The organism is Halomonas sp. PAMB 3232 (assembly GCF_031954225.1).
GTDB lineage: Bacteria > Pseudomonadota > Gammaproteobacteria > Pseudomonadales > Halomonadaceae > Vreelandella.
Window position 1 is genome coordinate 565,575 of record NZ_CP134865.1, and the last position, 57,671, is coordinate 623,245.

Genomic DNA, 57,671 nt, shown 5'->3' on the forward strand with positions numbered 1-57,671 from the left:
GCGTCAGCGCATGAAAGTGTGGCTGCGCCAGGCCTATCGCGAGCTCGATGACGTGGTGGCCCCAAGCCCTGAGCCGGCATCAAATATCGGGGAAGCGTAGATGCAAGGCGCCCAGCCCACCCTTGACCGGGCGCTGCTCGAGGCCATCGATGAGCTCGCCCGGGAGGCGGGCCAGGTGATTCTTTCGGTCTACCGCCGGGAGATCGACGTCACGCTGAAAGCGGATCAAAGCCCGCTGACCGAGGCGGACCTTCGCGCCAACGAGGTGATCCTGGCGGGGCTTGCCCGATTGACGCCACAAACGCCGGTGCTTTCTGAAGAGAGTGTGGAGCGCTTTGAAGGGCCGGGGGTGGAGGGCACCTACTGGCTGGTCGACCCGCTCGATGGCACCCGCGAGTTCATCAAGCGCAATGATGAGTTCACCGTCAACATCGCCCTGATTCATCAAGGCGAGCCAGTGCTTGGGGTGGTGGTGGCCCCGGCGCTTGGCAAACGCTACCTGGCCGGGCGTGGGCTGGGCGCGTTCAAGGTCGAAGGCGAGGGCATCTGGCAGCCGATTCGCTGCGCCGAGTTCGATGCGGCCCGGGGCTATCGGGTGCTGGGCAGCCGCTCGCATCAGGACCCGCGATTGAAGGCCTGGCTCGCCTCGCTCGGTGAGTGTGAACTCACCCCGCTTGGAAGCTCGCTCAAGGCCTGTCTGATCGCCGAGGGGCGGGCGGATGTCTACCCGCGCTTCGGGCCGACCAGCCTTTGGGATACCGCTGCCGCCCAAGCGGTGGTGGAGCAGGCCGGCGGGATGATCGTCGATGAAGCCGGTGAAGCGCTTGGCTACCACACGCCGGCAAGGCCTTTGAACCCCAGCTTTTTCGTCTGGAGCCAAAGCGCGCGCGAGCACTTTAACGCTTGACAAGCGCTGGCACGACCGGGGCAGGTGTGATAGGCTACGCCATCCTCTCAGGCAGCTAAGACAGAAAAAGCGTGGGAACGAGCGGGCCAGGGCTTGCCGTTACACGTTTGGCAGAGCGAAACGCCTGCAAAATCAGTTGGTTGTTTAGGTAATGTCGAGGTTGGCGTTAGTCACTCGACAACATATAGTTAATTCGTTGCCGTTCAGGCAACCTTTATTCTCCAAGGAGATACCAGTGGCGAACAGCAAGCAAGCTCGCAAGCGCGCCCGCCAGGCCGAGACACGTCGTGCCCTGAAATCCAGCCAGCGCAGCATGGTCCGCACCTACATCAAGCGTGTGATCAAGGCGATTCACACCGGCGACCATGGCAAGGCAATGGAAGAGTTCAAGCAGATGCAGCCGGTCGTCGACCGCATCGCTGACAAGGACGTGCTGTCCAAGAAAAAGGCCGCTCGTCTGAAAAGCCGCTTGAACAAGCGAATTAAAGCGCTGGCAGCGTAAGCCGGCAGCGTCTTGAAAAAACCGGCTACGGCCGGTTTTTTTGTGCCTGTATACGTCCAGGGATAACGCGATGACGGACTCCTCTCCCCAGCAAGCCGCGGCCCCCCGGCGCACTCTGATGCGCTCGGGGCTGATCGTCAGCGCCATGACCATGCTCTCCCGGGTCATGGGGCTGGTCCGCGACGTCGTGGTGGCCACGTTTCTCGGCGCCGGCAGCGGGGCGGATGCGTTTTTCGTCGCCTTCAAGATTCCCAACTTTCTGCGTCGGCTGTTTGCCGAAGGCGCGTTCAACCAGGCCTTCGTGCCGGTGCTCTCCGAATATTCGACGCGGCAAAACCGCGAGGAGATCCGCGAGCTCTTGAACGCGGTAGCGGGAAGTCTTACCGCGCTGCTGGCGCTGATTACCGCGCTGGCCATGCTGTGCGCGCCCTGGCTGATCTGGCTGTTCGCGCCGGGCTTCGGCCGCGACCCGGAAAAGCTCGCGCTCACTGCGGACATGCTGCGCCTGACCTTTCCGTACCTGTTGCTGATTTCGCTGACCGCTTTTTCTGGCTCGGTGCTCAACACCTGGAACCGGTTCGCCGTGCCGGCGTTTACGCCGGTGCTGCTGAATCTCTCGCTGATCGGGGCGGCGCTTTTTTTGATGCCGCTGATGGAAGAGCCCGCCATGGCCCTGGCCTGGGGCGTGCTGATCGCGGGGTGCGCCCAGCTCGTTTTCCAGGTACCGTTTCTCTACCGGCTGGGGCTTCTGCCCACGCCCTGGCCCAACTTCGCCCACGACGGGGTGAAGCGCATCCTGAAACTGATGGCGCCGGCGCTGTTCGGCGTGTCGGTATCACAGATCAACCTGCTGCTGGATACCGTGCTGGCCTCGCTTCTGGCCGCGGGTAGCGTCTCCTGGCTCTACTACTCGGACCGGCTGGTGGAGCTGCCGCTCGGGGTCTTCGGCGTGGCGATCGGCACGGTGATTCTGCCGGCGCTCTCCAAGCGCCACGCGGAAAAATCAGGCGGCCACTTCGCCGCCATGCTCGACTGGGCGATTCGCGTGGTGCTGCTGCTGGGCGTGCCGGCCGCACTGGCGCTGGTGGTGCTGGCCGAACCGTTTTTGATCACGCTGTTTCACTACGGCGCGATGACCGACAGCGACATCCAGATGTCCGCCATGAGCCTTCGCGCCTACGCCGTGGGGCTCGTCGCGTTCATGCTGATCAAGGTGCTGGCGCCGGGCTTTTTTGCTCGCCAGGACACCAAAACGCCGGTCAAGGTCGGCATCGTTGCCATGGTCGCCAACATGGTCTTCAACCTGCTGTTGATATGGCCGCTGGCTCACGCGGGGCTGGCGCTGGCAACGGCGCTGTCGGCGTTTCTCAACGCCGGGCTTCTGGGCTATCTGCTGTATCGCGAAAAGGTGCTGGTGTTTCAGCCCGGCTGGGGGCGCTACGCGATCCAGCTCATCGGCGGAAGTGCGCTCATGGGCGCCGCGCTCTATCTGCTTACGCCGCCCTGGCAGGCGTGGCTCGATTTTAGTCTGTGGACGCGAATTGGTTGGGTGGCGGGATTGATGGCGCTCGGCGGCGGGCTCTATTTTGCCTGGCTTGCCGCCTGGGGGCTGCGCCTTCGCCACTTCCGGCTTTCAAGCTGAGCGGGCGGGGCAATCGTAACTGCACCTTCACCGCGCGTTCGTTATAATCAAGGGCTTTGTTGACACAAAAGCATCTTCACCCACGCGTTGACTGGCACGCTTCAACCGAAAGAGGGGCCATGCACGTTATACGAGGTCTGCACAATCTGGGCGCAAGCGAGAGTGGCTGCGTGGCGACGATCGGTAATTTCGACGGCGTGCATCGCGGCCATCAGGCGATCATGGAGCAGTGCCGCGAGCACGCCGCGCGCCTGGGTCTGCCGCTGACGGTGGTAGTGTTCGAGCCTCAGCCGCGTGAGTACTTCGCCGGCGAGCAGGCCCCGCCCAGGCTTACCCGTCTTCGCGAAAAGGTGCGCCTTTTGGGCCAGCACGGCGCCGAGCGGGTGCTGTGTTTGGCCTTCAACGACGCCCTTCGAAGCCTGACCGGGCGTGAGTTCATCGATCGTGTTCTGATCGAAGGGCTCGGCGTGAAGCACCTGGTGGTGGGTGACGACTTTCGCTTCGGCTGCGACCGGCGCGGCGACTTCGCGCTGCTCAAGGCGGTGGGCGACGAAGAGGGCTTCGCCGTCGAGCACACGCGCACCTTCACGATAGAGGGTGAGCGCGTCTCGAGCTCCCGGGTGCGCACGATGCTCGCCAGCGGCAACTTCGCCGCCGCCCAGTGTTTATTGGGCCGGCCCTATTCGGTGTCTGGGCGCGTAGTGCGCGACCAGCAGCTTGGGCGCACCATCGGCGCGCCCACGGCGAATTTGCCGCTGTTGCCGCAGCCGCTGACCCTGCGCGGGGTGTTCGCCGTGATCGCGGAGCTTGCAGACGGCCGCCGTTATTCGGGGGTGGCCAATGTCGGCTTTCGCCCGACCGTCGGTGCCAAGCGCCCGACCCTCGAGGTGCACCTGTTCGACTTCGAAGGCGACCTGTACGGGCAGCGGCTCACCGTTTACCCCTGCGCACGACTGCGAGGCGAGGTGAAGTTCGACGACTTTGGCGCGCTAAAGGCGCAGATTCAGCGCGACCAGGCGCGCGCGCGACGCTATTTTGCCTCCGGCGAGACTGCCTCGTCGGGCGCCGCAGGCACCGCTGAGGCGGATGTCACATCATCGGTTTCGAGCGCGCCTTTTGACGGCGGCGCGCTCGAGGCCTGGCTGGCTTCGGCCCCGCTCGGGCGAGAGGCCGCTTCTTCTGATTTCTCTTCGGCGGGCGACGCCGAGGCTAACGACGGCTGACCGGACCTATGGACTACAAGCACACGCTCAATCTGCCCGATACCGATTTCCCCATGCGCGGCATGCTGCCCAAGCAGGAGCCGGGGCGGGTTTCCAAATGGCAGGACATGGATCTCTACCAGCGCCTGCGCGATGCCCGCGCAGGCTCCCCGCTGTTCGTGCTGCACGATGGCCCTCCCTACGCCAACGGCAGCATCCATATCGGTCACGCCGTCAACAAGATCCTGAAAGACATCATCGTCAAGTCGAAGAACCTCGCCGGCTTCGATGCGCCTTACGTGCCGGGCTGGGACTGCCACGGCCTGCCCATCGAGCACAAGGTCGAAACCACTCACGGCAAGCATCTCTCGCCGGAAAAGGCCCGCGAGCTCTGCCGCGAATACGCCGGCGCTCAGATCGAAACCCAGCTCACCGATTTCGTGCGTCTGGGCGTGATCGGCGACTGGCATCACCCCTACCGCTCGATGGACTTCGTCAACGAAGCCGGCGAGATCCGCGCGCTTGCCGAGATGGTCGAGGCGGGTTACGTGTTCAAGGGCTTGAAGCCGGTCAACTGGTGCTTCGACTGTGGCTCGGCGCTCGCCGAAGCGGAAGTCGAGTACCAGGACAAGAAGTCCGATGCCATCGACGTCGCCTTCCCGGTGGACGACGCGGACAAGCTGGCCGCGGCCTTCGGACTGGAGGCGCTTTCCAAGCCCGCCGCCGTGGTCATCTGGACCACCACGCCCTGGACCATTCCCGCCAACCAGGCGCTGAACGTCCACCCGGAGTTTACCTACGCGCTGGTCGACACCGGCGAGCGCCTGCTGCTGCTCGCCGAGGAGCTGGTCGAGAGCTGCCTCGAGCGCTTTGGTCTGGAAGGTGAGGTAATCGCGACCGCGAAGGGCGAAACGCTCGACCTGATCGACTTCCGCCATCCGCTTTTTGATCGCCGCTCGCCGGTGTATCTGGCCGACTACGTCGAGAGTGAGGTCGGCAGCACCGGGATCGTCCACTCCGCGCCGTCCTACGGTGTGGACGACTTCAACACCTGCCGCGACTACGGCATGGAGTTCGACGACATGCGAAACCCGGTGCAGAGCAACGGCGTCTACGTCGATGATCTGCCGATGTTCGGCGGGGAGATGATCTGGAAGGCGAACCCGAAGATCGTCGCCGCACTTGCGGATGCCGGCGCGCTGATGGCGCATACGCCGATCACCCACAGCTACATGCACTGCTGGCGCCACAAGACGCCGGTGATCTACCGCGCCACGGCGCAGTGGTTCGTGGGCATGGACATCGAAGGCCGCGACGGCAAGACCCTGCGCGAAAAGGCGCTCGAGGGTATCGAAGCCACCCGGTTCACACCAAACTGGGGCCAAGCGCGGCTTCACAGCATGATTGCCCACCGCCCGGACTGGTGCATCTCGCGCCAGCGCAACTGGGGCGTGCCGATTCCGTTCTTCCTTCACCGCCAGACCGGCGAGCTTCACCCCAACACCGTGGGCCTGATGGAAGAGGTCGCCAAACGCGTGGAAGAGGGCGGCATCGACGCCTGGTTTGGCATGGACGCTCTAGAGCTTCTCGGCGCCGAGGCCGATGAGTACGAGAAAATCACCGACACGCTGGACGTGTGGTTCGACTCCGGGACCACCCACCGCCACGTGCTCCGAGGCTCGCACCCGCACGGTCATGAGTCCGGCCCGCGGGCGGATCTGTATCTCGAAGGCTCGGATCAACACCGCGGCTGGTTCCACTCATCGCTTCTGACCGGCTCGGCCATCGACGGCCACCCGCCGTACCGCGAGCTTCTGACCCACGGTTTCACCGTCGACGCTCAGGGGCGCAAGATGTCCAAATCGATCGGCAACGTGGTCGCGCCGCAAACGGTGATGGACAAGCTCGGCGCCGACATCCTGCGTCTGTGGACCGCGTCCACCGACTACTCCGGCGAAATGGCGGTGTCCGACGAAATCCTGAAGCGCACCGCCGACGTTTACCGGCGCATTCGCAACACCGCGCGCTTTTTGCTGGGTAACCTGACCGGGTTCGAGCCGAGCCGCGACATGGTGGCGTTCGACGACATGATCGCGCTGGATCGCTGGATCGTCGACCGCGCCGACCAGCTCCAGGCGCGCATCCAGACCGCGTATGACGAGTACCGCTTCCGCGACGTCTATCAGCAGGTGCATGACTTCTGCGCCCGCGATCTGGGTGGCTTCTACCTGGATATCATCAAGGATCGCCAGTACACCACCCAAGCGGACTCGCTGGCGCGGCGAAGCTGCCAGAGCGCGCTGTATCACGTGATCGAAGCGCTCTCGCGCTGGGTCGCGCCGATTATCTCCTTCACCGCCGAGGAGATCTTCGAGCATATCCCGGGTGAGCGCGGCGACAGCGTGCTGCTCGAGACCTACTACGAGGGGCTCACGCCGCTTTCCGACGATGCCGAGATGGGCCGCGAGTTCTGGGAGCAGGTGCTCGAGGTCAAACAGGCGGTCAACAAGCGGCTGGAAGAGGCGCGCGGCGAGGGCACCATCAAGGGCTCGCTGGATAGCGAGGTAACGCTCTATGTCAGCGACGAGCTCGAGGCGCTGCTTGCGCGCCTGGGCGACGAGCTGCGCTTCGTGCTGATCACCTCGAACGCGACGCTCAAGCCGCTGACCGAGGCCGAGGCGGGCGCTCACAGCGAGCTCGAGGGATTGAAGGTCGCCGTGGCGCCGAGCCCTCATGAGAAGTGCGAGCGCAGCTGGGAGCGCCGCCCGGACGTGGGTAGCCACCCGGAGCACCCGACGCTTTGCGAGCGCTCGATTTTGAACCTGCCGGACGGCCCTGGCGAGGTCCGCCGCTATGCCTAACGCAACTCAAGCGCCGGCGGCGGAAAGGGCGCCGATGCGCCGGCCGCTGCGCTTTTTATGGATCGCCGCGGCGGTCATCGCGGTCGATCTGTTGACCAAGTACTGGCTCAGCCACGCGCTGGATTACAACGCGCCGGTGCAGGTACTGCCGTTTTTCGATCTGCGCCTGATGCACAACTTCGGCGCGGCGTTCAGCTTTCTGGCCGACCACCCGGGCTGGCAGCGCTGGTTCTTCGCCATCATTGCGGTCGGCGCGAGCGTCGCGCTGACCGTCTGGCTTTCGCGCATCCGCCGCGATGAAAGAATTCTGGCCGTGGCGCTGCCCTTGATCATCGGCGGGGCGCTGGGCAACCTGTACGACCGGCTGGTCCACGGCTACGTGGTCGATTTTCTCTCCTTCCACGTCGCCGGCTGGTACTACCCGGCGTTCAACGTGGCCGACATGGGCATCGTGATTGGCGCTGCGCTGTTGATCTGGGAGTCGATCATGGGCGATCGGCGGCGCAAAAAGGCCGCTGTCAACGAAACCACCCACTAGCGAGAAGCGCATGGACTACGTCATCGACGAGGGTATGGAAATTACCCTGCATTTCACCCTGAAGCTCGAAGACGGCACGGTGGTGGACTCGACCAAAGAGAAAGCCCCGGCCACCTTCGTCTTCGGCGACGGCAATTTGCCGCCGGGTTTCGAGCACCCGATCAAGGGGCTCGCACCGGGGCAGAGCGGCACGTTCGAGATCACCCCGGAGCACGCCTTTGGCCAGCACAACGCGCAGAACATCCAGACGCTCAAGCGCGCGGATTTTGGCGACGAAGAGCCGGAGATCGGCATGGTGATGTCCTTTGCCGACAAGGCGGGCACCGAGCTTCCCGGCGTGGTCAAGACCATCGACGGTGACCGGGTCGAGGTGGACTTCAATCATCCACTGGCCGGGCGTACACTGACCTTCGAGGTCGAGGTGCTCGAGATTCGCCCCGCGACCACTCACTGACCCGCATCGCCCGCGCACGCGTCGATCGAACGCGATGAGCCGGGCGCTGTCTCAATGCATCAAGAGCCGCGAGCCACTATTCACTCAGCGATGCGCTCACGCATCAAGGCGCTACCATGAACGCACCCGAAACCGAGTCTCAAACGACGCCGATCACCATTCAGTTGGCCAATCCGCGCGGCTTCTGCGCCGGGGTGGATCGTGCCATCGACATCGTCAACCGGGCGCTCGACGTGTTCGGCCCGCCGGTCTACGTGCGCCACGAAGTGGTCCATAACAAGTTCGTCGTGGATTCGCTTCGAGAGCGCGGCGCGGTGTTCGTCGAAGAGCTCGACGAGGTGCCGGACGACGTCATCGTGATCTTCTCCGCCCACGGTGTCTCCCAAGCGGTGCAGGAAGACGCCGACCGCCGGGGCTTGAAGGTGTTCGACGCCACCTGCCCGCTGGTGACCAAGGTGCACATGGAAGTGCTGCGCTACGCCAAGCGCGGCCAGGAGTGCATTTTGATCGGCCACGAAGGTCATCCCGAGGTCGAGGGCACCATGGGCCGCTACGATACCTCTTTTGGTGGGCGCATTTACCTGGTCGAGGACGAGGAGGACGTGGCGAAGCTCGACGTGGCCGACCCGTCGACGCTCTCGTTCGTGACCCAAACGACGCTGTCGATGGACGATACCGCGAAGGTGATCGACGCGCTGCGCGACAAGTTCCCCGAGATCCAGGGCCCGCGCAAGAACGACATCTGCTACGCCACGCAAAACCGTCAGGACGCGGTGCGCGACCTGGCGGCGCAAAACGATCTCATTCTGGTGGTGGGCAGCCCGAATAGCTCCAACTCCAACCGCCTGCGCGAACTCTCCGAGCGGATCGGCACGCCGGCTTATCTGATCGACAACGCCGATCAGATCGAGGGCCACTGGCTCGACAACGTTTCGCGTATCGGCGTGACCGCTGGCGCCAGCGCGCCGGAGGTGCTGGTCAAGGGCGTGATCGAGCGGCTCAAGTCGCTCGGGGCGACGGACCCCTCAGAGCTTGCCGGCCGTGAAGAGACCATCGTGTTCTCGATGCCTAGGGAGCTTCGTGATCAGGTGATCGCAAGCGGCTAATGCGTTCAACGCCCGTTTTAGCCATACTTAAGGTATGGGCTAACTAAAACGAGGCGACCCCGTGACCAATCGTTTTGACCCACGCGCCGGCGCCACGTTGCGCCCGCGCGGTTTCACCCTCATCGAAGTACTCATCGTGGTAGCGATCGTCGCGATCCTCGCGGGCATCGCCTATCCAGGCTATCAGCGCTATACCCAGAACGCGCTTCGCACCGATGCCCAGGCCGGGCTTTTGAGCGCCGCCGCCGAGCTCGAACGCTGCTACGCCCGTCTCTACAGCTACGACAACGGCTGCGCCATCCCTGATACCTCCCCCGATGGCCACTACGACATTCTACGAACCCCCGGCAATACGAATGCGCAGGCGCCGGACTACGACGGCGGTTTTCTACTGACGGCCACGACCGAAGAGAACGACGGCTGCAGTGAGCCGCTTACTCTGAACGCGCTCGGCGAGCGTCACCCCGAACGGTGCTGGTGAATGAGCACCGGTCAGCGTGGCTTTGGGCTCGTCGAGTCGCTGGTCGCGCTGCTGGTGCTCTCGCTTGGGCTGGTCACGATCGCTGCGCTACAGCTGAAATCGCTGCAGGGTGCCCACGAGGGCTACCAGCAAGCGCTTGCAAGCGTTGCCGCGCTGGATGCCCAGGAGCGGCTCTGGGCTGAGTACCGTCGCGCGCCGGCCTGCGCCGACATGGCTATCGGTCAGGTCGAGCGCCGCTGGCGCCAGTACTGGTTCGATGAGGGCGAGGCGCTGCTTGCCGGTGACGCCCTGGGCGCGATCGAGCGTCAGGGCTGCGCGTTTATGATCACCGTGACGCGCGTGTCGTTTGTCCCTGCGACGTATCGGCTCGAGCTGCCTGCCCGGTCGGCGGAGCGCCCATGAACGGGCAGCGAGGTTTGACGCTGGTGGATGCGCTGGTCGCGGTGGCGCTTTCCAGCGCCGTGGTGCTTGGCGCCGGGCGGCTTTTGCTGTCGAGCTTTCACACCTTCGAGCAGGTGGACCGGCTGGGTCGCCAGCAGCAAACTCTCATTTATACCGCCACGGCCATGGCCGACCGGCTGCGGCGCCCGAGTGACTTTAGCGCGCAAACCGCAGCGGCTTTTCACCTTGTGTGTCGCGGCGAGCCGGGTGAGTGTCGCTGTACCGTGCAGGACCGCGAAGAGGCCCAGCCGCTGGTCTCGTTCGACAGGCTCGGGCCAGGCGCCTGCGCGCAAACCGGTGCGCTGGTCGAACCCGTTCATAACGGCGTGTTTCGCGTTGCCCTGCCACTTGGCCCCAACGGGCAGCAAATTGCCTTTCATGTCACCCAGCGCCCATTTGGGCTGGCGAGTACCGATGCGCTGCGCTGAGACTACCTCCGTCCTTGGCCGCCAGCGCGGTGCGGCGCTGGTGGTGGTCATGGTCGTGTTGACCGGCGCGCTGATGCTCGGCCTCGTTGGCGTTCAGTCGGCGCTGGTCGACCAGCGCCAGGCCGCCAACTACCGCGCCGCGCTCAAAGCGCACATGCGCGCCGAAACTGCCGCCGCGAGAGCGCTTTCCGCCGTTGATACGCTCGACTGGCACAATGCCCCCAGGCTCGAACCGGGTCAAAATGCTCGCTGGCCGGTAGTCACCGCACACCCCACGGCGGTGCATCGCTGTGTCGAGGGTTCGTGTCTTTATCTGCCCGTGATGCGGGGCGCCGAGCGCTGGGTGCTGGCACTTGGCGTGAGCCGTGCGAGTAACGGGGCGCTTGCCGCACACAGTGCGCCGATACTGCTGCGGGTCGACGAAGAGCGCGAGCCCGGGGCGACGTTTTCGTGGGATTGAGTGTACAATCGAACCACTTTCGAATTTTTATGACGCTGGATCGATCACACCATGAGCAACGCCAAAACCCGTGTGCTGACCGGGATTACCACCTCCGGCACGCCCCATCTGGGCAACTACGTCGGCGCCATCAAACCGGCCATCGAGGCAAGTCAGGATCCGAACGTGGAGCCGTTCTACTTCATGGCCGACTACCACGCGCTGATCAAGTGCCAGGACCCCAAGCGGGTGCAGCAGTCGCGCCTGGAGATCGCCGCGACCTGGCTGGCGCTGGGCCTCGATACCGATAACGCGGTCTTCTACCGCCAGTCGGACATTCCGGAAATTCCCGAGCTCATGTGGATGCTCTCCTGCGTCTGCGCCAAGGGGCTGATGAACCGTGCCCACGCCTATAAAGCGGCGGTGGCGGATAACGAGGAAGCGGGCAACCAGGACGCCGATAAAGGCGTGACCATGGGGCTGTTTGGTTACCCGGTGCTAATGGCGGCGGATATCCTGATGTTCAACGCCCACAAGGTGCCGGTCGGGCGCGACCAGATTCAGCACATCGAAATGGCGCGCGACATCGCTGGACGCTTCAACCACCTTTATAAAGGCAATTACTTCGTTCAGCCCGAGGCGGTGGTGGACGAAAAAACCGAAGTATTGAAGGGCCTGGACGGGCGCAAGATGTCGAAAAGCTACGACAACACCATTGCGCTGTTCGCCCCGGAGAAAAAACTCCAGAAGCTCGTTCGCAAGATCAAGACCAACTCGCTGGAGCCTGGCGAGCCAAAGGACCCGGACACCTGCACGCTGTTTCAAATCTACGCGGCCTTCGCAAGCGCCGAGGAAGCGGCTGCGATGCGCGAGCAGTACGCTGCCGGCATCGGCTGGGGCGATGCCAAAAATCAGGTGTTCGACTACCTGAATGCACACCTGCAAGCGCCCCGCGAGCGCTACTCGGCGCTACTCGAAGACCCGGGCCATATCGAAAATGTATTGCAAAAGGGCGCCGAGCGCGCCCGCGAAGAGGCCACGCGCACCATCGAGACGCTGCGCTCGGCAATGGGGCTGGGGCGCTTTAGATAAGCGTATCACCGCCCGAATATCGCGCAAGCGATAGGCTCTGCCGCCAGGCAGGGCCTTTTTTAGCGCCGTGCCTAACCGTTTCGTGGCGCATAAGCTACAGTCAGGCGACAAGGATGCCGTGAGTCGGGCGCTTTTCGTCCTATGGGGCAACGCATTGACAAGGAATGAGTAAATGCAATCGACGTACCGTCATCAAACGTTTACCGAAAAAGCCATGATCGTACTGGCGCTGGCGGTCGTGGCGCTGGTGCTCTGGAAACTCGTGGGATTGCTGCTGCTGATCTTCGGCGCGGTGGTCGGGGCCTGTATTCTGCAAACCTGCATGAATCCGCTGCTCGATCGAGGTATGCCGCGCTGGCTGGCGCTATTGATCGTGGTGGTCGGCCTGATACTGCTGCTGGCCGGTATCAGCCTGGCCTTTGGCTCTCAGGTGACCTCGGAGCTCGAGTCGCTGACGTCGCTGCTGCCCGACGCCTGGCAGCAGCTTAGAGAGCGCCTTCAGGATACGCCGCTGGAACCCTTGATGGACAACGCCGGCGAGCGCGCCGGGTCGATGTTCGAAAACGGCATCGCGCAGTTCGGCATGGTGGTGGTTTCCATGGGCGGGAGTCTGGTGAACTTTTTTGCCCTGTTCGTGGGCATGATCTACTTCGCTGCCCAGCCGCAGGTGTATCGCCACGGACTGCTGCTGCTCGCGCCGATCAAGAGTCGCGACAAACTGGCCGGTGCGCTGGATGCCAGCGGCAAGGCGCTGCGACATTGGCTCGGTGGGCAGCTGATCGCCATGGCAAGCACCGGTTTTCTGGTCGGGGTGAGCATGTGGTTGATCGGTGTGCCGGCCCCACTCGGGCTTGGGCTGATTGCCGGGGTGCTGGATTTCGTGCCGCTGGTCGGGCCCTTGATCGCCGCGGTGCCGGCACTTTTGCTCGCCTATACGGTCAGTCCCCAAACCGCGCTGTTCGCGCTGATCGCTTACGTGATCATCCAGCAGATCGAGGGCAACGTGCTGCAGCCGCTGGTGCAGCAGCACGCGGTAAGCCTGCCGCCGGCGATGCTGCTGTTTTCGCTCTTCGCTGCCAGCACGCTTTTCGGCGTCGCCGGGGTGCTCCTGGCCGCACCGCTGACCGTAATCGGTTTCGTGTTGATCAACGAGCTCTACGTTCAGCGCGAAGAGGGTGATCACAATCCTGTCGAGTAGGCCAGCGCGCTACCCGGTTTTATAATCAGCGCTTGCAATCAACGCTTAACCATCGAGGGTGCCTCATGTCGACCACGTCTGCCTCACCGGAGGCCGAAAAACTCTCCAACAAGTACCGGGTGCCGCTGCTCGCCATGGCGGCGACGGTACTCGGTGCGCTATTGATCGGCGTGTTCTTTAGCGCCAATACCGGGCTTTTGATGATCATCGGCGCGCTGTTTGGCGTCGTGCTCTACCACGCCGCCTTCGGTTTCACCGCGGCCTGGCGGGCCTTCATCACCGAGCGTCGCGGCCGAGGCTTGCGCGCTCAGATGGTCATGCTCGCCATTGCCGTCGTGCTGTTTTTCCCTGCCCTCGGCGCGGGGTCGCTCTCCGGCACGCCGGTGGCCGGTTTCGTTGCGCCCATCGGCGTGTCCGTGGTGGTCGGCGCGTTCATTTTCGGGCTCGGCATGCAGCTCGGTGGCGGCTGTGCCTCGGGAACGCTCTTCACCGCCGGCGGCGGCAACGCGCGCATGCTGATCACGCTGCTGTTTTTTGTGGTCGGCTCGGTGATCGGCACCGCCCACTTCGCCTGGTGGCAGAGCCTGCCGGCGTTCGCGCCGGTATCGCTGGTGGAGGTCGCGGGCCCGAGCGTAGGTATCGCCATTAGCCTGGTGATCTTTGCCGCGATCGCCGCGACCACGCTGGTGCTGGAGCGCCGCCGCCACGGCCAGCTCGAAAGGGCGCCGGCGGTGACCCGGCCGCTGCGCGAGCGTTGGCTGGCAGGACCCTGGCCCTTGTATGCCGGGGCCGTAGCGCTGGCGCTTTTGAACTTCGCCACGCTGGCGCTTGCCGGCCGTCCCTGGGGCATTACCTCGGCCTTCGCGCTGTGGGGGGCGAAGGTGTTCGAATTCATCGGCGGCGATGTCAGTCAGTGGGGTTACTGGCAGTCCGCGTCCAACGAAGCGGCGCTCAACGCCAGCATCTTTTCGGACATCACGACGGTCATGAACATCGGCATCATGCTGGGGGCGTTGGCGGCGGCGCATCTGGCCGGGCGCTTCGCGCCGAACTTCAATATCCCGATTCGCTCGGTGGTGGCGGCGATTCTCGGCGGGCTGATGCTTGGTTACGGCGCGCGGCTCGCCTTTGGCTGCAACATTGGCGCCTACTTCAGCGGCATCGCCTCGGGTAGCCTGCACGGCTGGGTCTGGATGGCAGCCGCCTTCGCCGGCAACATGCTGGGGGTCAAAATGCGGCCACTGTTTTTCGCCGGGGTAGAAGGGCGCAAGCCGAAGGCGAAAACCGCCTGACGCTAACTGATTGATGTCTCGTGCCTCGCTAAAAAAGCGAGGCATTTTTTTGCGCCAGATGGGTGCGCGTGCCACCTTTGTCGTAGTAGCGTGGTACATTACGCCGTCATACTGTAAACGCTTGATATTGCTGCGCTGCAGCAGTAATGGACGAGAAGAGAGCCCCATGACTGAAAGCAAACGCCCCTTGTACATTCCTTACGCCGGTCCTTCCCTGCTCGAGATGCCGCTATTGAACAAAGGCAGTGCGTTTACTCAAAAGGAGCGACTCGCGTTCAACCTGATTGGTTTGCTGCCGCAGAAGGTCGAGACCATCGAGGATCAGCTCGAGCGCAGCTACCGCCAATACCAGCAGTGCCATAATGATCTGGACCGCCACATTTTCCTGCGCGCGATCCAGGATGACAACGAAACGCTCTACTTCCGGCTGGTATCCGAGCATCTCGAGGAGATGCTGCCGATCATCTATACGCCGACGGTCGGCAAGGCGTGTCAGGAATTTTCCAATATCTATCGCAACCACCGGGGGCTTTTTATCAGCTACCCGGATCGTGAGCACATGGACGACATCCTGCGCAGCGCCACCAAGGACAACGTCAAGGTGATCGTGGTCACCGACGGCGAGCGCATTCTGGGCCTTGGTGACCAGGGCATCGGCGGCATGGGCATTCCGATCGGCAAGCTGGCGCTTTACACCGCTTGCGGCGGGATCAGCCCGGCCTATACGCTGCCGATCATGATCGACGTGGGCACCAACAACCAGGCACTGCTGGACGACCCGATGTACATGGGCTGGCGCCACGAGCGGGTCGGCCAGGACGAGTACGACGCCTTCATGGCGGACTTCATCGCCGCGGTCAAGCGCCGCTGGCCCAACGTGCTGCTGCAGTTCGAGGACTTCGCCCAGGCCAACGCCGTGCCGCTTTTGGAGCGCTACCGCAACGAGCTTTGCTGCTTCAACGACGACGTCCAGGGCACCGCCTCGGTGGTCGTGGGCACGCTGATGGCGGCCTGCCACGCGCGTGAAGAGAGTATCGCCAAACAGCGGGTAGTCTTCGTCGGTGGCGGCTCCGCCGGCTGCGGCATCGCCGAGCAGGTCGTGGTCGCGATGCAGGCCGAAGGGCTATCGGAGCGCGAAGCGCGCGAGCGGATCTACGTCATCGACCGCGACGGATTGATGACCTCGGATCAGAGCTGGCAGCGTGATTTCCAGCGCCGGCTGGCCCACGACCCTTCGCTGGTCAAGGACTGGAACGGTCAGGGGCTCGAGGAGACCATTGCCCGAATCAAACCGACCGTGCTGATCGGCGTGTGCGGCCAGCGCGGTATCTTCACCGAGCAGGTGGTGCGCACCATGCATGCCGGCTGTGAGAATCCGGTGATCATGCCGCTCTCCAATCCGACCTCTCAGGCAGAAGCGTTGCCGGAAGACGTGATTCGTTGGACCGATGGCCAGGCGCTGGTCGCCACCGGCAGCCCCTTCGCGCCGGTGGTGCACAACGGGCGCACCTACGCGATCGCCCAGTGCAACAACGCCTACATTTTCCCCGGCATTGGCCTTGGCGTGGTCGCGGCGAAAGCCCACCGCGTGACCGACGAGATGCTGATGAGCGCCTCCCGGGCGCTGGCGCGCGAAGCGCCGCTGGTCAAGGAGGGTAAAGGGGCGCTTTTGCCGCCGCTGTCCAGAATCCGCGAGATCAGCCAGTCGATCGCTTTTGAAGTGGCCGCTACCGCCCAGCATAACGGCGTGGCGCTGACCACCAGCGGCACTCAGCTTCGTCACGATATCGAAAGCGCGAGCTGGGACCCGGACTACCGCGAGTACCGCCGCCGCGCCGTTTAAACCTTCACGCCGCGCAGGCCCCCGCGCCGCTGCCCTGGCAGCGGCGCTTTTTTAGGGGCGAAAAAAAGCCCCCACCAGGGTGGGGGCATGCAAGCATTGGGTTCATCTACTGCTTAGGCTGCGCCGATCATCTTGCGCAGCACGTAGTGAAGAATACCACCATGGCGGTAGTACGCCAGTTCGTTCACCGTATCGATACGGCATTTCGCCTCGAGGGTGCGCTCACCGTCGCCGTTTTTGATCGTGACCTTCACGTTCGAGCCCGGGCTCAGATCGGAAAGGCCCTCGATCGATACCTCCTCATCGCCGGTCAGCCCCAGGCTCTGGCGGCCTTCCCCTTCCGGGAACTGTAGCGGTACCACGCCCATGCCGATCAGGTTGGAGCGGTGAATACGCTCGTAGGACTCCGCCAGCACCGCACGTACGCCGAGCAGGCGCGTGCCCTTGGCGGCCCAGTCGCGGCTGGAACCCGTGCCGTACTCCTTGCCGGCGATCACGACCAGCGGCGTGCCTTCTTCCTGATACTTCATGGCCGCATCATAAATGGCCATCTGCTCGCCGCTCGGCACGTGGCGGGTTTCGCCGCCGACCACGCCGTCGAGCATCTCGTTTTGAATACGCACGTTGGCGAAGGTGCCGCGCATCATCACCTCGTGGTTGCCGCGCCGCGAGCCGTAGGAGTTGAAGTCCACCGGCTTCACACCATGCTCCTGCAAATAGCGCCCGGCGGGGCTGTCCGGCTTGATCGAACCCGCCGGCGAGATGTGGTCGGTGGTCACCGAGTCGCCCAGCATCGCCAGCACCCGGGCGTTTTTGACGTCTTCGGTGGGCTCAGGTTCGCGGCCCATCCCCTCGAAAAACGGCGGATGCTGAATGTAGGTGGACTCCGGCCATTCGTACACCTGACTTTCCGGCACGTTGATCGCTTTCCAGGTCTCGTCACCTTCGAACACCTCGCCATACTCCTTGCGGAACATGTCGGTGTTGACCTTCTCGACCGCCTCGGCGATTTCGGCCTGGGAGGGCCAGATATCCTTCAGATACACCGGGTTGCCGTCGCCGTCATCGCCAAGTGGTTCATCGACCAGATTGCACTGCACGTTGCCGGCCAGGGCGTAGGCGACCACCAGGGGCGGTGAAGCGAGCCAGTTGGTTTTCACCAGCGGATGCACACGGCCTTCGAAGTTGCGGTTGCCCGAGAGCACCGAAGCCACGGCCAGGTCGCCTGAGTTGATCGCTTTTTCGATCTCCTCGGGCAGCGGGCCGGAGTTGCCGATACAGGTGGTGCAGCCGTAACCCACCAGATTGAAGCCCAGCGCGTCCAAATCCTCGTTCAGATTCGCCGCGGCCAGGTAGTCGGTGACGACCTTGGAGCCCGGCGCCAGGGAGGTCTTGACCCAGGGTTTGGTTTCCAGACCTTTCTCTCGCGCCTTGCGCGCCAGAAGGCCGGCGGCCATCATCACGCTCGGGTTGGAAGTGTTGGTGCAGGACGTAATCGCGGCGATCACGACCGCCCCCGGGTTCAGGCGGAAACTCTGGCCGTTGTAGGCCACGTCTTGGCTGTCGTTGTGCTCGAAGCTGCGCTCGAGGCCCACCGCGGTCTGGCCACCTTCCGAGGAGAACTTGCCGGTTTCGGTGTTTTGCTCGAGCTTGCCGTCGTCTTCCATCACCTTGTTGAAGGCGTCGGGCAGGTTCTTGAGCGATACGCGGTCCTGCGGGCGCTTGGGTCCGGCCAGGCTCGCCTCGACGGCGCTCATATCGAGGCCCAGGGTGTCGGTAAAGACCGGCTCGTCGCCGGGTTCGCGCCACAGCCCCTGCTCTTGGCAGTACGCTTTGACCAGCGCGATCTGGTCGTCTTCACGGCCGGTCAGGCGCATGTAGTTCAGGGTTTCGTCGTCCACCGGGAAGAAGCCGCAGGTCGCGCCGTACTCCGGCGCCATGTTGGCGATCGTGGCGCGATCCGCCAGCGGTAGATCCTTCAGGCCGTCGCCGTAGAACTCGACGAACTTGCCGACCACGCCTTTCTTGCGCAGTATTTCGGTGACGGTCAGCACCAAGTCCGTTGCGGTAATGCCTTCCTGCAGCTTGCCTTCGAGCTTGAAGCCGATGACTTCGGGAATCAGCATCGACACCGGCTGACCCAGCATCGCGGCTTCCGCCTCGATGCCGCCCACGCCCCAGCCAAGTACGCCAAGACCGTTGATCATGGTGGTGTGCGAGTCGGTGCCGACCAGCGTATCGGGGAAGGCGTAGGTTTTGCCGTCTTCTTCCTTGGTCCAGACCGATTTGCCCAGGTACTCCAGGTTGACCTGGTGGCAGATACCGGTGCCCGGTGGGACGACCTTGAAGTTGTCGAAGGCCTGCTGGCCCCAGCGCAAAAACTCGTAACGCTCGCGGTTGCGCTCCATTTCGATCTCGACGTTCTCATCGAACGCCGTGGCATGACCGAACTCGTCGACCATGACCGAGTGGTCGATGACCAGATCCACCGGCGAAAGCGGATTGATGCGCGCCGGGTCCTCGCCGAGCTTTTCGACCGCGTCGCGCATCGAGGCCAGATCGACCACGCCGGGCACGCCGGTGAAGTCCTGCATGAGAACGCGTGCCGGACGGTAGCCGATTTCACGGCTCGATTTGCCCTCTTTCTGCCAGTCGACCAGCGCCTGCAGATCGTCGTTGTCGACGCTTTCGTCGTCGCCGAAGCGCAGCTGGTTTTCCAGCAGGATTTTCAGGGTCTTGGGTAGCCGTTCAATATTGCCAAGCGACTCGGCCGCCTTGGGCAAGCTGTAGTAGGCGTAAGAGCGGCTGCCTACCTCCAGGGTGCTGAGCGTATCGGGGATCTTGCTCATTCCATGCTCCTCTACTTGATGGCTGGGCGTTTTTAGGTTTTTGCAGTGCCACGGTAAGTCATGTTCAGGCCTTAAATTAACACACGTTGGGTGGCGCTCTGTTGGCACCTGGCCTGTTCCGCCGCGATGGGTCGTTGTGTAAAGCCTAGCTTATTAATGGTACTTGTTAATGGTACATGGGCATTTTAATCCGGCCTTTCAAGCGCGCGGCACCCAATGGATGAGCGTGGGCCTTGTAATCGCTTGTACTCGACGCCATTTCAGGCAGACTCTCTTGTCTGGTTTTCGACCGCTACCAGCGCATGGTTGGTAGGGTGATCGGTTTTATCGAGATTTATAGGTGGTGTCATGGAAACGCGTCATGAACGTTTGATCATTCTCGGCTCCGGGCCTGCCGGGTACACTGCGGCGGTTTACGCCGCTCGCGCCAACCTGAAACCGGTGCTCATCACCGGGCTACAGGCCGGCGGACAGTTGACCACGACCACCGACGTGGACAACTGGCCCGGGGAAGCCGAGGGCATTCAGGGCCCGGCGCTGATGGAAAAAATGCAGGCCCACGCCGAGCGCTTCAATACCGAGGTGCTGTTCGACCATATCAGTGAAGTCAGCCTGAGCGAAAAGCCTTATACGCTTAAAGGCGATAGCGGTACCTACACCTGCGACGCGTTGATCATCGCCACCGGCGCCAGCGCCCGCTACCTGGGGCTGCCCACCGAGCAGCAGTTCATGGGCCAGGGCGTTTCCGCCTGTGCGACCTGCGACGGTTTTTTCTATCGCAATCAGGAAGTCGTGGTCGTGGGCGGTGGTAACACCGCGGTAGAAGAGGCGCTCTATCTCTCCAACATCGCCTCCAAAGTGACGCTGGTACACCGTCGCGATACGCTGCGCGCCGAGAAGATCCTGCAGGACAAGCTGCTCGAGAAAGTCGAGGCGGGCACCATTGCGCTCGAGTGGTTCCAGCAGGTCGACGAGGTGCTGGGCGACGGTAGCGGCGTGACCGGCGTGCGCTTGAAGTCCACGCTCGACGGCACGACCAAGGAGCTTCACGCGCCGGGGCTGTTCATCGCCATCGGCCATAGCCCCAATACCGGCATTTTCGAGGGACAGCTTGCGATGAAGGGCGGCTACATCACCGTCAATTCCGGGCTCGAAGGCAATGCCACCGCGACCAGCGTGCCCGGCGTATTCGCCTGCGGCGACGTGATGGACCATATCTACCGCCAGGCGATCACCTCGGCGGGCAGCGGCTGCATGGCGGCCCTCGACGCCGAGCGCTATCTGGACGGCATCGCCTGATCAAAAGCAGTCCGGGCGCTGCTCGTTGACTCGGAGCCGGCCGAGCTGGCTCAGTACGAGCACCCGGCCGGTGTCGGCGCCGTTGCATAGATAAAACGTTCCGTTGAAGCCGCTGGTGTGGCCCAGCGGCGTGTAGCGTACCTGCCGCCAGCCCCGGTTGTAGGTGATGTCACTGTCAGGATGCGTGGGAAAGATGCGTACCACGCGCCGCGACGCATGCCCCCCATCGAGCGCGGTTTCGATGACCGCCAGCGGCTGGCTCCAGTCATTGCTGCACTGGCGCGCGTGGGTGATGGGGCAAAGTGTGACGGTTCTTCGCTTTGTGATCGCCGTATTACGCGCCAGGGAAAACGCGCGCTGAAAACGATTGATCTCGCTTTTGAGCGCCACGGCGTGGCCAAGGGCTTGAAGATGAGAGTACGCCCCGTGGGTCAAAATGACGGCGATGAGCAGCGCGACGACCAGCTCCAGCAGGGTAAAGCCGCCTGCCGCGGGTGAGCGCTTAAGCAAACGAGGCATGAGTCGGCCCTCCCGAGGCGCCGAGTGTCCTGAGGCTAGATTAATGAGCCTTCGAATCAAAGAAGGTAGGCGCGAGCGCAGACGCGTGTAGGAAATAAGGAACGGGTATCGTGAGCGATTTCTTGATTGTGGGCGGCGGGGTCATCGGCATGATGACCGCGCTTCAATTGGCGGACGCCGGCCAGACGGTCTCGATCGTCGAGCGTGGCGTGTGCGGCCAGGAGGCGTCCTGGGCGGGCGGCGGTATCGTCTCGCCGCTTTACCCCTGGCGCCACGGGCCGGCGATCTCGACGCTTTCGCGTTGGTCGGAAGGCGCCTACCCCACGCTTGCGCTGCGCCTGCTGGAAGAGACCGGGATCGACCCGGAGTATCGTCAGAAAGGGCTTTTGTACCTGAGCGTCGAGGACGATGAGGCGGCACTCAATTGGTCGCGCGAGTTCGGTAAGCCCCTGGAGCGCGTCAGCCGCGCCTTCGTGGCCGACAAGGAGCCCCAGGCCGCCGCAACTGAGCGCGCGCTCTGGATGCCGACGCTTGGCAGTGTGCGCAACCCACGCCTGGGTCAGGCGCTGCGCGCCCGGCTTGAGGCCATGAAAGGCGTGACGCTTTATGAGCATCAGCAGGTAGGCGGGCTGGTCGTCGAGCACGGCCGGGTGACGGGGATCGAAACTCGAGAAGGGCATCGACGGGCGCAGCGCGTGGTGCTCTGCGCCGGGGCCTGGACGGCGGCGCTTCTGGCGCCGCTTGGCATCGAGCTTCCGGTGCGCCCGGTCAAGGGGCAGATGATCGCCTATCGGGCGCCGAAGGGGCTCGTCGAGCGCGTCGTGCTCAAGGATGGGCGCTACATCATTCCCCGAAATGATGGCCTGCTGCTGGTGGGCTCGACGCTCGAGGAGGCCGGCTTCGACAAGAGCACTGATGAAGCCGCCCGCGCGTCGCTCGTTCGAAGCGCCGAGGAGATCGTGCCGGCGCTCGCCCACTATCCGGTAGCGCACCACTGGGCGGGGCTACGGCCGGGCTCACCCAACGGACTTCCCTTTATCGGCGCGGTTCCGGGAGTCGCCTCGCTTTATATCAACGCCGGGCATCATCGCAACGGACTGGTGCTGGCGCCGGCCTCGACGCACCTGCTGGCCGATACGCTGCTTGATCGCGCGCCGCTGATCGACCCGACGCCCTTTGCGCCGACCGAAGAGCGGCTGGCGCTTTAGGCGGGGTCGTCTTTCTTCTGCTCCTCTATGTAGCGCTCTCGATGGGCGCTTGAGCAGAACCACTTCTCATCGAAGCGCAGCGCTTCGTTTTCCGGCACGTGCACCTCGCACCAGCGACAGCGCACCATGGCGCCGCCTTCGACGCGCTTGGGCGTTTCGTTCTTTGCCAATTTGTGCTGGCGGTACCGGCCGTAGAGCTTCAGGCCCACATAAAATACCAGCGCAAAAATAAGTAGCCGAATGATCAACAGGTTCATCCTTTTATCGCTCCCAGCGGGAAGGGGGTAACCGGGGGGCGCCCTTTGCCAGCGGCGAGCGCTTGCGGGACAATGCGGGCGACCCGGTACGGTTTGGAGGCGAGTGAGCGCTGAGCCCTGGCGCTTCGCGTCCAAACGGTATGTTTCAAGGATTCTCAAGAGATTTTACCCCCCATGCAAGAGTTAACGCTGGTCATGGCCCAACTCGACCCACTGGTCGGGGATATTGCCGGTAACGCCGCCAAGGCGATCGAAGCGGTGCGCGAGGCGCGTATCGAGCACCGGGCGGACGTGGTGGTCTTTCCCGAGCTGTTTCTGACCGGCTACCCGCCGGAGGATCTGTTGTTGAGAGCCTCGATGGAGTCGCGCCTTGAAAAGGCCCGGGCGACCATGGCCGAGAAAGTCGCCCGCGACGTGCTGGTGATCATCGGCTACCCGGGCGTGAGAGACGGTAAGCGGTTCAACCTGGCCGGCGTGCTCTATAACGGGCAGTGGCAGGCGGAGTACGCCAAGCAGGCGCTTCCCAACTACCAGGTGTTCGACGAGCAGCGCTACTTCACCGCCGGGCGCGAGCCGCTGGTATTCGAGCACAAGGGCGCCCGGCTTGGGCTTTTGATCTGCGAGGATCTGTGGGAGAGCGCGCCGATCGAGGCGGCCAAAGAGGCCGGCGCCGACGTGCTGGTGACGCTCAACGCCTCGCCCTTTCATCAGGAGAAGCCCAGCGAGCGGCTGGCGCTGTTCGAGCAGCGCGCCCGCGCGGTCAGCCGGCCGATCGTCTACGTCAATACCATTGGCGGGCAGGACGAGCTGGTGTTCGACGGCGGCTCGAGCGTGATCGACGCCGACGGGGCGCTCAAGGTGCTCGCCCCTTACTGGCAGGCCGGACTGATGCCGGTGCGCTTTGTCGAGTCTGACGGCGCGTGGGCACCGGAAGCCGGTGAGATCGAAGAGGCGGTGTCACCAGAGGAGAGCCTCTACTGCGCGCTGGTCACCGGGCTTCGCGACTACGTCAACAAGAGTGGTTTCCAGGGTGTAGTGCTGGGGCTTTCCGGCGGTATCGACTCGGCGCTGTCACTGGCGATCGCCGTGGACGCGCTCGGCCCGCAGCGGGTGCAGGCGGTGATGATGCCGTATCACTACACTGCGGACATCTCGAAAGAGGATGCCGCGCAGCAGGCCGAGATGCTCGGCGTCAACTATGACGTCATGCCGATCGCGCCGATGGTCGAGGCGTTCACCCGGACGCTTGCCGAGAGCTTCGCCGGTGCCGAGCGTGACACGACTGAGGAGAACCTGCAGTCGCGCTGTCGCGGCGTGCTGCTCATGGCGATCTCCAACAAGAAAGGGCTCATGGTGCTCACCACCGGCAACAAGAGCGAGATGGCGGTGGGCTACGCCACGCTCTACGGCGACATGGTCGGCGGCTACAACGCCATCAAGGATGTTTACAAGACCTGGGTATACAAGCTTGCGCGCTGGCGCAACACGCAGTCGCCGGCGGTCCCCGAGCGGGTCATCGAACGCCCCCCGAGTGCCGAGCTCGTCCCAGACCAGCAGGATAGCGATTCGCTTCCGGACTACGACGTGCTCGACGCGATTCTGTTGCGCTACATCGAAGGCGACATGAGCGCCGAGGCGATCATCAATGAGGGCTTTACCGAGGCCGACGTCTATCAGGTGGTCAAGCTGGTGGACCGCTGCGAGTACAAGCGCCGCCAGGCGCCGGTCGGCGTGCGCGTCACCGCCCGAGGCTTTGGCCGCGACCGCCGCTACCCGATCGTCAACGGCTGGCAGCCTGGTGACTGACTAGTCGCGTGGTAAGCGGCCCTCGATCATGAAACAAGCCAGGCACTGCCTGGCTTGTTTGTATCCAAAAGCGGTGAGGGTTAGAAACTCTCCCAGGCGGGCTCCGCAGGGCGCTGAACGAGCGGTTTGGAAGCCGTGTTGCGAGTCGCTGGCAAGGCCTTGGCGGAGGAAACCGGCGCGGTGGAGGCCTGGGTCGAGGCAGGGAGTTTGAACGTCTGCATGGCGTTGATGAGCTCCCGCGCATTGTGGCGCAGCGTCGAGGAGGCACTGGCGCTTTCGCTGACCAGGTGGGCGTTGTCCTGGGTCATTTGATCCATTTCGGAAACGGCCTGGTTGATCTCGCGCACCCCGGCGCTCTGCTCGGCGCTGGCGCTGCTGATCTCGTTCATGATGACGTTGACCCGCTCGATGGCGCTGATGATCTCTTCAGTGGACTGGCGCGCAAGGCTTGCGCGCTCGTTGCCGTGTTTGACGCGCTCGAGGTTTTTCGAAATCAGCGCGTTGATCTCTTTGGCTGCGCTGGCGCTTCGCTGGGCGAGATTGCGCACTTCGCTGGCCACCACCGCAAAGCCGCGGCCGTGTTCGCCGGCGCGTGCCGCTTCTACCGAGGCGTTCAGCGCCAGAATGTTGGTCTGAAAGGCGATCGCATCGATGGTCGCGATGATGCCGGAAATCTCCTGGGAGCTTTGGTCCAGTTCGTTCATGGTCGCGGTCATTTCGCGAACCGCCTTGCCGCCCTGGGCGGCGGTGGCGGTTGCCTGCGTCGCTTCATGGCTTGCTCGTTCGGCGTTGTCGGCGTTCTGGGTCACGGTGCTGTTGAGCTGCTCCATGGCAGCCGCGGTTTGGGCCAGAGCGCTTGACTGCTGCTCGGTGCGCGAGGCGAGGTTGGTATTGCCTTCGGCGATCTGCTCGCTGTTGCTGGCCACCGCCTCGGCACAGCCGCGCACTTTCAATACGATCTCCTCGAGCTGCCCGGCCATGGCCACTTGCGAGGCCATGATGCCGCGTTCGCGTTTCGTGTGGCGCTCGCTTGCCACGGCCAGATTGCCGTTACCGATCGCGTTGGAAAACGCCTGGACCTCGAAGGGCTCGGCACCCAGTTCGCTCAGCAGCTGGCGCGACAGCCAGAATGCCATGAGCCCGCCGATGATCAGCGCCAGCAGAGTCAAGCCGAGCATGAGGTTTTGAAAGCTCGCGGCGGCGTGGCGGGCGTGGTCGGTGGTGACGTTGTTGAGCCGCTCCTGCAGGTCGATGAACTGATTGATGCGTGACAGCCACTCGGCGTACGCCGGCCCCGCCCGTTCGATCAAAAGCGTTTGCGCCTGGGCGAAGTCGCCTGCCAGCCGTGCGCCGATCACCGCGTCGGTCAGCTCGAGCGTTAATGCCTGCTGCGCCTGAACGCTTTCGATAATACGCGCTTCCTCTGCCGGCCCCGGGTAGTCGCGGGTGATCTTTGCCATTTCCTGAGAGGCGTTCAGGTAGTTGTCCTGAAGCCGCCGCATTTCGCTACTCAGGTCGCGGTACTGGTTGTCCGTGGCGGTAATGACGAGATCGCGAAGGGCAATGGCCCGGTCGTGAACGCTGCCGCGCCAGTCAATGGCATGGCGCTGCTTGACGGCATTGACGTCGTTGATCTCGGCCAGGTCACGATTGATCTGGCCCACCTGATAGATCCCGATGGCAGTGAGCGCGGCAAGAAAAAAGAGCAGAATCGAGAAAGCGATGGTGAGGCGGGTGCTGATTTTTAGCTGGCTTCGAGCGGGCATGCGTACAATTCCCTTGTAGCGATGGCTGTTATTGGCTGATGCAATACTAGATCGATGTACAAATATTGCATAATATTTTTTGCTATTTTTTTATTAGGGATAGTTAAAAAGTGCTAGCAAAAAAGGCCGCCAGAAATTTCTGGGTAACGGCAAGAGGCTCAACGTTCGCCCACAAAAAAAGCCCCTGACCGGCGCTTGGCCGTTCAGGGGCTTTATCGAGTGCTATCAGCGCAGGGATTAGCCGTGCTTGGGCACGAAACGTCCGCCGCGAAGCTGCTCGTGATTGGGGTCGTTTTCACGCAGCACCGCGAGCACTTCCTCGGCGCGGTCGTTCATGCCCAGGCCTTGGTAGCCTTCGATCATGGTGGCCAGGGCGTCGCGGGTGGCGTTGGCTTCGGGGAAGTTTTCGATCACCCAGCGTCCGCGCTCGACGGCGGCAAGATACGCGCCGCGGCGCAGGTAGTAGTCCGCCACGTGCAGCTCGTGCTGAGCCAAAAGCTCACGCAGATAGACGATACGCTGTTGGGCATCCGGGGCGTACTCGCTTTGCGGGAAGCGCTGGATCAACTCGCGGAAATCGTTGTAGGCATCCCGCGAGGCGCCAAGATCGCGCTTGGAGATGTCGATCAGGCGCAGCCGCTCGAGGCTGAAACGCCCGGCCTGCCAGGCGGAGAGGCCGCGCAGGTAGTAGGCGTAGTCGACCTGAGGATGATCCGGCTGCAGGCGGATGAAGCGGCTGGCCGCGGCGCGCGCCTCTTCCCAGTTGCCGTTTTCGTAGTAGGCGTAGATCAACTCGAGCTGGGCCTGCTCGGCGTGGGCGCCGAAGGGGTAGCGGGTATCCAGCGCTTCCAGGCGGTCGATGGCGATGGGGAAGCGGTTATCTTCAAGCGCGGTGCGAGCGAGCTCGTAGAGCTCTCGCTCCTGAACGTTGGAGAACTCGCCCTCATCCTGCTCGGCGGCGTCGTCGTTGTTGCTGTTGCTGGCACAGCCGGCTAGTAGAGCAAGGCTCAAGGCTACGGCGCCAAAGCGGTGGGCAGTGGAGAAAACGCGCATCATCATCCTCGTTGCAAACAAGCCTCAATCACCGAAAAGCGAAGATGGCCATAAGTAGAAATGGTAGAATAGGTCGCAATTGGCCCACTATAAAACACCTTGGCGCAAAACGCAGGCATCACCGCGTTTTGCCGCTCGGGTCTGCGTCCTAAGAGGTTCTGCATGTCGCACATCATCGAAGCCACACACCAGGTGCCCGCCACGCTTGCCGGCGCTCGCCTGGACCAGGCGGCGGCGGAGTTGTTCAGCGAATACTCCCGCGAGCGCTTGAAAGCGTGGATCAATGGCGGCGAGCTGACCGTGGACGGCGCGACCGCCAAACCCAAGGCAAAGCTCCACGGCCTCGAGACCCTGCGCCTTTGCGCTACCCTCGAGGAGGATACGCGCTTCGCCGCCCAGGAGATTCCCCTCGATATCGTGTTCGAAGACGAGGCGGTCATCGTGCTCAACAAGCCCGCGGGCATGGTGGTGCACCCGGCGGCGGGCAACCCGGACGGCACGCTCTTGAACGCGCTGCTGTTTCACTGCCCGTCGCTGGCCGAGATCCCCCGGGCGGGGATCGTTCACCGCCTTGATAAAGACACGACCGGCCTGATGATGGTGGCCAAGACTCTGACCGCCCAGACCCGGCTGGTCGAACAGCTGCAGGCGCGAAGCGTTTCGCGCCAGTACGATGCGGTGGTGATCGGCAAGCCCGTATCCGGGGCCACGATCGATGCACCAATCGGCCGCCACCCGAAGGATCGCAAGCGCCAGGCCGTGACCGCCTCGGGCAAACCCGCCGTCACGCACTACCGCGTGGTCGAGCGCTTTCGCGCCCATACCCACGTGCGCTGTCAGCTCGAAACCGGGCGCACCCACCAGATTCGCGTACACATGGCCCACGCCCGTTACCCGCTGATCGGCGACCCGCTCTATGGCGGGCGGGCGCGCCTTCCGCCGGGCGCCGGCGAGCAGCTGAAGGAGATTCTGCGCGAGTTTCCCCGCCAGGCGCTGCACGCGCGAAAATTAAGCTTCATTCATCCGGTCAGCGAAGAGCCCATGACGTTTAGAGCGTCGCTGCCCGACGAGCTCTTGATGCTGCTGGACTACCTGCGCGACGACAGCGAGACCAAACGATGAGCGATGCCATCGACCTGCACCCGAGTAAGGTAGTGCCGGATTGGCCGGCGCCGGACAACGTTCGTGGCTTCGTCACGACCCGCGAAACCGGCCCTAGCCAGAACGACTTCGCCGCCTTCAATCCGGCGAGCCACGTCGGCGATCATCCGGATCACGTGGCGCTTTGCCGGCGCCTGCTGCAAAAAGAGGTCGGCGACGACCGCCCGCTGTTGTGGCTCGATCAGATTCACAGCGCCCGCGTGCAGCAGAGCTTTCAAGCGAGCCCGCCTAAAGCGGACGCCTCGATCGCCACGACCAGCGAGTACGCCTGCGTGGTGCTCACCGCCGATTGCCTGCCGGTGTTCTTCTGCAACCGCCAGGGCAGCCAGGTAGCGGTGGCCCACGCCGGCTGGCGCGGGCTTGCCAGCGGCGTGCTGGAGGCGACGGTCGCGGCGATGAACTGCGACGCCGACGATATTCTGGTGTGGCTGGGACCGGCGATCTCCAACGCCCAGTTCGAGGTCGGCCCGGAGGTGTATGGCGCCTTCGTCGGTGCCCATCCGGAGAGCGCGGACGCCTTCGAGCACAGCCCCTACCGGCTCAACCACTACATGGCCGACCTCTACCGGCTGGCGCGCTTTCGCCTGGCGACTCTGGGCGTTCACCACATCAGCGGCGGCCACTTCTGTACCGCCTGCGAATCGCGCTTTTACTCCTACCGCCGTGACTCGGGGCGCACCGGGCGCATGGCCAGCGTCATCTGGCTCGCCAACGACCCGGTGTGAGTGAATCCGAATTTAACCCTGCATGAGCTCTTGAAAGCGCCCTGAATCGGCACCATTTAATTTGTCAAGCCAAACCTTCTGGCAAATTGAAACCGTTCAGGGCCACGCCGCGCGTCCAAACGCGCAGCCACCCCGGGAGAATGCCATGCGATTCGATAAATTCACCGCGAAGCTCCAGTCCGCCGTTGCCGAGGCGCAGTCTCTGGCTGTCGGCCAGGGCCATAATCAGCTCGAGCCCGTTCACCTTCTGCTTTCCCTGCTCGATACCCGCGACACCGGTATCAAGGCGCTCATCGACAAGACCGGTGGGGCGAGTTCGCGCCTGCGCGACGCGCTCAAGCGCCTGCTCGAGGATCTGCCCAAAGTCAGCCAGTTCGATGGCAATGTGCAGCCCTCGCGCGATCTGGTGAAACTTTTCAACCTCACCGACCGCGAAGCGCAAAAGCGCGGCGACCAGTTCATCGCCAGCGAACTCGTGTTGCTCGCGGCACTTGAGGCCGGCGGCGCGGTGGCGAAGGCGATGAAAGAGGCCGGCATCGAGCGCAAGAATCTCGAAAGCGCGATCGAGAGCCTTCGCGGCGGCGCGAGTGTGAGTGATGCCAACGCCGAGGATCAGCGTGAGGCGCTCAACAAGTACACCCTCGACCTCACCCAGCGGGCGCTTGAAGGCAAGCTCGACCCGGTGATTGGCCGCGACGACGAGATTCGCCGCACGATTCAGGTGCTCCAGCGACGCACCAAGAACAACCCGGTATTGATCGGCGAGCCCGGCGTGGGCAAGACCGCCATCGTCGAGGGGCTGGCCAGTCGTATTGTCGATGGCGAGGTGCCGGAAGGTCTGAAGGACAAGCGCGTGCTGTCGCTGGACATGGGATCCTTGCTGGCTGGCGCCAAGTTTCGCGGCGAATTCGAAGAGCGCCTGAAATCGGTCCTCAAGGAGCTTGCCCAGGAAGAGGGCCGAGTGATCTTGTTCATCGACGAGCTGCACACCATGGTCGGCGCCGGCAAGGCCGACGGCGCGATGGACGCCGGCAACATGCTCAAACCGGCGCTTGCCCGCGGCGAGCTGCACTGCGTGGGCGCGACCACCCTCGATGAGTACCGCAAGTACATCGAAAAGGACGCCGCGCTCGAGCGCCGCTTCCAGAAGGTGCTGGTCGACGAGCCCTCGGAAGAGGACACCGTCGCCATTTTGCGCGGCTTGAAGGAGCGCTACGAGGTGCACCACGGCGTGGCGATCACGGATTCCGCGATCATCGCCGCGGCGAAGCTCTCTACCCGCTACATCACCGACCGCCAACTGCCGGACAAGGCGATCGATCTGATCGACGAAGCCGCCTCGCGCATCCGCATGGAGCTCGATTCCAAGCCCGAGTCGATGGACCGCCTCGACCGGCGCCTGATCCAGCTCAAGATGGAGCGCGAGGCGCTCAAGAAAGAGACCGACGAAGCCACCAAAAAACGCCTTGAGGCGCTGAACGATCACATTCATGATCTGGAACGCGAGTACGCCGATCTCGACGAGATCTGGAAGGCGGAAAAAGCCAGTATTCAGGGCGCCGCCCAGTTCAAGGCCGAGCTCGAGCAGGCGCGCCTGGATCTCGAGCAGGCGCGTCGCCAGGGCGATCTTGGTCGCATGTCCGAAATCCAGTACGGCAAGATTCCCGAACTCGAGAAGAAGATCGCGGAAAGCGGTGAAGGCGAAACCGATACCGCCCATCACCAGCTGTTGCGCTCCAACGTGACCGAAGAGGAGATCGCCGAGGTCGTTTCGCGCTGGACCGGCATTCCGGTGTCGAAAATGCTCGAAGGTGAGCGCGATAAGCTCCTGCGCATGGAAGAGGCGCTGCACGAGCGCGTGATCGGCCAGGAGGAAGCGGTCGAGGCGGTGGCCAACGCGGTGCGCCGCTCGCGGGCCGGCCTTTCCGACCCAAACCGGCCCAACGGCTCGTTTCTGTTTCTCGGCCCGACCGGGGTGGGCAAGACCGAGCTTTGCAAGTCGCTGGCCAACTTCCTCTTCGATACCGAGGAGGCGATGGTGCGTATCGACATGTCCGAGTTCATGGAGAAGCACTCCGTGGCGCGGCTGATCGGCGCGCCTCCCGGCTACGTCGGTTATGAGGAGGGCGGCTATCTGACCGAAGCGGTGCGCCGCAAGCCCTACTCGGTGCTGCTGCTCGACGAGGTGGAAAAGGCACACCCGGATGTGTTCAACATCCTGCTGCAGGTGCTCGAAGACGGGCGGCTGACCGACGGCCAGGGCCGCACGGTAGATTTTCGTAACACCGTGATCGTGATGACCTCGAACATGGGTTCGGACATCATCCAGCGCATGGGCGGCGAGAACAGTGACGACGCGGGCTATGAAGCGATGAAGGACGCGGTGATGGACGTGGTCGGCAACCACTTCCGCCCAGAGCTCATCAACCGCATCGACGAAGTAGTGGTCTTCCACGCCCTGGGGCAGACGCAGATCCAGGCGATTGCGTCTATCCAGCTCGAGCGCTTGAAGGCGCGCCTTGCCGAGCATGGTTTGAGTCTCCAGGTCAGCGACGAGGCCATGGCGCAGCTCGCGGTCGTCGGTTTCGACCCGGTGTTCGGGGCGCGGCCGCTCAAGCGGGCGATCCAGAGCCGGATCGAGAACCCGCTGGCCCAGGACCTGCTCGCCGGCAAGTACGCACCGGGCGCGACCATCCACGTCAGCGCCGAGGAGGGCAAGCTGGTCTTCGCCTGATAGCACGTGATGTGATCGACCGACCCCGCCGGCCAGCCCGGCGGGGTTTTTGTTTTGGTGCACCCGCCCCGGTTTGGGGCGATGAAAGGTTGACAGGCAAGAGGCGCTATTGGAATCTTGTGGGTTCCTGATTTGCGGACGCGGACCCCACGGGTAACCCCCTATCCCCGCGTGAAGGGTAGGCTTTCGCCTTTACCCGCCGAAGGACTTCCGGGCTCAAGTCAACCGCTTGGCCTGGCCAACGCCCCGACGCGGTGAACCGCCGTGAAAGGACGCCGTTTCAACACGGCCTCCGATGAGAGTGCTGGCCCTAACCGGGCCGTATGCCAGGGTTTGGCATCAGGTGTCGGCATCGCCGGCAGCGGCATACCGCCGCACTCGACCCCGCAGCCATCTGCGGATCGCACTCGAGACCTTTAGGGGAGAATTACTGTGGAACTGCTTTCCGGCGCAGACATGATCGCCCGCTTCTTGAAAGACGAGGGCGTCGAATACATTTATGGGTACCCCGGTGGGGCGGCGCTACATATCTATGATGCGCTCTTCCGTCAGGACGATGTCAAACATATTCTGGTGCGCCACGAGCAGGCGGCGACCCACGCCGCCGACGGCTACGCCCGCGCCTCCGGTAAGCCCGGCGTGGTGCTGGTGACCTCCGGGCCCGGCGCGACCAACGCCGTGACCGGCATCGCCACCGCCTACATGGACTCCATTCCCATGGTCGTACTGTGCGGCCAGGTCATGAGCCATCTGATCGGCGAAGACGCCTTTCAGGAAACCGATATCGTCGGCGTGACCCGCCCGATCGTGAAGCACAGCTTCTCGATTCGTCACCCTTCCGAAATTCCGGACGTGCTGAAAAAGGCGTTCTATCTCGCCTCGACCGGCCGCCCGGGCCCGGTGGTGGTCGATATCCCGAAGGATATGACCGCGCCGACCGAGCGCTACGAGTACGCTTACCCGAAAAAGGTCAAGCTGCGCTCTTATAACCCGGTCAGCCGCGGCCACACCGGGCAGATCAAAAAGGCCGTCGAGCTGATGCTCAAGGCCAAACGCCCGGTGTTCTATACCGGCGGCGGCGTGGTCACCGGCCGTGCCAGCGAAGGTTTGACGGATCTGGTCAAGAAACTCGGCTTTCCGATTACCACCACGCTCATGGGCATCGGCGCCTACCCTCAAAGCGACAAGCAGTGCCTGGGTTGGCTCGGCATGCACGGCTCTTATGAGTCCAACATGGCGATGCACCACGCGGATTTGATCATTGCCATCGGTGCGCGCTTCGACGACCGGGTGACCAACAACACCTCGAAATTCTGCCCCACGGCGAAAATCGTTCACGTTGACGTCGACCCGAGCTCGATCTCCAAGACCGTGCGCGCCGACGTGCCGATCGTCGGCCCTGCCGCCGGCGTCATCAACGAGATGATCAGCCTCGTTCAAGGGCGCACGGTGGAAAACACCGACGCGCTTAACGAATGGTGGGAGAAGATCGACGGCTGGCGCCTGGATCGCGAAGGCAAGCTCTATGAGCCGTCCAACGCCGGCGAGGCGCTCAAGCCTCAGGAAGTGGTCGAGGCAGTTTGCCGCGTGACCCGGGGCGAGGCGTTCGTCACCACCGATGTCGGCCAGCACCAGATGTTCGCCGCTCAGTACTACAAGTTCGACAAGCCCAACCGGCTGATCACCTCCGGGGGGTTGGGCACCATGGGCTTCGGTTTTCCGGCGGCCATGGGCATCAAGAAGAGCTATCCGGATGATGACGTGGTGTGTATCACCGGTGAAGGCAGCTTTCAGATGATGATGCAGGAACTCTCTACCTGTAAGCAGTACGGGGTAGGGGTGAAGATCGTTAACCTGAACAACCAGTCGCTCGGCATGGTGCGCCAGTGGCAGGACTTGAACTACAAGTCGCGCCACGCCCACTCCTACATGGAGTCCTTGCCGGATTTCCATCTTCTGATCGAGGCCTACGGTTTTACCGCGATTACCGTGACCACGAAAGAGGAGCTGGAGCCGGCACTGGCCCGTGCCTTCGAAGACAAGCACGAACTGGTGTTCCTCGATATCAAGGTCGACCCCTTCGAGCACGTCTATCCGATGCAAGTGCCGCTTGGCGCGATGCGTGACATGCTGCTGTCCAAAACGGAGCGTACCTGATGCGTCATATCATCTCGATTCTTCTGGAAAACGAACCGGGTGCGCTATCACGTGTGGTGGGCTTGTTTTCTCAGCGTAACTTCAACATCGAAACGCTCAACGTTGCACCCACCGAAGACCCGTCGCTCTCACGGCTGACGGTCACCACGGTGGGCGATGATCGCGTGATCGAGCAGATCACCAAGCACCTCAACAAGCTGATCGACGTGGTCAAGCTGGTCGATTTGACCGAGGGTAACCACATCGAGCGCGAGCTGATGCTGGTGAAAGTGAAAGCGCTGGGCGCTGCCCGCGACGAGGTCAAACGCACGGTCGACATCTTCCGCGCCCAGGTGGTGGATGTGACGCCGAGCCTCTACACCGTGCAGATCACCGGCGACGCCGCCAAACTTGACGCGTTCCTGCAGGCCATGGCGCCGGTGGGCATTCTCGAAGTGGCGCGCACCGGGGTGTCCGGTATCGCTCGGGGCGACAAGGTGCTGTCGCTCTAGCGCTCGCTCTTCGCCTGCGTTTAAAAGCCGCCCCAAGGGGCGGCTTTTTTGTCAGCGCTTTGCAGGCATGGCGGTGTGGTAGTTATCGCACTCTACCGACGTTTGAGCCAGGCTGTTGCGATAGCCGTAATCGCGGTAGCCGCCGGCCGGGTAGCGTGTAGAATGAAAACCGGACTACAAACGATTTCAGATTAGGGATGACGCACATGACTCAGGATGCTCACGATCAAGAGCCAGGACATACGCCGCCGCCTTACAAGCCCGACCGCGACAGCGACTCGGTGAGCAACGAAGACCTCGCTACGGCATTTCTACGTGAAACCGAGGTGGTCGAAGAGTCCGTCGAGGACGGCAAAAAAATTCGCCGCAAGGGGATTTACCTGCTGCCCAACCTCTTTACCACCTCGGCGCTCTTTTCCGGCTTCTTTGCCGTGGTGGCCGGCATCAACGGCGACTTTAGCTCGGCGGCTATCGCCATTTTCATCGCCATGGTGCTCGATGGGCTGGACGGGCGCGTGGCGCGCATGACCAACACTCAAAGTGCTTTCGGCGCCGAGTACGATAGCCTCGCCGACATGATCTCGTTTGGCATGGCGCCCGCGCTGGTGGCCTTTAGCTGGATTTTGCAGGATATCGGCAAGACCGGCTGGGTCGTTGCCTTTCTTTATGTGGCCTGCGCCGCGTTAAGGCTTGCCCGCTTCAACGTACAGATCGGTAGCACCGACAAGAAGTGGTTCATCGGCCTACCGAGCCCTTCTGCGGCGGCAGTTGTGGCGGCCAGTGTCTGGACCTTTCACAGCTTCGACGCCGACGCCTTTGGCTTCAAACTTCTGATGCTGGTACTGGTCGGCGCGGCGGGCATTTTGATGGTCAGCAATATCCGCTACTACAGCTTCAAGGAGCTCGACTTCAAAAAGCCGGTGCCATTTGTCGTACTGCTGGCGGTGGTACTCGGTTTCGTGATGATCTCGGTAGAACCGTCCGCGATGCTGCTACTGCTGTTCGGTGCCTATGTGCTTTCCGGCCCGGTACATGCGGTTATGCGCAAGGCTAAAAACGGCCGTAAAAAAGGGCGTGCCTGACACGGCTGTATGACACCCTGATGACGGCACGCATCTTTTTGAAAAAAGCCCTTGCGCTCGCCCGACCAAATCCGTAAAGTACGCATCCGCTGCCGGGGACGGACAACGTTTCCAGCGGTGGATGAAGGTGAAAACCTTCGGTTTGTCAGGAAGTTAGAGCACTGTTCGGCAGGTTTGAATGGCTCGCTTCACTCGCTGAAATCAGCGGTTGACAAATTCACCGGAATGCGTAGAATACGCCTTCCTCGACGGGCAAGCGGTTCAGGTCATCGAACGGTTCGTCGAACAGCTCTTTAACAATTTGATCAGGCAATTCATGTGGGCGTTTGCCGATGAGGGTGACAAGTCACCTTATATCAAGGCAGACGAACACAGCGATACCTTTCGAGGTATCACGGTAAATTCGTTTGAACCTTGAGCCAGGATTGATTCGCCTCTGCGTCATGTCGTCGTACATGGGCAGGCAAGAATCACACTGATTTTAAACTGAAGAGTTTGATCATGGCTCAGATTGAACGCTGGCGGCAGGCTTAACACATGCAAGTCGAGCGGCAGCACGGGAAGCTTGCTTCCTGGTGGCGAGCGGCGGACGGGTGAGTAATGCATGGGAATCCACCCGATAGTGGGGGATAACCTGGGGAAACCCAGGCTAATACCGCATACGTCCTACGGGAGAAAGGGGGCTTCGGCTCCCGCTATCGGACGAGCCCATGTCGGATTAGCTAGCTGGTGAGGTAACGGCTCACCAGGGCGACGATCCGTAGCTGGTCTGAGAGGATGATCAGCCACATCGGGACTGAGACACGGCCCGAACTCCTACGGGAGGCAGCAGTGGGGAATATTGGACAATGGGCGCAAGCCTGATCCAGCCATGCCGCGTGTGTGAAGAAGGCCCTCGGGTTGTAAAGCACTTTCAGTGGGGAAGAAGGCCTGCCGGTTAATACCCGTCAGGAAGGACATCACCCACAGAAGAAGCACCGGCTAACTCCGTGCCAGCAGCCGCGGTAATACGGAGGGTGCAAGCGTTAATCGGAATTACTGGGCGTAAAGCGCGCGTAGGTGGCTTGACAAGCCGGTTGTGAAAGCCCCGGGCTCAACCTGGGAACGGCATCCGGAACTGTCAGGCTAGAGTGCAGGAGAGGAAGGTGGAATTCCCGGTGTAGCGGTGAAATGCGTAGAGATCGGGAGGAATACCAGTGGCGAAGGCGGCCTTCTGGACTGACACTGACACTGAGGTGCGAAAGCGTGGGTAGCAAACAGGATTAGATACCCTGGTAGTCCACGCCGTAAACGATGTCGACCAGCCGTTGGGTGCCTTGTGCACCTTGTGGCGAAGTTAACGCGATAAGTCGACCGCCTGGGGAGTACGGCCGCAAGGTTAAAACTCAAATGAATTGACGGGGGCCCGCACAAGCGGTGGAGCATGTGGTTTAATTCGATGCAACGCGAAGAACCTTACCTGCTCTTGACATCCTGCGAACCCGGAAGAGATTCCGGGGTGCCTTCGGGAACGCAGAGACAGGTGCTGCATGGCTGTCGTCAGCTCGTGTTGTGAAATGTTGGGTTAAGTCCCGTAACGAGCGCAACCCTTGTCCCTATTTGCCAGCGCGTAATGGCGGGAACTCTAGGGAGACTGCCGGTGACAAACCGGAGGAAGGTGGGGACGACGTCAAGTCATCATGGCCCTTACGAGCAGGGCTACACACGTGCTACAATGGCCGGTACAAAGGGCAGCGAACTCGCGAGAGCAAGCGAATCCCGAAAAGCCGGTCTCAGTCCGGATCGGAGTCTGCAACTCGACTCCGTGAAGTCGGAATCGCTAGTAATCGTGGATCAGAATGCCACGGTGAATACGTTCCCGGGCCTTGTACACACCGCCCGTCACACCATGGGAGTGGACTGCACCAGAAGTGGTTAGCTTAACCCTCGGGAAAGCGATCACCACGGTGTGGTTCATGACTGGGGTGAAGTCGTAACAAGGTAGCCGTAGGGGAACCTGCGGCTGGATCACCTCCTTAAACGATGCGTCATCCTCGCGGTAAACGTCCACAATGAATTGCCTGATCAAGAAACTGTTAAATGAGCAGTGACAAACGTTTTGTCCTTCACGCTTCAAAAGAAAAATCCCTAAAGGTCTTCTTTTTTTAACGTGAAAAAACGCTTGTCACTGCTTATGGCAGTCGCTCTTTAACAATGTATATCATGCTGACAGTATCGAATGACGATACGGTGACATGAGCTTCGGCTCCTGTAATCGTGACGTGATCTCGATACGCAATTGTTTTGTGATACGTCTCAAGCGTATCCGGCAATCGTTGTCATTGCGGGCCCGGACTCCTTCGGGTTATAGGGTCAAGCAATGAAGCGCACACGGTGGATGCCTAGGCAGCCAGAGGCGATGAAAGACGTGGAAGCCTGCGATAAGGTCCGGTGAGGTGGCAAACGACCTGTGACCCGGACATCTCTGAATGGGGAAACCCACCGACCACAAGGTCGGTATCGTATCCTGAATACATAGGGATACGAGGCGAACCGGGGGAACTGAAACATCTAAGTACCCCGAGGAAAAGAAATCAACCGAGATTCCCCCAGTAGCGGCGAGCGAACGGGGACCAGCCCTTAAGTTGTGCAATCGATAGGCGAACAGTCTGGGAAGTCTGACCATAGCGGGTGATAGTCCCGTAGCCGAAATCCGAGCACAGTGAAATCGAGTAGGTCGGGGCACGAGAAACCCTGATTGAAGACGGGGGGACCATCCTCCAAGGCTAAATACTCCTGGCTGACCGATAGTGAACCAGTACCGTGAGGGAAAGGCGAAAAGAACCCCGGCGAGGGGAGTGAAATAGATCCTGAAACCGTGTGCGTACAAGCAGTGGGAGCAGACTCGTTCTGTGACTGCGTACCTTTTGTATAATGGGTCAGCGACTTATATTCAGTGGCGAGCTTAACCGAATAGGGGAGGCGTAGAGAAATCGAGTCTTAACTGGGCGACCAGTCGCTGGATATAGACCCGAAACCGGGCGATCTATCCATGAGCAGGGTGAAGGTTGAGTAACATCAACTGGAGGCCCGAACCAGGATCTGTTGAAAAAGATTTGGATGACTTGTGGATCGGAGTGAAAGGCTAATCAAGCCCGGAGATAGCTGGTTCTCCTCGAAAGCTATTTAGGTAGCGCCTCACGTATCACCACCGGGGGTAGAGCACTGTTTCGGCTAGGGGGTCATCCCGACTTACCAACCCGAGGCAAACTCCGAATACCGGTGAGTGCAGCGTGGGAGACACACGGCGGGTGCTAACGTCCGTCGTGAAAAGGGAAACAACCCGGACCGTCAGCTAAGGTCCCCAAATCCTGGTTAAGTGGGAAACGATGTGGGAAGGCTCAGACAGCCAGGAGGTTGGCTTAGAAGCAGCCATCCTTTAAAGAAAGCGTAATAGCTCACTGGTCGAGTCGGCCTGCGCGGAAGATGTAACGGGGCTAAACCAGGTACCGAAGCTACGGGTGCATCCTTATGGATGCGCGGTAGAGGAGCGTCGTGTACGCCGACGAAGGTGGATCGAGAGGTCTGCTGGAGGTATCACGAGTGCGAATGCTGACATGAGTAACGATAAGGGGAGTGAAAAACTCCCCCGCCGGAAGACCAAGGGTTTCTGTTCGATGCTAATCAGAGCAGAGTGAGTCGGCCCCTAAGGCGAGGCCGAAAGGCGTAGTCGATGGGAAACGGGTCAATATTCCCGTACCGGACATGATTGCGATGGGGGGACGGAGAAGGCTAGGTGAGCCGGGCGCTGGTTGTCCCGGTGAAAGCAGGTAGGCTGAATGCTCAGGCAAATCCGGGCGTTCAAGGCCGAGATGCGAGACGAACGGCCTTTGGGCCGGAAGTCACTGATGCCACGCTTCCAGGAAAAGCCTCTAAGCTTCAGATCATGTGCGACCGTACCCCAAACCGACACAGGTGGTCAGGGTGAGAATCCCAAGGCGCTTGAGAGAACTCGGGTGAAGGAACTAGGCAAAATGGTGCCGTAACTTCGGGAGAAGGCACGCCGGCGTAGGGTAGAGGGACTTGCTCCCCGAGCCCGAACCGGCCGAAGATACCAGGTGGCTGCAACTGTTTAGTAAAAACACAGCACTCTGCCAACGCGCAAGCGGACGTATAGGGTGTGACGCCTGCCCGGTGCCGGAAGGTTAAGTGATGGTGTTAGGATTCGTCCGAAGCTCCTGATCGAAGCCCCGGTAAACGGCGGCCGTAACTATAACGGTCCTAAGGTAGCGAAATTCCTTGTCGGGTAAGTTCCGACCTGCACGAATGGCGTAATGATGGCCACGCTGTCTCCACCCGAGACTCAGTGAAATTGAAATCGCCGTGAAGATGCGGTGTACCCGCGGCTAGACGGAAAGACCCCGTGAACCTTTACTATAGCTTCACACTGGATACTGATGTTGCCTGTGTAGGATAGCCGGGAGGCTAGGAACTCCGGACGCCAGTTCGGAGGGAGCCACCCTTGAAATACCGGCCTGGCATCATTGGTGTTCTCACTCCGACCCGTTATCCGGGTCGAGGACAGTGTGTGGTGGGTAGTTTGACTGGGGCGGTCTCCTCCCAAAGAGTAACGGAGGAGCACGAAGGTACCCTCAGCACGGTCGGACATCGTGCAATGAGTGCAAGAGCATAAGGGTGCTTGACTGCGAGACAGACACGTCGAGCAGGTGCGAAAGCAGGTTCTAGTGATCCGGTGGTTCTGTATGGAAGGGCCATCGCTCAACGGATAAAAGGTACTCCGGGGATAACAGGCTGATACCGCCCAAGAGTTCACATCGACGGCGGTGTTTGGCACCTCGATGTCGGCTCATCACATCCTGGGGCTGAAGTCGGTCCCAAGGGTATGGCTGTTCGCCATTTAAAGTGGTACGCGAGCTGGGTTTAGAACGTCGTGAGACAGTTCGGTCCCTATCTGCCGTGGGCGTTGGATGTTTGAGAAGGGCTGCTCCTAGTACGAGAGGACCGGAGTGGACGCACCTCTGGTGTTCCGGTTGTCACGCCAGTGGCATTGCCGGGTAGCTATGTGCGGACGGGATAACCGCTGAAAGCATCTAAGCGGGAAGCCCCCTTCAAGATGAGACATCCCCGAGGCCTCGAGCCTCCTGAAGGGCCCAGCGAGACCAGCTGGTTGATAGGCACGGTGTGGACGCACCGCAAGGTGTTGAGCTAACGTGTACTAATGGCCCGTGAGGCTTGACCCTATAACACCCAAGGGGTTCGGCCCGCAGTGACAACGAAGCAGGAACCGGATACGCACGAGCATGAAGCGAGAGGCTTCATGTCGAACGAGACGATCACGAAACCGTCAGCCGATATACATTGAAAGTTACGCCTGACGACCATGGCTTGCGTGAACCACCCGATCCCTTGCCGAACTCGGAAGTGAAACCGCAACGCGCCGATGGTAGTGTGGGGTCTCCCCATGCGAGAGTAGGTTATCGTCAGGCACCTACACCCGAAAATCCCCCGTCTCGTTGAGGCGGGGGATTTTTTTTATGCGCGGAAAAAAGCAGGAGAGCCGGTGGCCGGCTGGGTGGCCGGTGACCACCCCGGCGGCGCGGTGCGCCGCATCGCTGGCTAAAGCCTGCTCCTACGGACAATCGCGCCCCGATTTACTGTAGGAGCCCGATTCATCGGGCGATGGCGGCGACAGCCGCCCAGGGCCCGGGGTTGGGTTTGCCATCGTGCCTGCCATTCACCCAAGCGGCGCGGTGCGCCGCATCGCTGGCTAAAGCCTGCTCCTACGGGACAATCGTGCCCCGATCTACCGTAGGAGCCCGATTCATCGGGCGATGGCGGCGACAGCCGCCCGGGGTTGGGTTTGCCATCGTGCCTGCCGTCCACCCAAGCGGTGCGCCGCGTCGCTGGCTAAAGCCTGCTCCTACAAGAGCGGGTTGAAATGGCTATCACCAGTTAACGACAAATGCTTTCCAACGCTTCCATCAGGCTATCCATTTCATCATCGGTGCCGATGGTGATGCGCAGGAAGTTGCCCAGAATATCCGTGTTGAAGTGGCGTACCAGAATGCCGCGCTCGCGAAGGCCGGCGAAGAGCTGGGCGCCTTGAAAGTCGGGATGCTGCGTCAGCACGAAGTTGGCTTTTGACGGCAGTACCTCAAAGCCGAGCGCCTCGAGGCGTTCGCGGGTGCGCTCGCGAGTGGCGATCACATGGTTGCGGCAGGCGTCGAAGTGCGCCTGATCCTTGAGCGCCTCGATACCCAACACACTGGCCAGGCTATCCACCGGGAAGGAGTTGAAGGAGTCCTTGACCCGCTGCAGCCCCTCGATCAGCGCCGGCGAGCCAATCGCGTAGCCCAGCCGTAGGCCGGCAAGGCTTCTTGATTTGGAGAACGTACCGGTCACCAGCAGGTTCGGGTAGCGTTTGATGAGCGCAACGGCGCTATCGGCGCCGAAGTCGACGTAGGCCTCATCGACCAGCACCACGCGATCCGGTACCCGCTGTAGAAGTGCCTCGATGTTCTCGAGCGAGTGGGCGTGGCCGGTAGGCGCGTTGGGGTTGGCCAGGATGACGCCGCTGCGCTCGGCGCTCGCGGTCAGGGCGTCGAGGTCGACTTCCCACTGGGCGTTGAGCGAGTGCTGGCGAAGTTCGATCCCGTACAGTTTGGCGTAGACCGGGTAAAAGCTATAGGTAATGGCCGGCGCATCGAGCGGCGCGCCGTGGCAGAAAAAGGCCTGGAAGGCGAAGGCCAGCACCTCATCGGAGCCGTTGCCGACAAACGTCTGCTCCAGGTCGACGTCGAACGTATCGGCCAGTGTCTGTCGAAGCGCGCGGGAGGTCGGGTCCGGGTAGAGGCGCAAGTGGTCGGTGGCGTAATCGCGCAGCGCCTGACCCACGCCCGGGGCCGGCGGATAGGGGTTTTCATTGGTGTTGAGCTTGATCAGACGCTCGACGGGCTGTTCGCCGGGCACGTACGGGGTCAGCGACCGGACGGCGGGGCTCCAGAATTGGCTCATGAGGGACACCTGGTGGCTCTTGCAAGGAGCATTATGGTGGCCCGAGCCACGATCAAGCGCAAGACGCATCCATGACTATTACAGGCGGCTGTTTTGTCTGGCGATTATTTGACATGAATGCAACGCATCGAGGGGTGGGCGTCGCACCTTGTAGCGGTTATGCTGTCATAAGCGCACGAAAGAAATGTATGTCCAACACGATAAGGAGACACCCAATGCAATTTCGGAGTTTGCTAGCCGGTTCGGCTATGTTGGCACTACTGGCGGGCTGCGCATCGGGCCAGACCGATCAGCAGGGCCAGGACGCTCCCGCCATGAGCGCGTCTCAGGCCACCTATCAGGGAACGCTGCCGTGCCGTAACTGTGATGGCATCGACCTGAACGTGACGCTGGAAGGTGAAGAGACCAGCGCCCCGCAGGAGCGGACGTTCGACCTGACGGCAAGCTATCGTAACCATCCCCAGACCCCGCCGGACGAAAACTACTCCGGTAACTGGGAAGTGCTGACCGGCACGCCGTCGGATTCCAACGCGACCGTTTATGAGCTGACGCCCAACGGCGATGGACAGATCTACTACTTCCAGAAAATCAGCGAACAAACGCTCGAGTTGATCGACCCGGAACGTCGTCGCTTCGAGAACGGTGAAATGCTGCAGCTGCAGCGCCGGTAAGCGCTCAAGCGATGAGCGTCACGGCGTACGCGCCGTGAGTGTGAAAGGCGGCCCTGAGCCGCCTTTCGTGTATTTGCCCGGCACCTTGTAGCGGCCGCCGGGCGGCAAGCAAGACAGGAGCAGCGCGGCGTGGCCAAAGTCAAAAGCGCCTATGTGTGCACCGAGTGCGGAGCCGAATACCGCAAGTGGCAGGGGCAGTGCTCGAGCTGCCAGGAATGGAATACCCTGAGCGAGGTGCGCATGGCGAGCGCCCGGCCCGGTGCCGGGGCGCCCGCTCAGGGTCGAAGCGGCTACGCAGGAGATCTTTCCCGTGACGTGGTCGATCTGAGCAAGGTCGATTTGAGCGAGGTCCCGAGGCTGAGCTCCACCTTCGCCGAGTTCGACCGCGTGCTGGGCGGCGGGCTCGTGCCCGGCTCGGCGGTGCTGCTGGGCGGAAACCCGGGGGCGGGCAAGTCGACCCTGCTGCTGCAAACCGCCTGCAAGCTCGCTCAAACGCGGCGCATCATGTACGTCACCGGTGAAGAGTCGCTTTCCCAGGTCGCCATGCGCGCCCACCGCCTGCAGCTACCCACCAGCGGGCTCAAGATGCTGGCCGAAACCAGCGTCGAAACGATTCTTGCCGTTGCCGAGCGCGAAAAGCCGGAAATACTGGTGATCGACTCGATCCAGACCATGCACCTCGAGGACATTAGCTCCGCCCCCGGCGGCGTGGCCCAGGTGCGCGAATCCTCGGCCGCGCTCACCCGCTTTGCCAAGCAGAGCAACACGGTACTGCTGCTGGTCGGCCACGTGACGAAAGACGGCACCCTGGCCGGCCCCAAGGTGCTCGAGCACATGATCGATGCCTCGCTTCTGCTCGAAGGCGGCGCCGACTCGCGCTTTAGAACTTTACGGGGGCAGAAAAACCGCTTCGGCGCGGTGAACGAACTCGGCGTCTTCGCGATGCTCGAGCAGGGCATGAAAGAGGTCAAGAACCCCAGCGCGATCTTTCTCTCCCGTCAGGAAGAGCAGGCGCCGGGGAGTCTGGTCATGGTGGTGTGGGAGGGCACGCGGCCGATTCTGGTCGAGGTGCAAGCGCTGGTGGACGAGTCGGCGCTGGGTAATCCGCGCCGTGTGGCGGTGGGGGTCGATCAGAACCGACTGGCGATGTTGCTCGCCGTGCTCAACCGCCACGGCGGGCTCTTTACCGGCGACCAGGACGTGTTTCTGAACGTGGTCGGCGGCGTCAAGGTGCTGGAAACGAGCGCCGATCTTGCGGTACTGCTGGCTGTGGTGTCGAGCCTGCAAAACCGGGCGCTGCCGAAGGAGCTGGTGGTGTTCGGCGAGGTGGGGCTGTCCGGCGAGATTCGTCCGGTACCCAGCGGCCAGGAGCGCATTTCCGAGGCCGCCAAACACGGCTTTTTACGCGCGATCGTGCCGAGGGCCAACGCGCCGAAGCAGCCGCCCAAGGGCATGGAAGTCATCGCCGTGGATAAGTTGAGCGATGCGCTGGAAGCGCTTTAAGCTGTACTACGCTTAAATGGAAAACAACGACCTATCGACGATCACGCGGGCAAACGCGACGACCGGTGGGTTTCAAGGAGAGACGCCATGAGTTCGATTCGACTGACCCAATATAGCCACGGCGCCGGCTGCGGCTGCAAGATCGCCCCGGACGTGCTCGACAGCATTCTGGCCAAGGCGGGCCCGAGCGCCGGCCACAAGCAGCTCATCGTGGGCAACCAGGGGCGTGAAGACGCCGCCGTGTTCGATTTGGGCGATGGCCGGGGCATGATCTCGACCACCGACTTCTTCATGCCGATCGTCGATGACCCCTTCGATTTCGGGCGTATTGCCGCGACCAACGCGATCAGCGATATCTACGCCATGGGCGGCACGCCAGTCATGGCGCTGAGTATTCTGGGCTGGCCGGTCAACAAGCTTGCCCCGGAGATCGCCGGCGACGTGGTGGCCGGTGCCCAGGGCGTGTGCCGCGAGCACGGCGTGGCGCTGGCCGGCGGGCACTCCATCGACTCCACCGAGCCCATTTTTGGCCTGGCGGTGAACGGGCTGATCCAGCTCGACCAGCTCAAGCTCAATAGCGGCGCCAAACCCGGCGACCTGCTCTTTTTGACCAAGCCGCTCGGCGTGGGCCTTTTGACCACCGCCGAAAAGCGCGGCCTGCTGGAAGCGGGCCACCATGGCCTGGCCCGCGAAACCATGCTCAAATCCAACCGCATCGGCGTGGAGCTTGCCAAAGTGAAGGGGCTCAACGCCATGACCGATGTCACCGGGTTTGGTCTGGCCGGCCATCTCAGCGAGATCTGCAGTGCCAGCAACGTCATGGCGCAGATCGATTTTCGCCGGCTGCCGCGCCTTGCCGAGGCCGAAGCCTACCGCCGCCAGGGCGCGGTGCCCGGCGGCACGCTCAGAAATCACGAAGCGCTGGGTGGGCAGCTCAAACCGATGGACGAAGCGCACTGGCAGTGGCTGTGCGATCCCCAAACCTCCGGCGGTCTTCTGCTCAGCGTCGACCCGGCCTGGGAGGATGACGTGGAGCGCATTGGCCGCGAGCACGGGCTCGATCTTCAGCCCTTCGGCACCATGAAGGCGCGGGAAGGCGATGCACTGATCGATGTGGTCGGCTAGATGAGAAATGACGTACCCGCCACGACCCAGCTGATTCACAAGGGCACGCCGCTGATCGACGTGCGCGCGCCGGTCGAGTTTGCTCAGGGGAGCCTTCCTGGTGCGGTCAACCTGCCGCTGATGGTCGACGAGGAGCGCCATCAGGTCGGTATCGCCTACAAGGAGCACGGCCAACAGGCGGCGATCGCCCTGGGCGAGCGGTTGGTTAGCGGCGAGGTCAAGCGGGCGCGTATTGCGGCCTGGCGCGAGTATCTGTCACGCCACCCGGACGCGCTGATCTACTGCTTTCGCGGCGGCCTACGCTCGCAGATCGCCACGACATGGCTTGCCGAGGAGGGCGTCGATGTACCCCGGATCGCGGGGGGCTGGAAAGAGATGCGCCGCGCACTTTGCGAGCGTATCGACCAGGCCGCCGAGCAACCCATGCTGGTAGTGGCCGGGCTGACCGGTTCTGCCAAGACCGTACTGATCAACCGTCTCGAAAACGGCATCGACCTGGAGGCCTGCGCCAACCACAAGGGCTCGGCGTTTGGCCGCCAGGTCGAGGCGCCCACGACGCAAATCGATTTCGAGCACGCGCTTGCAGTGCAGCTGCTGGACCGCCCCGGTAAGCTGGTGATGGAGGATGAGTCGCGCCAGATCGGCAATGCCAACATTCCTCTCACTTTCTGGCACGCGATGGAAAAAGCACCGCGCATTCGCGTCGAGATGCCGCTGGACTGGCGTCTGGATCAGCTTCGCCATGATTATATCGAAGCGCTGGAGGCGGCGTTCGTGGCGCGGTTTGGCGCCGAGGAAGGCCGTGCGCGCATGAAAGAGCAGCTTTCCAATAGCCTGAAGCGGCTAGCCAAGCGGCTGGGTAATGCGCGCCTGCAGCGCCTTCAGCGGTTGCAGGCGCTGGCGTTCGATGCCCACGACCTGGGCAACACCCAGGCCCACGAAGCCTGGCTTGGCCCGCTTCTGACCGAATACTACGACCCGCTCTACCGTTATCACTTGGAGCGGCGCCAGAGTGCCCCGGCGGAGCTTCATGTGGGCGACTGGGAGAGCTGCCTGGACGCCGCCCGTCAGTGGAGCGCCTAGGCGCGGGCCAGCCACTGCAGCATGACGCGATCAAGTAGCGGTGCCAGGCCGTGAAAGCGCTTGGGGGTTTCCAGAATGGCCGCTTCGCTTTGCAGATAGCGTTGGCCGGCGGCCGTGGCCGGCGCAGCGGGCGGGTGCGCGAAAAGCTCGGCGGCACTTTGGGCGGTGACCTCGAAGTGACACAAAAGCCCCACCACTCGCCCGGCATCCCAGGCAAAGCCCTGAAGCGGGGCGGCGTCACTGCCGCCCAGCGGCAGGGCGGCATCCGGCAGGCTGAACACGTAGCGGTGCCACATGAACGCCTCGAAGCGCTCGGGAAGATCGAACGGGCTTTCCGGGGCAAGCGTAACGCCGTGCCAGCCGGTTTCCGGGTAGGTGCCCGGGGCGATTACCGCCTCCAGCGCCTCGGCAATCCACAGCGCCCCCAAACCGATGCCGAGCACCGGACGCTGGCCGTCCAGGTAGCGGTTCAAAAGTTTTTTCTCCGCTCTGGACCAGGCGGGCGGGGTTTGAATCAACTCCTCCGGGCCGTCGAGCACGATGAGCGCATCGCACTCGCCGGGGCGCGGGGTCAGCTCGCCGTCGAACAGATGAAAAACCGTGTAGCTGTGGCCCATGCTGTCGAGCCAGTCGGTCAGGCGGGCGGGGCCGTGGTGCGGGCCGTGCTGTAGTAGATGAATATGCATGGTAATCTCCTCGCCGGCCGTCGTCGCGTCAAAGTCGCGTTTGCGAATGTGCGACGATAACGTATCGCCTTGTCTTCACCAATACCCTTTTCACCCCTATAAAGGCTCAGGAAATCAACATGGTGGCCAAACCCTCTGGATTTTATCAGCTTCTTCAGACGCTTCCGCTGAACGCCCAGCAGGCCTTCATGGCCGCGCTTTGTGAGCGTCTGATACCCAACTATGCGCTGTACGAGCAAACCACCGGCCAGGGCGACAGCCACACGCTCAAGACCGTGCTGAGCCTTGTGTGGGAGCGCTTGCAGGTACCCGGCGCGAGTATCGATTTTGCCCGCCAGGCCGAGAAGCTTGCCGAGTGCGAGCCGCCGGAAGACGACGACAGCTTCGGCGCGCGGCGCGCGCTGGATGCGGTGGTCGCGGTGAACGCGCTGCTCGACACGCTACAGGGGGACGCCGGAGAGGCGGTGCTGGATGTCAGCCGCACCTCGCGGGCCGGCGTGCGCGCCTTCATCGAGCTGACCGAAGGCGAAGTGGACGCCCAGAAGCTTGCGCTGATCATTCGCGACCACCCGCTCATGGAGGACGAAAACGACTTTCAGGACGCGGTGCTCGAGGCGGTCAGCGCGCCGCTCGACAAGGCCGCGCTCAAGGAACTGCGTGTGCTCGGGCGCAACGGCGGCGTCAGTAATTTGGGGCTCAGCCTGGACGACGACGCCTGACATCCAGGCCGAAAGGCGCTCTGACGCAAGGCAAACGGCCCGGAGTGCTTCGGTTGCAAGGGCTCCGGGCAGAAGTGTAAGACGACGATATTAGGCGATGATATGAGCCGCGCGCTAAAGGCGCATTTCGATGCCGCGCTCGGCCATGTAGCGCTTGGCTTCCGGAATGGTGTATTCGCTGAAGTGGAAAATGCTCGCCGCCAGTACCGCGTCGGCGCCGCCTTCGATCACGCCATCCACCAGGTGCTGCAGGTTGCCCACCCCGCCGGAGGCGATCACCGGTACGCTCACCGCCTCGGAAATGGCGTGGGTTACGCCCAAATCGAAGCCGCTTTTGGTGCCGTCGCGGTCCATGCTGGTTAAAAGCAGCTCGCCGGCGCCGAGGGCCACCATCTTTTTTGCCCACTCGACGGCATCGAGCCCGGTGGGCTTACGCCCGCCGTGGGTGAAAATCTCCCAGCGCGGCGGCTCGCCTTCACCGGACACCTTCTTGGCGTCGATGGCGACCACGATGCACTGGCTGCCGAAGCGCTCGGCGGCCTCGAAGACGAACTCCGGGTTGGTCACTGCGGCGGTGTTGATCGAGACCTTGTCAGCGCCGGCGTTGAGCATGGTGCGAATGTCGTCACAGCTGCGGATACCGCCGCCCACGGTGAGCGGAATGAACACCTCGCCGGCGATGCGCGAGACCATGTCGACGGTGGTGGCGCGCTCGTCAGAGCTTGCGGTGATATCCAGAAAGGTGATTTCGTCGGCGCCCTGCTGGTTATAGCGCTTGGCGATCTCCACCGGGTCGCCAGCATCGCGGATGCCGACGAAGTTCACGCCCTTGACGACGCGGCCGGCGTCGACGTCCAGACACGGAATGATGCGTTTGGCCAGACTCATGTTCGACCTCCGGTCAGTTCATCGCTCAGGCGTTGGGCTTCACGCACGTCCAGGCTCCCTTCGTAGATGGCGCGGCCGGTGATCGCTCCGAGGATGCCGCTGTCGGCGACGTCGCAAAGCGCCTTGATGTCGTCGAGGTTGGTCACCCCACCGGAGGCGATCACCGGAAGGCCGCCTTCGCGGGCAAGCTCGGCGGTGGCGTCGATGTTCACACCCTGCATCATGCCGTCGCGAGCGATATCGGTGTAGACGATGCTGGAGACGCCGTCACCGGCGAAGCGCTTGGCAAGCTCGGTGGCCTTGATGGTGGACACTTCCGCCCAGCCGTCGGTGGCCACGAACCCGTCCTTCGCGTCGAGCCCGACGATGATGTTGCCGGGAAAGGCGCGGCACATCTCGCCGACGAACTCGGGCTCCTTCACCGCCTTGGTACCGATGATCACATACGAGACGCCGGCGCTTAAGTAGTGCTCGATGGTCTCGGCACTGCGAATACCGCCGCCGATCTGGATCGGAAGGTTCGGGTAGGCACGGGCGATGGCGGTGACTGCGTCGCCGTTGACCGGCTTGCCCTCGAAGGCGCCGTTGAGATCCACCAGGTGCAGGCGGCGCGCGCCGGCCTCCACCCAGCGTCCGGCCATGGCGACCGGGTCGTCGCCGTAGGAGGTCGAGTCCTCCATGCGGCCCTGCTTCAAGCGTACGCACTGGCCGTCTTTGAGATCAATGGCGGGAATGACTAGCATGGTGAATCCTCTCAGGGCGTCCAGGTAACGAAGTTTTCGAGCAGGCGAAGACCGGCCCGCGCGCTTTTTTCCGGGTGAAACTGCACAGCGAAGGTGGCATCGCGTCCGATAGCGACGTGCGCCTTCACATCGCCATATTGGGTCGTGCCGAGCACGTGGTCATCCGTCGTGGCGTTGACGTAGTAGCCGTGAACGAAGTAGAAACGCTCGCCATCCTCGATGCCTTCCCACAGCGGATGGTCGTGGTGCTGGGTGAGCCGGTTCCAGCCCATGTGGGGCACCTTCAGGCGCTGCTCATGTTCGTCGCGCATATCGAGCGGGAAGCGGTCGACGCTGCCCTGAAAAAAGCCCAGGCAGTCGACGCCGCCGTTCTCCTCGCTTTTCTCCATCAGCATCTGCTGGCCGACGCAGATGCCGAGCAAGGGTTTGGCCTGGCGGGTCAGGATGTCATCGACCAGGCCGCGCAGTTCGGTGCGCTCGAGCTCGCCGATACAGTCGCGAATCGCGCCCTGGCCTGGCAGCACCACGCGGGTGGCGCCCAGAATGCGGCGGGCATCGCGGGTGATGATGACGTTTTCGTGGGTTACGTGTTCAAGCGCCTTGGCCACGGAATGCAGATTGCCCATTCCATAATCGATAACGGCAATGGTCATGTTGCGCTCCTTACAGGGGTGGGCGAATAACGGTGGGCGAGGGCGTACGGCGAGAAGCGGCCGGCATCAAAGCGTTCCCTTGGTCGAGGGCATTTTTCCCGCCATGCGCGGGTCCTCGGCAAGCGCCATGCGCAGCGCCCGGCCAAAGGCCTTGAAGATGGTTTCCGCCTGGTGGTGAGCGTTTTCGCCCTTGAGATTGTCGATATGCAGCGTGACCCGGGCGTGGTTGACGAAGCCGTGGAAAAACTCGCTGAACAGCTGCGTGTCCATCGCCCCGATCATTGCCCGGGTAAAGGTGGCGTTCATGAACAGCCCCGCGCGGCCGGAAAAGTCGACCACCACGCGCGAAAGCGCTTCATCGAGCGGCACGTAGGCGTGACCGTAGCGCACGATACCGCGCTTGTCGCCCACGGCCTGGTCGAACGCCTGGCCGAGCGTAATGCCCAGATCCTCGACCGTGTGGTGGGCGTCGATGTGCAGGTCGCCGGTGACGTCCATGGTGATGTCGATCATGCCATGACGCGCGACTTGATCCAGCATGTGATCAAGAAACGCCACGCCAGACTCGCCCTTCAAATGGCCTTCGCCGTCGAGGTCGATGGTCACGGTGATCTGCGTTTCGTTGGTGTCACGGCTGACCGTGGCAGTTCGCGCTGACATGTTGCATCTCCTGCGCTTGCGCGCATAGTGGGGCGGCGAGGCGTGAACGTCCACGCCCGACCTTGGACATAATAGCGAGCCAAACGGCCATTATAGAGAATCGATGACCCCATCCGCTACAATGCGCGAAAGGTCGCCGATTTCAGCGGGCAGGGCGGCGCAAACGCAGCCAGGAGGATTGAGCATGCCGGTGACGCTTTTGTATGTCGATCAGACCCGCTGGGAGACGGACGATGCCGTACGCCAGGAGCTTTCACGTATCTATGCCGACGCTCCCCGGGAGCGGCTACGCACCCGGACGGTCGCGCCGTTCATCGAGCAGCATCTGGTCCAGTCGCCGCGTCAGTTCTTCGCCTGCGCCCGGTTCAACGGCCATCTGCTGGGCGCGGTGGCCATATATGAAGCCGATGATCGTGCCTGGTGGCTTTCCGAGCTTTGCGTGAAAAGCTCCGCCAGGCGGCGTGGCGTCGGCTCCCGCCTTATGGCACTGTTGGGCGAGCAGGCAAAAGAGGATGGTCGCACGCTTCGTATCGATGCCGGCTCGCTGCCGCTGGCCGATCGTATCCTGCTGTCCAAAATCGGCTATCGGCCTTTTTCCGCGCCACCGGCGGCCGGTAGCGGCGCCTTGAGTGACAGCGGTATTCATGAGTATGTCGAGCTAGACCCACAAGGGAACGGGTGATGAAACAGTTATTGCGTATTTTGCTAGCCGCGGTCGGCATTCTGGCCATGGTGGCCGTCGCCGCCGTGGTGTATGTCACCACCTTTTTGGATCCCGAGGATTTCAAACCGCGCCTGGTCGAGGTGGTCGAAGAGCAAACCGGGCTCAATCTGGCGTTGGAAGGGCCGATCACCTGGTCGTTCTACCCGCGCATCGGCGTCAGCGTGTCCCAGGCGCGCGCCTGGCTTCCCGAGCAGCCCGTCGAGGATACCTCGTTCGCCGCCGTGGACAGGGCCGAGGTCAGCGTCGCCTTTGCACCGCTTTTACGCGGTGAAATCGCCATCGACGGCCTGACGCTGGACGGCGTACGCCTGAATCTTGAGCGAGACGCGAGTGGAGAGGGCAACTGGCAGCCGCTCGTGGAGCGTCTTGCCGAGCAGAACAGCGAATCCGCCGAAACCGTGCTGGCCCCGGCCAGCGCCGGGCCCCACGTCGACGCGGGCAGCCTCTCGGTGGTGCTCAACATCGCAAGCGTGGAGGTGCGAAACGCCGACATTCGCTATCGCGATGCGCCCAACCAGGCGCTCTGGCGGCTGCAGTCGCTCGATATCAACGGCAGCAACGTCAACCCGTCGCGCGCGTTTCCGCTCAAGGCGATGTTCACCCTGACCCGGCAAAATCGCCTGGACGCCGAAGCGCTCGAGCGCACCCCGGCCTTTACCAGCGAGATGAGCCTGGAGACCCGCGTGCTGCTGGGCCTGAACGATGAACGCGTTACCTTCGAGGACTTCCAGCTCTCCACCCGCTCGACCACCGCCAGCGAAGAAGAGCCGCAGCAACTCAGCCTGAAAGCCGCCGAAATGATCGCCTGGCTCGGCGAGCAGCGCTTCAGCGTCAGCGACGGGGTGATCGAAACCGGCCTGCGCCACTCGGAGAACTGGCAGGGAGGGCTGGCGATGGCGCTGGCGTTCGCCCTGGACGGCGACTGGGGCGCGCAAACCGCACAGCTTCGCGACGCCGAGCTCACCGGCCCCGATAACTTGCGCCTGAGCGGCCATCTCAACGTCGAACAGTTTTTGGACGCCCCGCAGTATCAGGGTCAGCTCAACGCCGCGCCCTTCACGCTGCGCCCCTGGCTTTCGCGCATGGGCGTGTCGCTCAATACCGCCAGCGAAGCCGCGCTGAGCGATGTCGCCATGACCAGCCCCGTCGAGGGCGACCTGGAGCAGATCACGCTGCCCCAGCTCTCTTTAGTGCTCGATGACAGCACCTTTACCGGTGAGCTGGCCGCGGCGCTGGACGGCAGCGCCTTGCGCTTCGATCTTTCCGGCGATCACCTCGATCTGGATTATTATCTGCCGGGGCCGGTCACCGCCCAGCAGGCGAGCCACGGCCTCATTCGCCGTGCCGTTGCCCAGGAGGCAAACCCGCTGCTGCCCCAGGCGTGGCTCGCTGCGCTGGATCTGGAAGGCGACCTGGAAGTGGACCGGCTCACACTTGCCGGGCTCACTTTCGATGACACCCGGCTGTCGCTTCGCGGCGAGCAGGGCCTTCACCGGCTGACCGGCTTCGAGTCGCGCTTCTACGATGGCACGCTGGAGGCGACGGGCTCGATCGACGCCCGTGAGCCGGTGCTGGCGTGGCAGTTCGCGCCCGCCATCAGTGGCGTACAGGTGGCGCCCATGATCGAGGCATTCAGTGAAGAACCGTCGCCGATTCGCGGGCGCTTCAACCTGCAGGGCGAGCTCACCACGCGCGGTAACACGCGCGACGTGCTGACCAGCAATCTCAACGGCGAGCTCGACGCGCGCCTCGACAACGGCGCCATTTTGCAAACCAACATTTCGCAGCAGGTGTGCGAGCTCGTCGCCAAACTCGAAGGCGAGGGCACGCTGCGCGACTGGCAGCCGGATACCCGCTTCGATCGCTTCGACGCCACCTTCAACGTGCGCAACGGCGTAGTGACCAGCGACGACCTGATGGTGACGCTGCCGGGTATCGACATGCAGGGCAGCGGCGAGCTGAACCTCACCAGCATGAACTTTCTGACTCATGCCAACGCCCGACTGGTGGATACCGCCGACGCCGCCTGCAACGTCAACCCGCGCCTTCAGGCGCTGGCGCTGCCGGTGCTCTGCGAGGGCCATCTCGATGACGACAAGTCCCAGTGGTGCCGGCTCGACCGTGACGCCTTCCAGGCCTCGGTCGTGTCGCTCTTGCAGGACGAGGCCGACGCGCAGATCGAAGAGCGCCTTGGCGAGACCCTCGACGAACTGAACGACCGCCTCGGTGAAGAGAACGTGCGCGAGCTGCGTAACGGCATTCGCAACCTCTTCGACTGATCCCGCTACTCTTTGGGAGCGCCGGCCTCTGGGCCGGCGCTTTTTTTCCTGCCCTGCCCGCGGAGTGTTTTCACCCCATGGCCGATACGCCGACGCCGTGTTTAACGGCCCCTGAATTTCAACGCCGGCTGCTGGCCTGGTTCGACCAGTACGGCCGCCATGATCTGCCCTGGCAGTCGCCGCGCAGCGCCTACCGCGTGTGGGTCTCCGAGATCATGCTGCAGCAAACCCAGGTCACGACCGTGATTCCCTACTTCGAGCGCTTCATGGAGCGCTTTCCCACGCTAAACGCGCTGGCCAACGCCGACCAGGATGAGGTGCTGCACCTGTGGACCGGGCTTGGCTACTACGCCCGCGCCCGCAACCTGCACAAGGCCGCTCAAACCGCGCGTGACGAGCACGGCGGCGAGCTGCCGGTCGAGAGCGTCGAGGCGCTCATGGCGCTGCCCGGCATTGGTCGCTCGACCGCGGGCGCCATCATCGCCCAAAGTCAGGGCACGCGCGCCGCCATTCTGGACGGCAACGTCAAACGCTCGCTATCCAGGCTTCACGCCGTGCCCGGCTGGCCCGGAAAGCCCGCCGTGGAGCGTACGCTTTGGCAGCTGGCCGACTACTTCACCCCTAATGAGCGCTTGGCCGACTACACCCAGGCGATCATGGATTTCGGCGCCACGCTCTGCACCCGCGCCCGGCCGGACTGCGTGATCTGCCCATTTGCTGATGTGTGCGCCGCCTATAAAGAGGGCGCGCCGCAGCGCTATCCCGAGTCCAAGCCGAAAAAGACCCTGCCCACCCGCAACACACTGATGCTGGTGCTGCGCGACGAACAGGGGCGCGTTTGGCTCGAACAGCGCCCGCCTTCTGGCCTCTGGGGCGGGCTCTGGAGCCTGCCCCAGTTCGACGACCGCGCCGCGCTCAGCGACTGGCTGGATACCTTCACCGACAGTGCGATCATCGAGCCTGCGCTTCCCGGCTTCACCCACACCTTTAGCCACTTTCGTCTGGCGATCACCCCGCAGCCGGCGCGATGCGCAGGGCTTAACGGTGTGCGCGAGAAGGGCGTCTGGTTCGACCCGCTGGACCCGCCGGCGCTGGGACTGGCCGCGCCGGTCAAATCGCTTTTAAAACAGCTCGCGCCGTTTTCGCTTGATCCCACCCCGGGGCCCTGACCCATACTCGGGGGCAACTCACCCATCAAGGAGCACCTTCATGAGCAACACCGTTTTCTGTCGCAAGTATCAGCAGGAACTACCGGCCCTCGCCTTCCCGCCACTGCCTGGCAAGAAGGGCCAGGAGATTCAGGCCACGGTTTCGCAAAAAGCCTGGGAGGAGTGGCAGGCGCTGCAGACCCGCCTGATCAACGAAAAGCACCTCAACATGCTCGAGCCGGAATCGCGCCAGTACCTGATGACGCAGATGGAGCGCTTTCTGGATAACGAACCCACCGATCAGGCCGAAGGCTACGTGCCGCCCAGCCAGCCCTGAAGGCCCCTCAAGCGCCCGCCGCGCGGGCGTTTGCCGCCACCGGCAGGCCAGGGCGAAAAGCGCGCGGTGTGCCATAACCTCGTGAACGGAAAGAAAGTTTCACAAAGGTGTTGACGAAAAGCGGCGTTTTTAGTTTAATACGCACCGTTGGCAGCGGCCAGATAGCTCAGTTGGTAGAGCAGGGGATTGAAAATCCCCGTGTCGGCGGTTCGATTCCGTCTCTGGCCACCACACTGCTGGGGTATCGCCAAGTGGTAAGGCACCGGTTTTTGGTATCGGCATTCCCAGGTTCGAATCCTGGTACCCCAGCCATTGCCAACAAGATTTCTTGTTGACTGACTCGCTTCACGCAAGCCAGTCAAATGTTCAAGAAAACGTGAAGCGCCGACATAGCTCAGTTGGTAGAGCAACTGACTTGTAATCAGTAGGTCCCGGGTTCGACTCCTGGTGTCGGCACCACTAAAATAGTGGTTAAAACAACACGTTAGAGACTTAAAAAGGCTACCTTCAAAGGTGGCCTTTTTTATTTCATTCCCCAATTTCTGCATCTGCGTACCGTAGTGCGTACCGTTTCTCTCAAGACCCATTCGGCCTGCTTTTTTCGTTGCTGCAAACCGTTTCTAAGTAGTCCAAATCACCTGAAAAGTAGGTGGCTTTCAGTAGGTTCTACAAACCCTTCATTCTCTGTCTGTTAGTGCAGTCTCTTAGGATTAAAGAGTAAGTATGCTCTTGTAACCCCGCTTACAACTGATTTTTCTCACTGTCTGGTCGTCACAGTGGTGCAAGCATGGAAAATCAGAATGCACCTTCATGCAGCATAAATTCTGCTGGATGTATCAAAAAGAGGCGCAACGCCTACATTAAACGTGTTCAAAAGCCGCTATTGTGGCGCTTTTTTTAATTGGCACGCTTGTTGCTTTATCTTTTTTACAGTTGTTTAGTAGTAATGGCCTTCGACTTAAGAATAGCGTCAATGTGTTGACAAAGTCGTTTAGGGGTCACAATCTAAGTTTAGTAATTGACATATTGTGCGTCGGCATACACCGAAAGGGCACAGAGCAATAGGGCTCCCATCGTTACCGTCAGGTAGCGTTGTGAGCCCTTTTTTTATGTCTGGAAATAGGAAGGTCAGTCAATGAACAGTCGTATCCCGGTTGGCATACTCTTCTCCACCCAAGGCCCCTACGCCACTGTTGGCCGCTCAATGCGTGATGGGGCGATGCTGGCGCTGGAAGAGGTCAACCAGGACAAACGATACCCCTTTGAGCTTGTGCCCATCGAGTGCGAGCCAGCCGGTGACACTGCAGCCTACAGCACCCACGTGAGGAGTTTGCTTCGCCATGAAGGCGTAAAGCACGTAATTGGTTGCTATACGTCTTCCAGCCGCAAAGAAGTTATCCCGATTTTTGAAAAATACGATGGTTTGCTGTGGTATCCCTCTCATTACGAGGGTTTCGAGACTAATAACAACGTCATCTATACGGGCGCCGTACAGAACCAACATGTTTTACCGCTGATGAACCATGTGCTTGCCCATATCACTCGCGATGTTTACTTCGTGGGCTCTAACTATGTCTGGGCCTGGGAAAATGGCCGCATTATCAGAGAGCTGACCAAGGCGCATGGCGGGAAGATGATCGCTGAGCGTTACCTGCAGGTCGGTGACCTGGATGTGGCGCGTATCATCGAAGAGATCCACGAAAAGCGGCCTGCCTTCATTATGAACATGCTGATCGGGGAGTCTAGCTATGCGTTCTACCGCGCGTTGGCCAAGGCGCGCGATGAGAACGCAGCCCTTCAAAAAACGGTGGTAGGCAGCTGCACGCTTTGCGAACCGGAACTTGTTCAAATTGGTCCGCAGGCGTGTGCTGGGCATCTCGCATCCAGCGTTTACTTCTCCACTAT

47 protein-coding genes, 3 tRNA genes and 3 rRNA genes (2 of these 53 cut by a window edge) are annotated in these 57,671 nt (G+C 62.2%); 42 read left to right on the forward strand and 11 right to left on the reverse strand.

Features of this window, described 5'->3' with window-relative positions:
- The 17 genes from RN346_RS02655 to RN346_RS02735 form a co-directional block, all read left to right on the forward strand.
- A protein-coding gene (locus RN346_RS02655; RefSeq protein WP_311962032.1) for a mobilization protein crosses the window boundary here: on the forward strand, nucleotides 1–100 show its final stretch. 623 nt of this gene lie to the left of the window's left edge; 100 of the gene's 723 nt are visible here — the last part of the coding sequence; its start codon lies off the left edge, out of view; the stop codon is at nucleotides 98–100.
- Complete coding sequence (gene cysQ, locus RN346_RS02660) at nucleotides 101–907, forward strand: 3'(2'),5'-bisphosphate nucleotidase CysQ (RefSeq protein WP_311962033.1); 807 nt, start codon at nucleotides 101–103, stop codon at nucleotides 905–907.
- Nucleotides 908–1,142: 235 nt separating this feature from the next.
- Nucleotides 1,143–1,409: a 30S ribosomal protein S20 gene (rpsT, locus tag RN346_RS02665; RefSeq protein WP_263585154.1), complete on the forward strand. Its 267-nt coding sequence runs from the start codon at nucleotides 1,143–1,145 to the stop codon at nucleotides 1,407–1,409.
- A gap of 70 nt (nucleotides 1,410–1,479) precedes the next feature.
- Nucleotides 1,480–3,051 (forward strand): murein biosynthesis integral membrane protein MurJ, encoded by a 1,572-nt coding sequence (gene murJ / locus RN346_RS02670; RefSeq protein ID WP_263585153.1) that lies wholly within the window; start codon nucleotides 1,480–1,482, stop codon nucleotides 3,049–3,051.
- 119 nt (nucleotides 3,052–3,170) lie between these two features.
- The gene (ribF, locus tag RN346_RS02675) at nucleotides 3,171–4,274 is read left to right on the forward strand and encodes a bifunctional riboflavin kinase/FAD synthetase (protein ID WP_311962034.1); all 1,104 of its coding nucleotides are present in this window, start codon (nucleotides 3,171–3,173) and stop codon (nucleotides 4,272–4,274) included.
- Nucleotides 4,275–4,282: 8 nt separating this feature from the next.
- Nucleotides 4,283–7,114 carry an isoleucine--tRNA ligase gene (gene ileS, locus RN346_RS02680; RefSeq protein WP_311962035.1) on the forward strand — a complete coding sequence of 944 codons (2,832 nt, stop codon included), beginning with the start codon at nucleotides 4,283–4,285 and terminating at the stop codon, nucleotides 7,112–7,114.
- Complete coding sequence (gene lspA, locus RN346_RS02685; protein WP_263585150.1) at nucleotides 7,107–7,652, forward strand: signal peptidase II; 546 nt, start codon at nucleotides 7,107–7,109, stop codon at nucleotides 7,650–7,652. Before ileS ends, lspA begins: the two co-directional genes overlap by 8 nt.
- A 10-nt stretch (nucleotides 7,653–7,662) precedes the next feature.
- Nucleotides 7,663–8,106, forward strand: coding sequence for an FKBP-type peptidyl-prolyl cis-trans isomerase (gene fkpB / locus RN346_RS02690; protein WP_263585149.1), 444 nt, complete (start codon nucleotides 7,663–7,665; stop codon nucleotides 8,104–8,106).
- Between the two features lie 116 nt (nucleotides 8,107–8,222).
- Nucleotides 8,223–9,212, forward strand: a complete 990-nt coding sequence (gene ispH, locus RN346_RS02695; RefSeq protein WP_311960072.1) for a 4-hydroxy-3-methylbut-2-enyl diphosphate reductase — start codon at nucleotides 8,223–8,225, stop codon at nucleotides 9,210–9,212.
- Nucleotides 9,213–9,273: 61 nt separating this feature from the next.
- Nucleotides 9,274–9,693, forward strand: a complete 420-nt coding sequence (locus RN346_RS02700) for a type IV pilin protein (protein ID WP_311962036.1) — start codon at nucleotides 9,274–9,276, stop codon at nucleotides 9,691–9,693.
- The gene (locus tag RN346_RS02705; RefSeq protein WP_311962037.1) at nucleotides 9,694–10,095 is read left to right on the forward strand and encodes a prepilin-type N-terminal cleavage/methylation domain-containing protein; all 402 of its coding nucleotides are present in this window, start codon (nucleotides 9,694–9,696) and stop codon (nucleotides 10,093–10,095) included.
- Nucleotides 10,092–10,562 carry a prepilin-type cleavage/methylation domain-containing protein gene (locus RN346_RS02710; protein ID WP_311962038.1) on the forward strand — a complete coding sequence of 157 codons (471 nt, stop codon included), beginning with the start codon at nucleotides 10,092–10,094 and terminating at the stop codon, nucleotides 10,560–10,562. The genes RN346_RS02705 and RN346_RS02710 overlap by 4 nt, the downstream gene beginning before the upstream one ends.
- On the forward strand, nucleotides 10,549–11,022 hold the full coding sequence (locus RN346_RS02715) for a hypothetical protein (RefSeq protein ID WP_311962039.1): 474 nt from the start codon (nucleotides 10,549–10,551) through the stop codon (nucleotides 11,020–11,022). The genes RN346_RS02710 and RN346_RS02715 overlap by 14 nt, the downstream gene beginning before the upstream one ends.
- A gap of 51 nt (nucleotides 11,023–11,073) precedes the next feature.
- Nucleotides 11,074–12,093, forward strand: coding sequence for a tryptophan--tRNA ligase (locus tag RN346_RS02720; protein ID WP_311962040.1), 1,020 nt, complete (start codon nucleotides 11,074–11,076; stop codon nucleotides 12,091–12,093).
- A 172-nt stretch (nucleotides 12,094–12,265) separates the two neighbouring features.
- Entirely contained in the window at nucleotides 12,266–13,291 is a 1,026-nt protein-coding gene (locus tag RN346_RS02725; protein ID WP_263585143.1) for an AI-2E family transporter, read from the forward strand.
- A 65-nt stretch (nucleotides 13,292–13,356) separates the two neighbouring features.
- A complete protein-coding gene (locus RN346_RS02730) occupies nucleotides 13,357–14,583 on the forward strand; it encodes a YeeE/YedE family protein (protein WP_263585142.1) in 1,227 nt (408 codons plus the stop codon).
- Between the two features lie 166 nt (nucleotides 14,584–14,749).
- Nucleotides 14,750–16,426 (forward strand): NAD-dependent malic enzyme, encoded by a 1,677-nt coding sequence (locus tag RN346_RS02735; RefSeq protein ID WP_311960083.1) that lies wholly within the window; start codon nucleotides 14,750–14,752, stop codon nucleotides 16,424–16,426.
- Between the two features lie 113 nt (nucleotides 16,427–16,539).
- On the opposite strand, the gene acnA is transcribed toward RN346_RS02735, so the two are convergent.
- Nucleotides 16,540–19,275, reverse strand: a complete 2,736-nt coding sequence (acnA, locus tag RN346_RS02740; RefSeq protein WP_311962041.1) for an aconitate hydratase AcnA — start codon at nucleotides 19,273–19,275, stop codon at nucleotides 16,540–16,542.
- 348 nt (nucleotides 19,276–19,623) lie between these two features.
- Here acnA and trxB point away from each other — a divergent pair, with 348 nt between their 5' ends.
- Entirely contained in the window at nucleotides 19,624–20,574 is a 951-nt protein-coding gene (trxB, locus tag RN346_RS02745; RefSeq protein ID WP_263585139.1) for a thioredoxin-disulfide reductase, read from the forward strand.
- Here trxB and RN346_RS02750 read toward each other — a convergent pair whose 3' ends face one another.
- Entirely contained in the window at nucleotides 20,575–21,093 is a 519-nt protein-coding gene (locus RN346_RS02750; protein WP_311962042.1) for a GspH/FimT family pseudopilin, read from the reverse strand.
- Nucleotides 21,094–21,203: 110 nt separating this feature from the next.
- Between RN346_RS02750 and thiO the strand changes: the two genes are divergently transcribed.
- The gene (gene thiO / locus RN346_RS02755; RefSeq protein WP_311962043.1) at nucleotides 21,204–22,301 is read left to right on the forward strand and encodes a glycine oxidase ThiO; all 1,098 of its coding nucleotides are present in this window, start codon (nucleotides 21,204–21,206) and stop codon (nucleotides 22,299–22,301) included.
- On the opposite strand, the gene RN346_RS02760 is transcribed toward thiO, so the two are convergent.
- Nucleotides 22,298–22,558: a PP0621 family protein gene (locus tag RN346_RS02760; protein ID WP_263585136.1), complete on the reverse strand. Its 261-nt coding sequence runs from the start codon at nucleotides 22,556–22,558 to the stop codon at nucleotides 22,298–22,300. The two genes, thiO and RN346_RS02760, sit on opposite strands and share 4 nt — an antisense overlap.
- A 174-nt stretch (nucleotides 22,559–22,732) precedes the next feature.
- On the opposite strand from RN346_RS02760, the gene RN346_RS02765 reads away from it, so the two are divergent.
- Nucleotides 22,733–24,364 (forward strand): NAD+ synthase, encoded by a 1,632-nt coding sequence (locus tag RN346_RS02765; protein ID WP_311962044.1) that lies wholly within the window; start codon nucleotides 22,733–22,735, stop codon nucleotides 24,362–24,364.
- An 80-nt stretch (nucleotides 24,365–24,444) separates the two neighbouring features.
- Here RN346_RS02765 and RN346_RS02770 read toward each other — a convergent pair whose 3' ends face one another.
- Together RN346_RS02770 and RN346_RS02775 are read right to left on the reverse strand one after the other, a co-directional pair.
- On the reverse strand, nucleotides 24,445–26,130 hold the full coding sequence (locus RN346_RS02770; protein WP_311962045.1) for a methyl-accepting chemotaxis protein: 1,686 nt from the start codon (nucleotides 26,128–26,130) through the stop codon (nucleotides 24,445–24,447).
- A 237-nt stretch (nucleotides 26,131–26,367) separates the two neighbouring features.
- Nucleotides 26,368–27,183: an outer membrane protein assembly factor BamD gene (locus tag RN346_RS02775; protein WP_311962046.1), complete on the reverse strand. Its 816-nt coding sequence runs from the start codon at nucleotides 27,181–27,183 to the stop codon at nucleotides 26,368–26,370.
- Between the two features lie 162 nt (nucleotides 27,184–27,345).
- On the opposite strand from RN346_RS02775, the gene rluD reads away from it, so the two are divergent.
- The 9 genes from rluD (at nucleotide 27,346) to rrf (ending at nucleotide 41,019) form a co-directional block, all read left to right on the forward strand.
- Entirely contained in the window at nucleotides 27,346–28,305 is a 960-nt protein-coding gene (rluD, locus tag RN346_RS02780) for a 23S rRNA pseudouridine(1911/1915/1917) synthase RluD (protein ID WP_311962047.1), read from the forward strand.
- Nucleotides 28,302–29,069 carry a peptidoglycan editing factor PgeF gene (pgeF, locus tag RN346_RS02785; RefSeq protein WP_263585131.1) on the forward strand — a complete coding sequence of 256 codons (768 nt, stop codon included), beginning with the start codon at nucleotides 28,302–28,304 and terminating at the stop codon, nucleotides 29,067–29,069. The genes rluD and pgeF overlap by 4 nt, the downstream gene beginning before the upstream one ends.
- Nucleotides 29,070–29,214: 145 nt before the next feature.
- Nucleotides 29,215–31,803 (forward strand): ATP-dependent chaperone ClpB, encoded by a 2,589-nt coding sequence (gene clpB, locus RN346_RS02790; RefSeq protein ID WP_311962048.1) that lies wholly within the window; start codon nucleotides 29,215–29,217, stop codon nucleotides 31,801–31,803.
- Between the two features lie 432 nt (nucleotides 31,804–32,235).
- Entirely contained in the window at nucleotides 32,236–33,960 is a 1,725-nt protein-coding gene (locus RN346_RS02795; protein ID WP_311962049.1) for an acetolactate synthase 3 large subunit, read from the forward strand.
- Nucleotides 33,960–34,451: an acetolactate synthase small subunit gene (ilvN, locus tag RN346_RS02800; protein ID WP_263585128.1), complete on the forward strand. Its 492-nt coding sequence runs from the start codon at nucleotides 33,960–33,962 to the stop codon at nucleotides 34,449–34,451. Before RN346_RS02795 ends, ilvN begins: the two co-directional genes overlap by 1 nt.
- Before the next feature lie 206 nt (nucleotides 34,452–34,657).
- On the forward strand, nucleotides 34,658–35,533 hold the full coding sequence (pssA, locus tag RN346_RS02805; RefSeq protein WP_311960109.1) for a CDP-diacylglycerol--serine O-phosphatidyltransferase: 876 nt from the start codon (nucleotides 34,658–34,660) through the stop codon (nucleotides 35,531–35,533).
- Nucleotides 35,534–36,016: 483 nt separating this feature from the next.
- A 16S ribosomal RNA gene (locus tag RN346_RS02810) occupies nucleotides 36,017–37,551 on the forward strand.
- 332 nt (nucleotides 37,552–37,883) lie between these two features.
- Nucleotides 37,884–40,773, forward strand: a 23S ribosomal RNA gene (locus tag RN346_RS02815).
- A gap of 130 nt (nucleotides 40,774–40,903) precedes the next feature.
- Nucleotides 40,904–41,019: ribosomal RNA gene (rrf, locus tag RN346_RS02820) — 5S ribosomal RNA — on the forward strand.
- Together the 16S, 23S and 5S rRNA genes form the textbook arrangement of a ribosomal RNA operon.
- Nucleotides 41,020–41,485: 466 nt before the next feature.
- Here rrf and hisC read toward each other — a convergent pair.
- Nucleotides 41,486–42,547: a histidinol-phosphate transaminase gene (gene hisC, locus RN346_RS02825; protein WP_311962050.1), complete on the reverse strand. Its 1,062-nt coding sequence runs from the start codon at nucleotides 42,545–42,547 to the stop codon at nucleotides 41,486–41,488.
- Between the two features lie 215 nt (nucleotides 42,548–42,762).
- Here hisC and RN346_RS02830 point away from each other — a divergent pair, with 215 nt between their 5' ends.
- The 4 genes from RN346_RS02830 to mnmH all read left to right on the forward strand — a co-directional run bounded on the left by RN346_RS02830 (nucleotide 42,763) and on the right by mnmH (nucleotide 46,929).
- Complete coding sequence (locus tag RN346_RS02830) at nucleotides 42,763–43,218, forward strand: copper resistance protein NlpE (RefSeq protein WP_263585125.1); 456 nt, start codon at nucleotides 42,763–42,765, stop codon at nucleotides 43,216–43,218.
- A 129-nt stretch (nucleotides 43,219–43,347) separates the two neighbouring features.
- Nucleotides 43,348–44,721: a DNA repair protein RadA gene (radA, locus tag RN346_RS02835; RefSeq protein ID WP_311962051.1), complete on the forward strand. Its 1,374-nt coding sequence runs from the start codon at nucleotides 43,348–43,350 to the stop codon at nucleotides 44,719–44,721.
- 87 nt (nucleotides 44,722–44,808) lie between these two features.
- The gene (gene selD / locus RN346_RS02840) at nucleotides 44,809–45,846 is read left to right on the forward strand and encodes a selenide, water dikinase SelD (protein ID WP_311962052.1); all 1,038 of its coding nucleotides are present in this window, start codon (nucleotides 44,809–44,811) and stop codon (nucleotides 45,844–45,846) included.
- A complete protein-coding gene (gene mnmH / locus RN346_RS02845; RefSeq protein WP_311962053.1) occupies nucleotides 45,847–46,929 on the forward strand; it encodes a tRNA 2-selenouridine(34) synthase MnmH in 1,083 nt (360 codons plus the stop codon).
- On the opposite strand, the gene RN346_RS02850 is transcribed toward mnmH, so the two are convergent.
- The gene (locus RN346_RS02850) at nucleotides 46,926–47,615 is read right to left on the reverse strand and encodes a type 1 glutamine amidotransferase (protein WP_311960118.1); all 690 of its coding nucleotides are present in this window, start codon (nucleotides 47,613–47,615) and stop codon (nucleotides 46,926–46,928) included. The genes mnmH and RN346_RS02850 overlap by 4 nt on opposite strands.
- A gap of 119 nt (nucleotides 47,616–47,734) precedes the next feature.
- On the opposite strand from RN346_RS02850, the gene RN346_RS02855 reads away from it, so the two are divergent.
- Nucleotides 47,735–48,334 (forward strand): YjaG family protein, encoded by a 600-nt coding sequence (locus RN346_RS02855; RefSeq protein ID WP_311962054.1) that lies wholly within the window; start codon nucleotides 47,735–47,737, stop codon nucleotides 48,332–48,334.
- 114 nt (nucleotides 48,335–48,448) lie between these two features.
- Here RN346_RS02855 and hisF read toward each other — a convergent pair whose 3' ends face one another.
- From hisF to hisB, 4 genes are all read right to left on the reverse strand, one after another.
- Nucleotides 48,449–49,222, reverse strand: a complete 774-nt coding sequence (gene hisF / locus RN346_RS02860) for an imidazole glycerol phosphate synthase subunit HisF (RefSeq protein WP_263585120.1) — start codon at nucleotides 49,220–49,222, stop codon at nucleotides 48,449–48,451.
- The gene (hisA, locus tag RN346_RS02865) at nucleotides 49,219–49,965 is read right to left on the reverse strand and encodes a 1-(5-phosphoribosyl)-5-[(5-phosphoribosylamino)methylideneamino]imidazole-4-carboxamide isomerase (RefSeq protein WP_263585119.1); all 747 of its coding nucleotides are present in this window, start codon (nucleotides 49,963–49,965) and stop codon (nucleotides 49,219–49,221) included. The genes hisF and hisA overlap by 4 nt, the downstream gene beginning before the upstream one ends.
- An 11-nt stretch (nucleotides 49,966–49,976) precedes the next feature.
- Nucleotides 49,977–50,618, reverse strand: coding sequence for an imidazole glycerol phosphate synthase subunit HisH (gene hisH / locus RN346_RS02870; protein ID WP_263585118.1), 642 nt, complete (start codon nucleotides 50,616–50,618; stop codon nucleotides 49,977–49,979).
- A gap of 66 nt (nucleotides 50,619–50,684) precedes the next feature.
- Nucleotides 50,685–51,278, reverse strand: coding sequence for an imidazoleglycerol-phosphate dehydratase HisB (gene hisB, locus RN346_RS02875; protein ID WP_263585117.1), 594 nt, complete (start codon nucleotides 51,276–51,278; stop codon nucleotides 50,685–50,687).
- 184 nt (nucleotides 51,279–51,462) lie between these two features.
- Between hisB and RN346_RS02880 the strand changes: the two genes are divergently transcribed.
- The 8 genes from RN346_RS02880 to RN346_RS02915 all read left to right on the forward strand — a co-directional run.
- A complete protein-coding gene (locus tag RN346_RS02880; RefSeq protein ID WP_311962055.1) occupies nucleotides 51,463–51,960 on the forward strand; it encodes a GNAT family N-acetyltransferase in 498 nt (165 codons plus the stop codon).
- The gene (locus tag RN346_RS02885) at nucleotides 51,960–54,281 is read left to right on the forward strand and encodes an AsmA family protein (protein WP_311962056.1); all 2,322 of its coding nucleotides are present in this window, start codon (nucleotides 51,960–51,962) and stop codon (nucleotides 54,279–54,281) included. The genes RN346_RS02880 and RN346_RS02885 overlap by 1 nt, the downstream gene beginning before the upstream one ends.
- A gap of 77 nt (nucleotides 54,282–54,358) precedes the next feature.
- The gene (gene mutY, locus RN346_RS02890) at nucleotides 54,359–55,450 is read left to right on the forward strand and encodes an A/G-specific adenine glycosylase (RefSeq protein ID WP_311962057.1); all 1,092 of its coding nucleotides are present in this window, start codon (nucleotides 54,359–54,361) and stop codon (nucleotides 55,448–55,450) included.
- Nucleotides 55,451–55,490: 40 nt separating this feature from the next.
- Complete coding sequence (locus RN346_RS02895) at nucleotides 55,491–55,766, forward strand: oxidative damage protection protein (RefSeq protein WP_263585113.1); 276 nt, start codon at nucleotides 55,491–55,493, stop codon at nucleotides 55,764–55,766.
- 155 nt (nucleotides 55,767–55,921) lie between these two features.
- Nucleotides 55,922–55,997 (forward strand) — tRNA-Phe (locus RN346_RS02900).
- Nucleotides 55,998–56,003: 6 nt separating this feature from the next.
- A tRNA-Gln gene (locus RN346_RS02905) sits at nucleotides 56,004–56,078 on the forward strand.
- 71 nt (nucleotides 56,079–56,149) lie between these two features.
- Nucleotides 56,150–56,225: transfer RNA gene (locus RN346_RS02910), tRNA-Thr, on the forward strand.
- A 676-nt stretch (nucleotides 56,226–56,901) separates the two neighbouring features.
- Nucleotides 56,902–57,671, forward strand: partial view of a transporter substrate-binding domain-containing protein gene (locus RN346_RS02915; RefSeq protein WP_311962058.1) — the 5' portion only. The gene runs 409 nt beyond the window's last position; the window shows 770 of its 1,179 coding nt (coding positions 1–770); its start codon is at nucleotides 56,902–56,904; its stop codon lies beyond the right edge, outside the window.

Coding starts and splice junctions, on each gene's coding strand:
- hisF (WP_263585120.1), bottom strand. CDS start 49,222: ATGAGTCTGGCCAAACGCATCATTCCGTGTCTGGACGTCGACGCCGGC.
- RN346_RS02705 (WP_311962037.1), top strand. CDS start 9,694: ATGAGCACCGGTCAGCGTGGCTTTGGGCTCGTCGAGTCGCTGGTCGCG.
- RN346_RS02735 (WP_311960083.1), top strand. CDS start 14,750: ATGACTGAAAGCAAACGCCCCTTGTACATTCCTTACGCCGGTCCTTCC.
- RN346_RS02770 (WP_311962045.1), bottom strand. CDS start 26,130: ATGCCCGCTCGAAGCCAGCTAAAAATCAGCACCCGCCTCACCATCGCT.
- RN346_RS02850 (WP_311960118.1), bottom strand. CDS start 47,615: ATGCATATTCATCTACTACAGCACGGCCCGCACCACGGCCCCGCCCGC.
- RN346_RS02830 (WP_263585125.1), top strand. CDS start 42,763: ATGCAATTTCGGAGTTTGCTAGCCGGTTCGGCTATGTTGGCACTACTG.
- selD (WP_311962052.1), top strand. CDS start 44,809: ATGAGTTCGATTCGACTGACCCAATATAGCCACGGCGCCGGCTGCGGC.
- mutY (WP_311962057.1), top strand. CDS start 54,359: ATGGCCGATACGCCGACGCCGTGTTTAACGGCCCCTGAATTTCAACGC.
- RN346_RS02760 (WP_263585136.1), bottom strand. CDS start 22,558: ATGAACCTGTTGATCATTCGGCTACTTATTTTTGCGCTGGTATTTTAT.
- murJ (WP_263585153.1), top strand. CDS start 1,480: ATGACGGACTCCTCTCCCCAGCAAGCCGCGGCCCCCCGGCGCACTCTG.
- ileS (WP_311962035.1), top strand. CDS start 4,283: ATGGACTACAAGCACACGCTCAATCTGCCCGATACCGATTTCCCCATG.
- RN346_RS02750 (WP_311962042.1), bottom strand. CDS start 21,093: ATGCCTCGTTTGCTTAAGCGCTCACCCGCGGCAGGCGGCTTTACCCTG.
- RN346_RS02775 (WP_311962046.1), bottom strand. CDS start 27,183: ATGCGCGTTTTCTCCACTGCCCACCGCTTTGGCGCCGTAGCCTTGAGC.
- RN346_RS02710 (WP_311962038.1), top strand. CDS start 10,092: ATGAACGGGCAGCGAGGTTTGACGCTGGTGGATGCGCTGGTCGCGGTG.
- acnA (WP_311962041.1), bottom strand. CDS start 19,275: ATGAGCAAGATCCCCGATACGCTCAGCACCCTGGAGGTAGGCAGCCGC.
- pgeF (WP_263585131.1), top strand. CDS start 28,302: ATGAGCGATGCCATCGACCTGCACCCGAGTAAGGTAGTGCCGGATTGG.
- hisA (WP_263585119.1), bottom strand. CDS start 49,965: ATGCTAGTCATTCCCGCCATTGATCTCAAAGACGGCCAGTGCGTACGC.
- RN346_RS02725 (WP_263585143.1), top strand. CDS start 12,266: ATGCAATCGACGTACCGTCATCAAACGTTTACCGAAAAAGCCATGATC.
- hisB (WP_263585117.1), bottom strand. CDS start 51,278: ATGTCAGCGCGAACTGCCACGGTCAGCCGTGACACCAACGAAACGCAG.
- lspA (WP_263585150.1), top strand. CDS start 7,107: ATGCCTAACGCAACTCAAGCGCCGGCGGCGGAAAGGGCGCCGATGCGC.
- RN346_RS02715 (WP_311962039.1), top strand. CDS start 10,549: ATGCGCTGCGCTGAGACTACCTCCGTCCTTGGCCGCCAGCGCGGTGCG.
- cysQ (WP_311962033.1), top strand. CDS start 101: ATGCAAGGCGCCCAGCCCACCCTTGACCGGGCGCTGCTCGAGGCCATC.
- mnmH (WP_311962053.1), top strand. CDS start 45,847: ATGAGAAATGACGTACCCGCCACGACCCAGCTGATTCACAAGGGCACG.
- RN346_RS02720 (WP_311962040.1), top strand. CDS start 11,074: ATGAGCAACGCCAAAACCCGTGTGCTGACCGGGATTACCACCTCCGGC.
- hisC (WP_311962050.1), bottom strand. CDS start 42,547: ATGAGCCAATTCTGGAGCCCCGCCGTCCGGTCGCTGACCCCGTACGTG.
- pssA (WP_311960109.1), top strand. CDS start 34,658: ATGACTCAGGATGCTCACGATCAAGAGCCAGGACATACGCCGCCGCCT.
- RN346_RS02885 (WP_311962056.1), top strand. CDS start 51,960: ATGAAACAGTTATTGCGTATTTTGCTAGCCGCGGTCGGCATTCTGGCC.
- RN346_RS02855 (WP_311962054.1), top strand. CDS start 47,735: ATGGTGGCCAAACCCTCTGGATTTTATCAGCTTCTTCAGACGCTTCCG.
- clpB (WP_311962048.1), top strand. CDS start 29,215: ATGCGATTCGATAAATTCACCGCGAAGCTCCAGTCCGCCGTTGCCGAG.
- RN346_RS02895 (WP_263585113.1), top strand. CDS start 55,491: ATGAGCAACACCGTTTTCTGTCGCAAGTATCAGCAGGAACTACCGGCC.
- rluD (WP_311962047.1), top strand. CDS start 27,346: ATGTCGCACATCATCGAAGCCACACACCAGGTGCCCGCCACGCTTGCC.
- ilvN (WP_263585128.1), top strand. CDS start 33,960: ATGCGTCATATCATCTCGATTCTTCTGGAAAACGAACCGGGTGCGCTA.
- trxB (WP_263585139.1), top strand. CDS start 19,624: ATGGAAACGCGTCATGAACGTTTGATCATTCTCGGCTCCGGGCCTGCC.
- hisH (WP_263585118.1), bottom strand. CDS start 50,618: ATGACCATTGCCGTTATCGATTATGGAATGGGCAATCTGCATTCCGTG.
- ribF (WP_311962034.1), top strand. CDS start 3,171: ATGCACGTTATACGAGGTCTGCACAATCTGGGCGCAAGCGAGAGTGGC.
- ispH (WP_311960072.1), top strand. CDS start 8,223: ATGAACGCACCCGAAACCGAGTCTCAAACGACGCCGATCACCATTCAG.
- fkpB (WP_263585149.1), top strand. CDS start 7,663: ATGGACTACGTCATCGACGAGGGTATGGAAATTACCCTGCATTTCACC.
- RN346_RS02730 (WP_263585142.1), top strand. CDS start 13,357: ATGTCGACCACGTCTGCCTCACCGGAGGCCGAAAAACTCTCCAACAAG.
- RN346_RS02880 (WP_311962055.1), top strand. CDS start 51,463: ATGCCGGTGACGCTTTTGTATGTCGATCAGACCCGCTGGGAGACGGAC.
- RN346_RS02765 (WP_311962044.1), top strand. CDS start 22,733: ATGCAAGAGTTAACGCTGGTCATGGCCCAACTCGACCCACTGGTCGGG.